The organism is Parahoeflea alexandrii (assembly GCF_024105735.1).
In the GTDB taxonomy this organism is placed as follows: Bacteria; Pseudomonadota; Alphaproteobacteria; order Rhizobiales; family Rhizobiaceae; genus Hoeflea; species Hoeflea alexandrii.
The window spans coordinates 857140-908982 of the sequence record NZ_JAAAML010000001.1 but is presented as its reverse complement, the minus strand read 5'-3'; the positions used below and the strand labels follow the sequence as shown (position 1 = coordinate 908982).

General features: G+C 60.7%; 70 protein-coding genes and 1 tRNA gene (2 of these 71 cut by a window edge). 10 read left to right on the top strand and 61 right to left on the bottom strand.

Going from position 1 to position 51843, the window contains the following annotated elements:
- The 8 genes in view from GTW23_RS04240 to GTW23_RS04205 are tightly spaced (at most 2 nt apart) and all read right to left on the bottom strand, a layout consistent with a single transcriptional unit that may run on beyond the window.
- Positions 1-351, bottom strand: the 5' portion of a protein-coding gene (locus GTW23_RS04240) for a baseplate wedge 1 family protein (protein WP_252914757.1). Its footprint begins 453 nt before the window's first position; 351 of the gene's 804 nt are visible here — the first part of the coding sequence; it begins with the start codon at positions 349-351; its stop codon lies beyond the left edge, outside the window.
- Positions 348-1244, bottom strand: coding sequence for a hypothetical protein (locus tag GTW23_RS04235; RefSeq protein WP_252914756.1), 897 nt, complete (start codon positions 1242-1244; stop codon positions 348-350). The genes GTW23_RS04240 and GTW23_RS04235 overlap by 4 nt, the downstream gene beginning before the upstream one ends.
- A complete protein-coding gene (locus GTW23_RS04230; protein WP_252914755.1) occupies positions 1241-1609 on the bottom strand; it encodes a contractile injection system sheath initiator in 369 nt (122 codons plus the stop codon). Before GTW23_RS04230 ends, GTW23_RS04235 begins: the two co-directional genes overlap by 4 nt.
- Positions 1606-2271, bottom strand: coding sequence for a Gp138 family membrane-puncturing spike protein (locus GTW23_RS04225; protein WP_252914754.1), 666 nt, complete (start codon positions 2269-2271; stop codon positions 1606-1608). The genes GTW23_RS04230 and GTW23_RS04225 overlap by 4 nt, the downstream gene beginning before the upstream one ends.
- A complete protein-coding gene (locus GTW23_RS04220) occupies positions 2268-3155 on the bottom strand; it encodes a phage protein (protein WP_252914753.1) in 888 nt (295 codons plus the stop codon). Before GTW23_RS04220 ends, GTW23_RS04225 begins: the two co-directional genes overlap by 4 nt.
- The gene (locus tag GTW23_RS04215; protein ID WP_252914752.1) at positions 3155-3475 is read right to left on the bottom strand and encodes a phage baseplate plug family protein; all 321 of its coding nucleotides are present in this window, start codon (positions 3473-3475) and stop codon (positions 3155-3157) included. Before GTW23_RS04215 ends, GTW23_RS04220 begins: the two co-directional genes overlap by 1 nt.
- A gap of 2 nt (positions 3476-3477) precedes the next feature.
- Positions 3478-4059, bottom strand: coding sequence for a phage baseplate protein (locus GTW23_RS04210; RefSeq protein ID WP_252914751.1), 582 nt, complete (start codon positions 4057-4059; stop codon positions 3478-3480).
- Positions 4059-5672, bottom strand: coding sequence for a tape measure protein (locus GTW23_RS04205; RefSeq protein WP_252914750.1), 1614 nt, complete (start codon positions 5670-5672; stop codon positions 4059-4061). The genes GTW23_RS04210 and GTW23_RS04205 overlap by 1 nt, the downstream gene beginning before the upstream one ends.
- A gap of 228 nt (positions 5673-5900) precedes the next feature.
- Between GTW23_RS04205 and GTW23_RS04200 the strand changes: the two genes are divergently transcribed.
- Complete coding sequence (locus GTW23_RS04200) at positions 5901-6380, top strand: thermonuclease family protein (RefSeq protein ID WP_252914749.1); 480 nt, start codon at positions 5901-5903, stop codon at positions 6378-6380.
- A gap of 181 nt (positions 6381-6561) precedes the next feature.
- Here the strand turns inward: GTW23_RS04200 and GTW23_RS04195 are convergent, their stop codons facing one another.
- The 7 genes from GTW23_RS04195 to GTW23_RS04165 all read right to left on the bottom strand — a co-directional run bounded on the left by GTW23_RS04195 (position 6562) and on the right by GTW23_RS04165 (position 10102).
- Positions 6562-6999 (bottom strand): phage tail assembly chaperone, encoded by a 438-nt coding sequence (locus tag GTW23_RS04195; RefSeq protein WP_252914748.1) that lies wholly within the window; start codon positions 6997-6999, stop codon positions 6562-6564.
- Positions 6992-7426, bottom strand: a complete 435-nt coding sequence (locus GTW23_RS04190; protein WP_252914747.1) for a phage structural protein — start codon at positions 7424-7426, stop codon at positions 6992-6994. Before GTW23_RS04190 ends, GTW23_RS04195 begins: the two co-directional genes overlap by 8 nt.
- Before the next feature lie 13 nt (positions 7427-7439).
- Positions 7440-8582 carry a DUF3383 family protein gene (locus GTW23_RS04185; RefSeq protein WP_252914746.1) on the bottom strand — a complete coding sequence of 381 codons (1143 nt, stop codon included), beginning with the start codon at positions 8580-8582 and terminating at the stop codon, positions 7440-7442.
- 34 nt (positions 8583-8616) lie between these two features.
- Complete coding sequence (locus tag GTW23_RS04180) at positions 8617-9120, bottom strand: phage neck terminator protein (RefSeq protein ID WP_252914745.1); 504 nt, start codon at positions 9118-9120, stop codon at positions 8617-8619.
- Positions 9117-9449 carry a hypothetical protein gene (locus tag GTW23_RS04175; RefSeq protein ID WP_252914744.1) on the bottom strand — a complete coding sequence of 111 codons (333 nt, stop codon included), beginning with the start codon at positions 9447-9449 and terminating at the stop codon, positions 9117-9119. The genes GTW23_RS04180 and GTW23_RS04175 overlap by 4 nt, the downstream gene beginning before the upstream one ends.
- A complete protein-coding gene (locus GTW23_RS04170) occupies positions 9446-9853 on the bottom strand; it encodes a hypothetical protein (RefSeq protein ID WP_252914743.1) in 408 nt (135 codons plus the stop codon). Before GTW23_RS04170 ends, GTW23_RS04175 begins: the two co-directional genes overlap by 4 nt.
- A gap of 63 nt (positions 9854-9916) precedes the next feature.
- Positions 9917-10102: a hypothetical protein gene (locus GTW23_RS04165; RefSeq protein ID WP_252914742.1), complete on the bottom strand. Its 186-nt coding sequence runs from the start codon at positions 10100-10102 to the stop codon at positions 9917-9919.
- 177 nt (positions 10103-10279) lie between these two features.
- On the opposite strand from GTW23_RS04165, the gene GTW23_RS04160 reads away from it, so the two are divergent.
- A complete protein-coding gene (locus tag GTW23_RS04160; RefSeq protein ID WP_252914741.1) occupies positions 10280-10477 on the top strand; it encodes a hypothetical protein in 198 nt (65 codons plus the stop codon).
- On the opposite strand, the gene GTW23_RS04155 is transcribed toward GTW23_RS04160, so the two are convergent.
- The 36 genes from GTW23_RS04155 to GTW23_RS03980 all read right to left on the bottom strand — a co-directional run bounded on the left by GTW23_RS04155 (position 10468) and on the right by GTW23_RS03980 (position 36388).
- Positions 10468-11100, bottom strand: coding sequence for a phage head morphogenesis protein (locus GTW23_RS04155; RefSeq protein ID WP_252914740.1), 633 nt, complete (start codon positions 11098-11100; stop codon positions 10468-10470). The genes GTW23_RS04160 and GTW23_RS04155 overlap by 10 nt on opposite strands.
- A 113-nt stretch (positions 11101-11213) precedes the next feature.
- Positions 11214-11693 (bottom strand): DnaT-like ssDNA-binding protein, encoded by a 480-nt coding sequence (locus GTW23_RS04150; RefSeq protein WP_252914739.1) that lies wholly within the window; start codon positions 11691-11693, stop codon positions 11214-11216.
- A gap of 6 nt (positions 11694-11699) precedes the next feature.
- Complete coding sequence (locus GTW23_RS04145) at positions 11700-12041, bottom strand: hypothetical protein (protein WP_252914738.1); 342 nt, start codon at positions 12039-12041, stop codon at positions 11700-11702.
- A 70-nt stretch (positions 12042-12111) separates the two neighbouring features.
- Positions 12112-13110: a major capsid protein gene (locus GTW23_RS04140; RefSeq protein WP_252914737.1), complete on the bottom strand. Its 999-nt coding sequence runs from the start codon at positions 13108-13110 to the stop codon at positions 12112-12114.
- Between the two features lie 12 nt (positions 13111-13122).
- Complete coding sequence (locus GTW23_RS04135; protein ID WP_252914736.1) at positions 13123-13563, bottom strand: hypothetical protein; 441 nt, start codon at positions 13561-13563, stop codon at positions 13123-13125.
- Positions 13563-14705 (bottom strand): hypothetical protein, encoded by a 1143-nt coding sequence (locus GTW23_RS04130; RefSeq protein ID WP_252914735.1) that lies wholly within the window; start codon positions 14703-14705, stop codon positions 13563-13565. The genes GTW23_RS04135 and GTW23_RS04130 overlap by 1 nt, the downstream gene beginning before the upstream one ends.
- A 38-nt stretch (positions 14706-14743) precedes the next feature.
- Positions 14744-16126 carry an anti-CBASS protein Acb1 family protein gene (locus tag GTW23_RS04125; protein ID WP_252914734.1) on the bottom strand — a complete coding sequence of 461 codons (1383 nt, stop codon included), beginning with the start codon at positions 16124-16126 and terminating at the stop codon, positions 14744-14746.
- Positions 16123-17571 (bottom strand): PBSX family phage terminase large subunit, encoded by a 1449-nt coding sequence (locus tag GTW23_RS04120; RefSeq protein ID WP_252914733.1) that lies wholly within the window; start codon positions 17569-17571, stop codon positions 16123-16125. The genes GTW23_RS04125 and GTW23_RS04120 overlap by 4 nt, the downstream gene beginning before the upstream one ends.
- The gene (locus GTW23_RS04115; RefSeq protein ID WP_252914732.1) at positions 17538-18074 is read right to left on the bottom strand and encodes a terminase small subunit; all 537 of its coding nucleotides are present in this window, start codon (positions 18072-18074) and stop codon (positions 17538-17540) included. Before GTW23_RS04115 ends, GTW23_RS04120 begins: the two co-directional genes overlap by 34 nt.
- A 300-nt stretch (positions 18075-18374) precedes the next feature.
- The gene (locus GTW23_RS04110) at positions 18375-18998 is read right to left on the bottom strand and encodes a transcription termination/antitermination NusG family protein (protein WP_252914731.1); all 624 of its coding nucleotides are present in this window, start codon (positions 18996-18998) and stop codon (positions 18375-18377) included.
- Between the two features lie 139 nt (positions 18999-19137).
- The gene (locus tag GTW23_RS04105) at positions 19138-19338 is read right to left on the bottom strand and encodes a sporulation protein Cse60 (protein ID WP_252914730.1); all 201 of its coding nucleotides are present in this window, start codon (positions 19336-19338) and stop codon (positions 19138-19140) included.
- A 283-nt stretch (positions 19339-19621) separates the two neighbouring features.
- Complete coding sequence (locus GTW23_RS04100) at positions 19622-19894, bottom strand: hypothetical protein (protein ID WP_252914729.1); 273 nt, start codon at positions 19892-19894, stop codon at positions 19622-19624.
- The gene (locus GTW23_RS04095; protein ID WP_252914728.1) at positions 19891-20052 is read right to left on the bottom strand and encodes a hypothetical protein; all 162 of its coding nucleotides are present in this window, start codon (positions 20050-20052) and stop codon (positions 19891-19893) included. The genes GTW23_RS04100 and GTW23_RS04095 overlap by 4 nt, the downstream gene beginning before the upstream one ends.
- Before the next feature lie 304 nt (positions 20053-20356).
- Entirely contained in the window at positions 20357-20638 is a 282-nt protein-coding gene (locus GTW23_RS04090) for a hypothetical protein (RefSeq protein ID WP_252914727.1), read from the bottom strand.
- A 9-nt stretch (positions 20639-20647) separates the two neighbouring features.
- On the bottom strand, positions 20648-22912 hold the full coding sequence (locus GTW23_RS04085) for a bifunctional DNA primase/polymerase (RefSeq protein WP_252914726.1): 2265 nt from the start codon (positions 22910-22912) through the stop codon (positions 20648-20650).
- Entirely contained in the window at positions 22912-23112 is a 201-nt protein-coding gene (locus GTW23_RS04080) for a hypothetical protein (protein WP_252914725.1), read from the bottom strand. Before GTW23_RS04080 ends, GTW23_RS04085 begins: the two co-directional genes overlap by 1 nt.
- Before the next feature lie 136 nt (positions 23113-23248).
- Positions 23249-23509, bottom strand: a complete 261-nt coding sequence (locus tag GTW23_RS04075) for an NrdR family transcriptional regulator (protein WP_252914724.1) — start codon at positions 23507-23509, stop codon at positions 23249-23251.
- Positions 23506-24003, bottom strand: coding sequence for a GcrA family cell cycle regulator (locus GTW23_RS04070; RefSeq protein WP_252914723.1), 498 nt, complete (start codon positions 24001-24003; stop codon positions 23506-23508). Before GTW23_RS04070 ends, GTW23_RS04075 begins: the two co-directional genes overlap by 4 nt.
- Positions 24000-24341 carry a helix-turn-helix domain-containing protein gene (locus GTW23_RS04065; protein ID WP_252914722.1) on the bottom strand — a complete coding sequence of 114 codons (342 nt, stop codon included), beginning with the start codon at positions 24339-24341 and terminating at the stop codon, positions 24000-24002. Before GTW23_RS04065 ends, GTW23_RS04070 begins: the two co-directional genes overlap by 4 nt.
- Positions 24338-25210 carry a ParB N-terminal domain-containing protein gene (locus GTW23_RS04060; protein ID WP_252914721.1) on the bottom strand — a complete coding sequence of 291 codons (873 nt, stop codon included), beginning with the start codon at positions 25208-25210 and terminating at the stop codon, positions 24338-24340. Before GTW23_RS04060 ends, GTW23_RS04065 begins: the two co-directional genes overlap by 4 nt.
- Positions 25207-26904, bottom strand: a complete 1698-nt coding sequence (locus tag GTW23_RS04055; RefSeq protein WP_252914720.1) for a DEAD/DEAH box helicase — start codon at positions 26902-26904, stop codon at positions 25207-25209. Before GTW23_RS04055 ends, GTW23_RS04060 begins: the two co-directional genes overlap by 4 nt.
- Positions 26894-27517: a hypothetical protein gene (locus tag GTW23_RS04050; RefSeq protein ID WP_252914719.1), complete on the bottom strand. Its 624-nt coding sequence runs from the start codon at positions 27515-27517 to the stop codon at positions 26894-26896. The genes GTW23_RS04055 and GTW23_RS04050 overlap by 11 nt, the downstream gene beginning before the upstream one ends.
- A 127-nt stretch (positions 27518-27644) precedes the next feature.
- On the bottom strand, positions 27645-27839 hold the full coding sequence (locus GTW23_RS04045) for a hypothetical protein (protein WP_252914718.1): 195 nt from the start codon (positions 27837-27839) through the stop codon (positions 27645-27647).
- The gene (locus tag GTW23_RS04040) at positions 27836-28747 is read right to left on the bottom strand and encodes a DNA-methyltransferase (protein WP_252914717.1); all 912 of its coding nucleotides are present in this window, start codon (positions 28745-28747) and stop codon (positions 27836-27838) included. The genes GTW23_RS04045 and GTW23_RS04040 overlap by 4 nt, the downstream gene beginning before the upstream one ends.
- Complete coding sequence (locus GTW23_RS04035; RefSeq protein ID WP_252914716.1) at positions 28744-30159, bottom strand: helicase-related protein; 1416 nt, start codon at positions 30157-30159, stop codon at positions 28744-28746. The genes GTW23_RS04040 and GTW23_RS04035 overlap by 4 nt, the downstream gene beginning before the upstream one ends.
- Positions 30156-31295 (bottom strand): DNA polymerase III subunit beta, encoded by a 1140-nt coding sequence (gene dnaN, locus GTW23_RS04030; RefSeq protein ID WP_252914715.1) that lies wholly within the window; start codon positions 31293-31295, stop codon positions 30156-30158. The genes GTW23_RS04035 and dnaN overlap by 4 nt, the downstream gene beginning before the upstream one ends.
- Entirely contained in the window at positions 31292-31576 is a 285-nt protein-coding gene (locus GTW23_RS04025; RefSeq protein WP_252914714.1) for a hypothetical protein, read from the bottom strand. Before GTW23_RS04025 ends, dnaN begins: the two co-directional genes overlap by 4 nt.
- Positions 31573-32559: a hypothetical protein gene (locus GTW23_RS04020; protein WP_252914713.1), complete on the bottom strand. Its 987-nt coding sequence runs from the start codon at positions 32557-32559 to the stop codon at positions 31573-31575. Before GTW23_RS04020 ends, GTW23_RS04025 begins: the two co-directional genes overlap by 4 nt.
- Positions 32556-32948, bottom strand: a complete 393-nt coding sequence (locus GTW23_RS04015; protein ID WP_252914712.1) for a hypothetical protein — start codon at positions 32946-32948, stop codon at positions 32556-32558. The genes GTW23_RS04020 and GTW23_RS04015 overlap by 4 nt, the downstream gene beginning before the upstream one ends.
- The gene (locus GTW23_RS04010; RefSeq protein WP_252914711.1) at positions 32948-33160 is read right to left on the bottom strand and encodes a hypothetical protein; all 213 of its coding nucleotides are present in this window, start codon (positions 33158-33160) and stop codon (positions 32948-32950) included. Before GTW23_RS04010 ends, GTW23_RS04015 begins: the two co-directional genes overlap by 1 nt.
- 95 nt (positions 33161-33255) lie before the next feature.
- Complete coding sequence (locus GTW23_RS04005) at positions 33256-33846, bottom strand: DUF669 domain-containing protein (RefSeq protein ID WP_252914710.1); 591 nt, start codon at positions 33844-33846, stop codon at positions 33256-33258.
- On the bottom strand, positions 33846-34109 hold the full coding sequence (locus GTW23_RS04000; RefSeq protein WP_252914709.1) for a DUF2312 domain-containing protein: 264 nt from the start codon (positions 34107-34109) through the stop codon (positions 33846-33848). The genes GTW23_RS04005 and GTW23_RS04000 overlap by 1 nt, the downstream gene beginning before the upstream one ends.
- Positions 34109-34978, bottom strand: a complete 870-nt coding sequence (locus GTW23_RS03995) for an ATP-binding protein (protein ID WP_252914708.1) — start codon at positions 34976-34978, stop codon at positions 34109-34111. Before GTW23_RS03995 ends, GTW23_RS04000 begins: the two co-directional genes overlap by 1 nt.
- Entirely contained in the window at positions 34959-35489 is a 531-nt protein-coding gene (locus GTW23_RS03990) for a RusA family crossover junction endodeoxyribonuclease (protein WP_252914707.1), read from the bottom strand. The genes GTW23_RS03995 and GTW23_RS03990 overlap by 20 nt, the downstream gene beginning before the upstream one ends.
- Positions 35489-35950, bottom strand: coding sequence for a hypothetical protein (locus GTW23_RS03985; protein ID WP_252914706.1), 462 nt, complete (start codon positions 35948-35950; stop codon positions 35489-35491). The genes GTW23_RS03990 and GTW23_RS03985 overlap by 1 nt, the downstream gene beginning before the upstream one ends.
- 213 nt (positions 35951-36163) lie before the next feature.
- Positions 36164-36388 (bottom strand): hypothetical protein, encoded by a 225-nt coding sequence (locus tag GTW23_RS03980; protein ID WP_252914705.1) that lies wholly within the window; start codon positions 36386-36388, stop codon positions 36164-36166.
- Positions 36389-36461: 73 nt separating this feature from the next.
- Between GTW23_RS03980 and GTW23_RS03975 the strand changes: the two genes are divergently transcribed.
- The 7 genes from GTW23_RS03975 (at position 36462) to GTW23_RS03945 (ending at position 40942) form a co-directional block, all read left to right on the top strand.
- Entirely contained in the window at positions 36462-37139 is a 678-nt protein-coding gene (locus GTW23_RS03975) for a LexA family protein (RefSeq protein WP_252914704.1), read from the top strand.
- Between the two features lie 84 nt (positions 37140-37223).
- Positions 37224-37973 (top strand): phosphoadenosine phosphosulfate reductase domain-containing protein, encoded by a 750-nt coding sequence (locus tag GTW23_RS03970; RefSeq protein WP_252914703.1) that lies wholly within the window; start codon positions 37224-37226, stop codon positions 37971-37973.
- A gap of 24 nt (positions 37974-37997) precedes the next feature.
- A complete protein-coding gene (locus GTW23_RS03965) occupies positions 37998-38672 on the top strand; it encodes a 3'-5' exonuclease family protein (RefSeq protein ID WP_252914702.1) in 675 nt (224 codons plus the stop codon).
- Positions 38672-38848 carry a hypothetical protein gene (locus tag GTW23_RS03960; RefSeq protein WP_252914701.1) on the top strand — a complete coding sequence of 59 codons (177 nt, stop codon included), beginning with the start codon at positions 38672-38674 and terminating at the stop codon, positions 38846-38848. The genes GTW23_RS03965 and GTW23_RS03960 overlap by 1 nt, the downstream gene beginning before the upstream one ends.
- On the top strand, positions 38845-39312 hold the full coding sequence (locus tag GTW23_RS03955) for a Lar family restriction alleviation protein (RefSeq protein ID WP_252914700.1): 468 nt from the start codon (positions 38845-38847) through the stop codon (positions 39310-39312). Before GTW23_RS03960 ends, GTW23_RS03955 begins: the two co-directional genes overlap by 4 nt.
- Positions 39309-39698 (top strand): hypothetical protein, encoded by a 390-nt coding sequence (locus GTW23_RS03950; RefSeq protein WP_252914699.1) that lies wholly within the window; start codon positions 39309-39311, stop codon positions 39696-39698. The genes GTW23_RS03955 and GTW23_RS03950 overlap by 4 nt, the downstream gene beginning before the upstream one ends.
- Before the next feature lie 233 nt (positions 39699-39931).
- Positions 39932-40942, top strand: a complete 1011-nt coding sequence (locus tag GTW23_RS03945) for a site-specific integrase (RefSeq protein WP_252914698.1) — start codon at positions 39932-39934, stop codon at positions 40940-40942.
- A 102-nt stretch (positions 40943-41044) separates the two neighbouring features.
- Here GTW23_RS03945 and GTW23_RS03940 read toward each other — a convergent pair.
- From GTW23_RS03940 to GTW23_RS03915, 6 genes are all read right to left on the bottom strand, one after another.
- A tRNA-Lys gene (locus GTW23_RS03940) sits at positions 41045-41120 on the bottom strand.
- A gap of 112 nt (positions 41121-41232) precedes the next feature.
- Positions 41233-42153, bottom strand: a complete 921-nt coding sequence (locus tag GTW23_RS03935; RefSeq protein ID WP_152007946.1) for a PhzF family phenazine biosynthesis protein — start codon at positions 42151-42153, stop codon at positions 41233-41235.
- Between the two features lie 69 nt (positions 42154-42222).
- Positions 42223-42969, bottom strand: coding sequence for an NUDIX hydrolase (locus GTW23_RS03930; RefSeq protein ID WP_252914697.1), 747 nt, complete (start codon positions 42967-42969; stop codon positions 42223-42225).
- A 5-nt stretch (positions 42970-42974) separates the two neighbouring features.
- Entirely contained in the window at positions 42975-44081 is a 1107-nt protein-coding gene (locus tag GTW23_RS03925; protein ID WP_252914696.1) for an endonuclease/exonuclease/phosphatase family protein, read from the bottom strand.
- 147 nt (positions 44082-44228) lie between these two features.
- A complete protein-coding gene (locus GTW23_RS03920; protein ID WP_252914695.1) occupies positions 44229-44837 on the bottom strand; it encodes a DUF922 domain-containing Zn-dependent protease in 609 nt (202 codons plus the stop codon).
- Positions 44838-44842: 5 nt separating this feature from the next.
- Positions 44843-45058, bottom strand: coding sequence for a hypothetical protein (locus tag GTW23_RS03915; RefSeq protein WP_252914694.1), 216 nt, complete (start codon positions 45056-45058; stop codon positions 44843-44845).
- A 269-nt stretch (positions 45059-45327) separates the two neighbouring features.
- Here GTW23_RS03915 and GTW23_RS03910 point away from each other — a divergent pair, with 269 nt between their 5' ends.
- Complete coding sequence (locus tag GTW23_RS03910) at positions 45328-45603, top strand: YARHG domain-containing protein (RefSeq protein WP_252914693.1); 276 nt, start codon at positions 45328-45330, stop codon at positions 45601-45603.
- A 1228-nt stretch (positions 45604-46831) separates the two neighbouring features.
- Here GTW23_RS03910 and GTW23_RS03905 read toward each other — a convergent pair.
- The 4 genes from GTW23_RS03905 to uvrB all read right to left on the bottom strand — a co-directional run.
- A complete protein-coding gene (locus GTW23_RS03905; RefSeq protein WP_252914692.1) occupies positions 46832-47377 on the bottom strand; it encodes a hypothetical protein in 546 nt (181 codons plus the stop codon).
- Positions 47378-48035: 658 nt separating this feature from the next.
- Positions 48036-48332 (bottom strand): hypothetical protein, encoded by a 297-nt coding sequence (locus GTW23_RS03900; RefSeq protein WP_252914691.1) that lies wholly within the window; start codon positions 48330-48332, stop codon positions 48036-48038.
- Positions 48333-48510: 178 nt separating this feature from the next.
- Positions 48511-48654 carry a hypothetical protein gene (locus tag GTW23_RS03895; RefSeq protein ID WP_252914690.1) on the bottom strand — a complete coding sequence of 48 codons (144 nt, stop codon included), beginning with the start codon at positions 48652-48654 and terminating at the stop codon, positions 48511-48513.
- A 364-nt stretch (positions 48655-49018) separates the two neighbouring features.
- Positions 49019-51843, bottom strand: partial view of an excinuclease ABC subunit UvrB gene (gene uvrB / locus GTW23_RS03890; protein ID WP_290128861.1) — the 3' portion only. The gene runs 154 nt beyond the window's last position; the window shows 2825 of its 2979 coding nt (coding positions 155-2979); its start codon lies off the right edge, out of view — the gene reads right to left on this strand; it ends in the stop codon at positions 49019-49021.

The following is a 51843-nucleotide window of genomic DNA, read 5'->3' as shown; positions in this document are numbered from 1 at the left end:
CTCGGAGACGCCATCCTCGCCGCATGCCAGCCATGTGCCGCCCTCGCAGAAGCCGACAATCGGACGCGAGCCGGGAACGTCCACCGCGCATTCGAAACCGAACACTGGCTGCACGTCGCAGACACAGTGACAGCGCGGAAAGCCCATCCACTTGCCGATGATGGTCAGCTGATCGCCGGTCGCGGTGTCGAGATTGAAGAACTGGGGCAGATCGCATATCGAGTTCTGAGCCTGCCACAACTGGATCAGGTATGTCCGGATCGTGTGCAAGAGCTTCGGGCTCTCGCGATACTGGGTCAGGACGCGGTTGATCCCTGCCTCGACGAACTCATCTTGGGTGACGCATGTCATGCGTTCACCGTGATCGTCACATCGGCAGACGCCAGAGACGCCCGCTCGATAAAGCCGATGATGACCGGCTGATTGTCGCCTTGTGCAATTTCGTCACGTTCGCCGTTGATAGTCAGCACTTCGACATTCGAGAATGCCGTTTCGATGACCGATCGGACCCGGTAAAAGCTGATGTCCTCACCATTGAGCAGATACAGCCCTTCAAGCAGCGATGTCTTGATCGCGCTTGCGGACGGTGGCGGGCAGCCGAGCCCATCCTTGAATGTCCGCACGATCACGGTGAGTTCCACAGGCACATCGATCGGTCGGAGAACGCGGAACGTCCGGCAATAGCCGTCCACCACGCTTTCAATGGCAGTGGATCCGAATTGAGACACGCCCGGCGCGATATATTGCCGGATGGAAGTCGCTATCTCGTCATCATCACCGCCCGTGACCGCGATACAGACAGATCCGACAGCCATGCCGCTGTCCGCCAGATCTTCGGCATTGTCGCGGACCCATACATAGGAATAGGTCACGCCGTCCAGCGCTGCGATTGCCCGGCTCACGTCCTGGATATCGATCCGGGACTGACCGGCATTGGTGATGGCGCGGCGGAAGCTTTCATCCGTCTCCCCGGCCGCGCGCACAATGCGACGGATCCGGCCAAGTATATCGAGCCGGATGCCTTCGGCCTGATCTGGATCGAGAGACTGATAGATGTTCTCGGACAATTCCCACGCCTTAGATGCCCCCTCGGCAAAGATGCCGTTGATCTGGCCCATCGGACTTTGGCTGGTCTGGATGATGCCAGGACCAAATTCAGTGATCAGCGAAGCCTCGATCTCGGCAAGGATCGTGTTTAGTGGCTTGCGCGAAAAGCCCGTGCTGATTGGTCCATAGTCGGTCATACGTTTGCAACCTCATCGAACATGGTCAGCACTTCCACATCGCGGATCAGAAGCCCGCGTGTAGCCTTGTCGAATGACACCGAGAAGCTTGTGATCTCGGTCACGCCATCGGTGTCGAGCAGTTCTGACTTGACCACGCTTTCGGCCAATGCGGGGTCATAGGCGCGCCCGAGGATCTGATCGAGCCACGGCACGCCGGCGGTATTGTCGAGAAACCATTCCCCGGAATAGGTCTGCAGGCGCTGGCGCCCATGCTGGCCGACTGCCTTGGCTTCTGTCGCCAGTGACAGATTGCCATCAGCGGCCAACTGCAGATCATTCGTCGTCTGGTCGATATCGAGGCCAACGCGGGTGTAAACGGTCATAGCGCCATCGCCCTCAGTTTGCCGGCGATCTCTGTCAACGCGGCCTTGTTTTCGAGCTCATGGATGCCGTTTCCAGCCGACGAGCCGGAGAGAATGTTGAGCCCATCCGAAGCAATCAATTCAATGGCCGTGGCTAAGAGGTCGTAGATGTTGCCCTCGGCACCATCGATCTTGATCTTGCCGTCCGGACTTCCCTTGATCCCGAATTCACCATCTGGCGAGAACCGCAGATGTGTGTTGTCAGCGTCCGCGTTCGGCAGCGGATCGGAGAGACTATCTCCACCCGAAAGCGAAGCCCGCATGTTCGAGACGTGAAAGGAGCGGGCGTCGTAGGGCGTGCCCTCGTTGCCTTCCTCGTATTCGTCGAGCGCCCGCATCTGTGGCGTGAGCATCACTTTCGTCCCGGCTGGGATCGGCATTGTCAGGCCAGCATTGCCGGTCCTGGGCTGATCAACAGGAACTTCGAATAGATCCGGCATGGTCAGCGTCTGGCCGACGACCTTCGGCTTGTAGAGTGGCCGCACAGTCGCCGTGCCCTTGGCGGCGTCATAGCTGACGATCTCGCCGGGGATCGGACCCCAGATGGTGTCACGCTCAGCTTGCGCCATGGACCCGACTGTGTCCTCGGGCAGATTGGTCTGTTTGCCGAGATATCCGGTCATGGTTTCACGCCCTCATCGACCTTGCCGCCCTTGACCGCTTCCCCGGTGATGTCGACCTTGAACTCGCCGGTCATGTTGTCGCCGGAATAGGTCACGTCAGACACCCGATACATCCCATCGGCAGCGTTCATTTCGAGCGTCTGGCTTTTCACCTGCACGCGCCGGTTCGGCCTGATCTCTGGATTGAGCATCGCCGCGACCTTGACGCCATTGTCAGTGATGGCCGGCGTTCCGATCATTCCGGTTTCCGGCGTGATCAGCGTCACGCTGCCGACAAAGCCGTCGCCCGGAATGATCTCGATCGTTTCGTTCTGGCTCGACCAATAGAAGTTGTTCCCCCGGCCGATCGTGTCCATTTCCCTGGCGCATGACCCGCAGACGACATATGGCCGCTTGAAGGTCTTGGATTTCAGTTCATCCGGATATTTGAACTCGCCCCGGGTGATCCCTTTGCCCTCGAGCTCGGCGGATATGTCCTCGATCACATCGGTCACTTTGGTCCCGGCCGGGTAGGACTTGCTGATCGTTGCCCGGCGCAAGGCCTTGTCGCCATCGCCGCATGTGATCGTAGTGATGATGTTCGGCCCGTCACGCTTGTGTTCAACGTCCCGCACAGCACCCTTGAAGATGATCCCGACATTCCCGCCCTCGCCCGGCGGCATGTAGCCGGCCTCCAGCGTGACCGCGTCGAACTCCTTGCCCATGCCGTTGCGCGTGCCTTCGGCCAGATTGTAGAGCTTGATTTCGGCGGTGTTCGCCGAACTCGACACGCTCTTGCTTATCGAGAACTCGATCTTGATCTCATGCGGTTGCACGGCGCCGGGGTTGATCGTCAGGCCGCCGCTGAACGTGGCCCGGACCTTGCGCAGATACTGAGTTGCCATCAGGCCACCGCCGCGGCGACTTCCGCATCCGTCGCATGGAACAGCTTCACCGTGCCGTCTGGCAGTGCATTGCGATCCGGAACAGCACCTGGCGTCACTGCAGCGGCGAAGATCACGCCAAGGCCAAACCGGAACGGCGCGAGCAGATCAACGCCTGTCACGATCTTGCGGCCATGCAGCACCGGCACATCATCGATCGAAAGATCAAATGCCCATCGATCCTTCGCCGGATTATAGCGTAGCCGAACGGTCACTCGCCGACCATCAATGACTGTGCCGAATTGCTGATCAGGATGGTCGAGGACTGAAAAGACATTCATGGTCAGCCCCCGAAGAAGCTTGAGAGATATGACTGGTCAGCTGCCGGGGCGCTGGAAACGCCCGCATCGCCCCGCTGAACGGTTCCAGACGCCCGGTTGGCCGTGGCAGCATCCTTGGACCGCTCCGCGCTTGGAGGGGCAGCCCTGGCGCTTTTACGGCCACCCGCCTGCCCACGGTTCGAAGCGCCTGCACCTGTCTCGCCGCCGGGATCCGCGGCATAGGCCGTGCTGACGATGATGACCTCCTGCAAATCGACCTTGGCGCGCAGCACTCGCGAGAATGTTGCGTCCCGCTCGGCATCGATCCGCTTGACCAGCATGTTTGAGTAGACCTTGAGGCCACTCACGATGGAGAACGGAACCCGGCTTTCCTGAAACCTGACCAGCGCGTTGAACGTTGCTGCGGCTGCGTCGTTGGCGATGTCGAGAGTGACTTTCTTTGGCATGACCACGGCATGGTCCGTCACCTTCGCGCCGGTCTCGATCGGGATCTCGGTGATGTCCAGTTCGGCGGTGTGCTTTTCGGAAATCACGCAGTTGATCGCGATCGGGCCGATAGCGCTTGAAAAGGCGATTGCCGTCATCAGAAACCGCCTCCACCGGAAATGCGCGCCGGCGGCAGGCCGGCCCTGGCAGCGCCTGCAGCGGCGTTTCCGACCGCTTGCCCGACAGCTGCCGGGGCCTGCGTTGCCTGCTGGACGTTCACGCCACCGACATTGACCGTGACGGACTTGTCGCTACTGTCGTTCACCGTGTTGGTGACTGCCGTGGCTGCGTTATCATTGCCGGTCTTGGCGATGTTGGCTTGAGCGTTGGAAAGCATCTGATTGATATCCGCAGAACTTTGCCCAGGTCGGAGGCTGATATTGCCATCGGCGTTCGGGCCTGCTGCGCGCGAAGATGTCGAAGACTGCCCGGGCCTGAGAGGGATATTCCCTTCGGCATCTGCCCCAGACGTATCTCCGCCGATGTCTGGAAGCCAGTTGAGCGGATTGATCGCGGACAGCTTGGCATTGGCCCATGCGACGAACTCGTCAAAGACGCCCTTGGCACGATCAAACGCCACTCGCCACGCATCAGCGAAAGCATCCCCGATATTGCCGGGAAGTGCTTCCAGCCACGCAAGAATTGCGTTTTTAAGCTCGCCCAGCCAGGCGATCGCATCACCGATGACGCTTTCACCGCCGCGCAGATAAGTCAGAAAATCGTCAATTGCCAACCCAAGCGCGACGAACAGAGCCGAGATCGGGAACAACCAGATGGCAACGCCGAGAAGAACGGCCTTGAGAACGTTCCACGCTTCGGAATTGGTGTTGATTAGTCCCGAGATCGTGTCGAAATGACGCGCCATCCGTGTTGCGAAATTCGAAATCACCTCAACGGACGATGTGAGGACGTCTGACAGGCTCTTCGCCCACCGGTCGAGCGTGTCGTCTGCATCAAGGCGGGCAACGGCGTCCATCAGCCCGGCAAGCTGGTTTTTGACAGCATCAAAGAACCCGGCTTCGCCGATTCGACGCTGAAAATCTACCCAGCCATCCGACAGGTTCGACATCATGCCGTTCCATGTCTTCGACTGGCGCATCATAGCGCCACCAAACCTGGCGCCGAACTGATCCTGGATGAACTTCGTGATCTCTGTTCCGGTCTTCTTGACCGTCTTGCTCAGTTCCTCGCCGTTCTGACTCCATGAGAAAGTGACATTGTCGCCTTCCTGTCTGGCCTTGATGCCGAATTCCTTGATGCGCTCGAACTCGCCTGTCGATGCATCGGCGATCATCTCGACGGCCTGCATCAGGCTCTTGCCCATGCCCGAGGACGCATCGCCAAGGCTTTCCATCAGCCCTTGCGTCGGGTCCATGCCATAGGCACGAAGCCGCACGAAAGCCTCGGTCAGTTCCGAAACTTCGAATGGCGTCTTCTTGGCGAACTCGCTGATCCAGTCGAGTGAGGCCTGAGCCTTCTCGCTCGAGCCTTCGATGGTTTCCAGCGTGGCCGCATAGCCCTCGAACTCGGCCGAGGTGTTGATGACCGAACGCCCGAGGACACCCATGGCCGTGGCGGCAGCGGTGCCGGCGACCGCGGCGAAGCGGACAAGGTTTGCAGCCGCCCGGTCGATCGACTGTGAGAACCGGCGCAGCTTTTCCTCGCCCTTGACCTCGTAACCGAGAATAGCAATCAGTTCGTCAACAACCATTTATTGAATCTCGATCTGCCCAACGGCATATTGAGGCCCGGAAGGAAGCCAAATGAAGAAAACTGAAATGCGCTACTGCCCCTCGTGCGATGCAACGATGCCATGCACCAAAAGCAGCCCGAACCACATCCTGCACATCATCCTGTCGATCGTGACAGCGGGCTTCTGGCTGATCATCTATGCCCTGGTAGCTCTTCAGACCTCATTTAGATCATGGAGGTGCCAGAAATGCGGAACACGTTGCTGACCATCTGCGTCCTTGTCGCCACTTCTCCAGCGGCTGCTTCCGACATTGCAGGTCGTGCGTCGGTCGTTGACGGCGATACGATAGAGATCCAAGGCAAGCGCATACGCTTCGACGGCATAGACGCACCAGAAGCACGGCAATCATGCCAAGATGCCACAGGGAAGAGCTACCGGTGCGGCCGAGTTTCCGCCGAAGCCCTCGACGCTTTCCTTGCAAAATCCAGACCTACGGCGTGCACCGTGACCGGAAAGAGTTGGGATCGGTTTGTTGCGGCATGCCGTCGCGCCGATGGTGCCGACGTGAACCGGTGGATGGTTGCCAACGGCCACGCCATAGACTGGCCAAAATACAGCCGTGGCCGATACGCATCCGTGCAACGCGAAGCGAAGGCACAGAAGCGCGGAATATGGGCCGGCAAGTTCGAATGGCCATGCGTGGTTCGCGGAGCAAAGTGCGATTAGGCCTGCTGCGCCTTTTCGTTCATCGCCGACCGGAGATCGAGCGCTTCATGAGCGTCCATGACATCCGCGAGGGTCACCCACTCGCGAAGGTCTGATTGCGTATAGATCGGTGGATCCGCGATGATCGGACGCCAAAGCCAAAGATTGAGGTTTGGCGCGATCTTCTCGACCTGGGCAGGGTTTAACCCTGCACCTTCATTGCGCGGGCTCCACTCGCCAGCGCGCCGGTAAAAAAATCGCCGAACACCGTTTTCAGTACAAAGACGGCAACCGGAATGATGGCTCCGAGGTTGTCGGAGAAGTCCCCGTCGATATCCGCCTGATCATAGTGCCCCGATGGCCGCTTGATCTTGGCCATGCCGATGATGTCGCCGACCAGTGATGCGTAGGCTTCTGGCGAGAGCCGTTCAAAGATCCCGGCCAGCGCAGTGAGCGCATCGGCATCCGCCTTGGCCCGCTGCTCATCGGTCGCGCCTTCCGCCCGGCTCGCAAGGATGCCTGGCAGCTTCTCGGCCAATCCGCCGGCGGCCGACATGAGCCGGGCCTGCATCTTGAGCGCTTCGGTTGCGAGCGGGCGATCAACCTTGATCTCGAACCCTGCGATTTTCTTCTCAGCCATTCGGGATCTCCGGGTTCCACTCGACGGCCCAGAGAACCCACTCGCGAACGGTGGCGTTCTTGCCCTTGCTGTCGGCAGGAGCGGTCATGATGTAGCACTTGTCCGCCGTACCGCCCTCGCCGGATACCGTGTCAATGAAATTGAACGGAAACGATGCAGCGGCGCCACCCAAGGCCTGCTGGCGCTTCATTTTCTGCGACAGAAGCCGGTGGGTCGGGCTCGTGTGCATCAGCTTGATGCTGATCGATGCCGACTTGTCAGCCGAAATCGAGAAGATGCCCGATCCATCTGCGCCGATCAGACCGGTGCCTTTGTCGGCGCCAGGGGTGACAATGAGCGCGTCATCGCCATCCCATGCGCCTTGCACCTGCTGACCATCGACTGTCGCGGAGACGTTGACCATGCTGTATGCGGAAGAAATAGCCATCTGTCAGGCCTCCTTAGAATGTCATCTGATAGGTGACGACCGAGTAATGCACAGCGCCGGAATAGCGGAACCGGACAGTGATCGCCGGGGCGATGCGAGCCTTGCGCTGGCTTTCCGGCACATCGAACACGCTCGGAACCGTGATCACAACGGCCGGGGCGTATTCGCTGGTTGTCGGATCAATGTCCTGAGCGACCAACCCGGCTCGGACGGCCTGCTGCATGACCGAACGGACCGCGCCGGCCAGCATCTGCATGCCCTGGTCGGTGAACGGGATTTTCGGATTGTTCAGCATCACACCGAGAACCTCTTCCTCGGTCCGAGCAATGATCCAGTCCGTCGCGTGCACCTCGTCGAGGAAGACGTTTGGCGTGAGAGTCGAACCCTCTACAACAAAATTGCGCGAGCCGATGTCGATGTAGGTGTTCGCGCAATGACCAGCGCTGGTTGACTGCCCGACGCCCGGCGTGAACCCGGTAACCGCGGTGATCGCGGCGCTGTCGATGTTGACCGCGGCGATGCCCTTCAGGTTCTTGAACTTGGCGGTGTAGGCGGAACCCGCATCATCGAAGTTGCGGGTCTGCATGTAGGCCAGAAGAGCGGCCGATGGATAGGCGGCTGCCGTGGTGTGATAGAACACGCCGGAGCGCTCATAGGTGCCCTTGTTCACAGCAGCGAGCACTGCGACATCTGCCGGGTCTTCGGTGTCGGCCGCGTTGCTGTCGATCAATGCCAGCTTGTTTTTGCTCTCCGTCCACACCAGGAAACCGACTGTGGCCGCGGTATCGCGAAGCTCGGACGTGCAGCTGATGAAATACCAGTCGCTGTCGTAAGCATAGAGCAGATCAAGCTGCGCCTGGAGTTCGGCGCTGGTCATCGTGTCGTCATCAACCACATGACCGATCTTGATCTGTGTTGGACGCGGGTTCTGCGAGAAGGCAGACGCGGCGGCCTTGTAAGGCTCGGTCGTGGTTGCCCAATCGGTAGCGACTTCCTCGATCGAGGCGTAAAGCTTCGTGCGCACCGTGGCGTCGACAACGTCGGTCACGCTTTCCGTGGTCACTATCAGCTGAGTCCCGAAACCACGGCGGCTCGGAAATGCATCATTGCGCGTGAGCGAGACGTTCACCACGCGAGTATAAGGCACAATAGCCATGCCGTTATCCTTTCAGGTTGTCGGGGTAGTCAGATCAGCTTTGAGCGATGTCGAAGCTGTATTCGTCGATGACATCGACATTCGATGCATCGCGGATGATGCCGCGGGCGAACAGGTCCATCTGTGCGCGCGGCTGCCATTCGTTGTTGATCCAGTCCGGAACGTTGCGGATCTGGGAAGCTTCATGGATCGTCAGACCCGGATAGGCCGGCTCCGTACCCTGCGATAGCTTCATGACCGAGACGATAGGTCGAAGCTGATCGGTCGGATTGTCGCCGTAGGCATGGACGGAAAACCGCCACTCCATTTCGGTGACCGGAGCCGCTTCGACGATCTTTTCATCTTCACTGTTGAGCTCGTCGGTCTCGGTGAACTCGATATCGATGGCGTTCTCGCGCACCTCGGCAAAGCCGGTCATGTTGACCATGATGTACGGGAGCGCCGGAGCCGCGCCGCCCTGATGCGCCTTGATCGTGGTCACACCGGTCTTTGCGGCCACCCATCGGACAATCGCGCTGTGGGCTTCGTCATTGGTCATGCCACCAGCCCCAGCGCCGCCCGATAAAAATCCCCGTCCCTTGTGCGCGGCCATGCGAACAGAACGCGATAGGTCTTGCCGTCGTCCGTGATCCGGTCATCAACGGCCATGTCCGACCGGCTCCATACGATCCAGCCGGCCTCGGTTCGGATGCCTTCCGGCATGTCCATCAACTGATTGCCTTTTACCGGCTGCACAACGGCCATGATCCCGACCGAAGTCGATGCGCCGGCAGTCCAGTCACCATTGGCGTCATAAGAGCCGCTTGCCGACCTGGTGCGCGTCACGCTGACGGCCTCACCGTCGATAGCAATGGCGACATCGATCATTCGTCAATCTTCCATGTCACCGCGGCGCGCATCTCGCCATTGTCGATAAGCGGATTGCTAGATCCCTTCATTTCGATCGTCACCGAGCTATTTGGCGGCGAGGAAAGAGAGGTGATCTCGGTCTGGATATCGCCTTGCGCCTTGATCCCGAGCTTGGACAGCACGGTATTCAGCGATGTCGCGCCAATCAGCAGCTTCTTGGCGCTGATCTTCATACCTTGGCGGTAGCTGGCACGGTTGTCGCGCATGGCGTTGGTCAGAAATGGCCGCTCTGGGATCGGGCCACCCCAGCCGCCTCCACTGGCCCCGCCTTTCGTGCCGAAATGGTTCCAGATGGCTTTCTTAATGTTGCCGGCGTCTGCCTTCCCGGACGGAAAACCCACCTTGACCTTTTTCGGTCCCATAAGGCTGGTCTGCACCTTGGACAGATCATGATGCCTGATCCGCCGGAATGTGATGTCGGGCATCTACTTGGCCTTCACAGCCTTTCGACCGCGCCTGACCTTGACCTCGAGCACATCGGACCGATCGACCAGCTTGGCGCCCGGACCGGACAACTCGACATCACGGGTCTTGCCGGGGTAGATCGTTACGACGCCGCCCGTAGTGTGGACGTGCTGCTTTGTGTCGCCGGTATTGGTGACCTTGACCATCACTTTACTCCCTTGACGCCGTTGCGGCGCAAGTTGACCGCTCTGGCCAAGTCTTCGGCGGATGTCCGGATGACGAACCGGGCAGCTGATCCGGCTTGGCGGATGCTCTTTGCCTTCGAAGCGGCCACTATTGCCGCCCTGCGCTCTTGACACCGGCAAGCCATATGCGAAACCTCAATGATGACCGAAGAGCAGTTTCAAGAGATCCGCCAATTGCTCCTTGACCTCGCCGCGAGAGTGGAAGCCATAGAGCTCCACCTGAAGCGTCAGGATGGCGATATCGCCGCGCGACTCGATCCGATCAAGAATTTGATGACCGCGATGATGCTGGTCGAAGACGAAGACGAATTACCCGGCGAACATCTTCAGAACTGAACAATCGCAATTGCAACGCACCGGCACCTGATCGGCTGACCAGGCTGCAATCCGCCTTCCGCCCCAGTTGGCTGTCCGTATTTGTAGACCTTGCCTTCCAATGCCCGATGGCGTTCGCGCACCCGCTCGTCTTTCGAAGTAGCCCACCGATATTCCGTAATCCCGGCCTGTTCGTGCCTAATGCGGTTCAGATCACTGTTGAGCTTTGCAAGCTGATCCTGGGCTATCAGCTGCGCCCGGCGATCAGAGATCCGAAGCTGTTCCGAGATCCTAGCCTGCAATTCCCGCGCAGGTGTTCCATTGATCAGGGCAGTCGAAACGGTCTCTTGAATCCTTTTTACGGCGTCCGTGCTCAAGCCCTTGATCAGGCCCGCATTTCGCATCCCGGCCAGTCGCAGATACTCGGCCAGATCCTCTTTCAGAACCACATCGGCCAGATCCACACCCAAGGCACGCTTTGCGGTCTGCATGAAAGCCGTGGTGTGCCGCTGCGCTTCAAGGTCCAGAATGCGATTTACCGTGCTTTCCGCTGTCAGGACCAGCATGGCAGCGGTCTGCGCCAGCCTCTCGAAATCGAAGCTTTCCCGCGCCTTCCGGCCCATCTGACCGAGCTCGCGCAGCATGGCTCGCAAAACCCTGAGATAGGCGACACGGTTGCGAACGCTTTCCTCGATCGGCGGAAGGTTGGCCTTCGATCCCTTCTTGCCCTTGGCCCTGTCGGAGATCCTGTAAGTCTTCATGCCCCAATGGTCCGGATCAGAACGCCGGTCCTGCTCCTGAGCAGTGGCGCGAGAAGGCCATCAAGGACGGAGACCGGCACATCGTCAGCGAACTGAAAAGTCGCCGCGGCTTCGGCGAATTCCACCTCCACATCACCGACCTTCCTGCGCTTGACGGCGGCCGGAGTGGAAAGCGAAAGGCTGTGATCGGAAGTCGCTGCGGCAAGGGCGGCATGATAGGATGCCTTGATAACCGCATCAGGAACAGCATCGCTTCCGATCTCGACGCCGTATGCGAAAGCGCCGATCCGCGGCCATGAGCGCTCTTGCGTAACCGGGTCTGTCGGATCACCAACAAATCGCCCGCCATATACGGCATCGACGTAGGATGATCCGCGCTGACGAATCACGGCCGATGCCGGCGAGCCAGACGGAACTGCATAGCCGTTTTCAGTCAGCCATGCAGTGAACCCTTCATCGGTGCCATAACCGGCCATATTCGATCAGCCTTTGTGCAGCTCGGCGAATGCACCCTTGTCCTCGTCGCTCATCGCGTCGAAGCCTTCGAGTTCATCCTTGCGCATGGCCTTGGTCACGGCAACGCCGTCCTTGTTGACGACGAGCCAGCCAGGCGACTTTTCGGCCACGGCGTAGCCTTCGACAACCGGAGTGACCGGATCCTGCGCCGGATTGGTCACAGCCTTCTTGCCGGAGCCGCCGACCGGACGGCACTTGTTGACCAGCCATGCCGGCACAGTGTCGCCCTTGACGTCGATGGTCGAGCCGATCTCGGCTTCCTTGCCGTTCTGGTCGAAGATGCCCTTCTGTGTGATTTCAAGCTTCATGATCCTGATCCTTTCAGGTTGCGGATGGTCTCACAAAGCGGGCCGACTGCGCGGCCCGCCATAGAGATCATCAAGCGATGGTCGAAACCGCAACGCCGCACTGGTCTTCGGCGTCGTATTTGATTTCGATAGCCGAGGCCGCCATCGTGACGAAGTTGTAATCGTCCTCAGGATTGGCGCGGAACTGCGCACGGGTCGCCATTGGCATCCCGTTAAGCACCTGGACCACGTCGCGGCGCTTGACCACGGCAATGATCTGGCTTGCAGCCACACCCGACGCCGGCACGATGTTCTCGATGCCGCCGATTTCACGCACCCGCTGCGCAATCGTCTTGTTGGGATACTGCGACGAATAGTCGGTGTTGCTGGCATAGAACCAGTCATCCCAGTTGACATAAAGCGTAGCAGGAACCCGGAAGTTCTTGGCATGCAGCAGCTTGAGCGTGGCCGTGACATCGGCAACCCACTGCGGACCGGTCGCGGTCAACAGTGCCTGTCCGGTGGCGCGGGTGGCGCGCTTCGGATGATTGCGCAGCCCGTAAAGGGTCGCGGTGCCGACCACGATCTTGGCGTCACCGTCGAGCGCAATGCTCTCCAGCTTTTCGGCCGTCTTGCGCATGGCGTTCATGCGCCCGGCGGCGTCGAGCTGGAAGCCCTCGGTCTGTGCCGCCGCGACCTGACGCCATCCGTAGGAGAACGGGCTGTCGATGATCGGGAGCGGAGTGCCGTGGTAGTCGATCACCGGCTGATCGGTACGTCCCTTGGACCTGCCGTCCAGCGAGATGTTCACTTCGCCACTGTCGGAAACAGTCTGGAAATGGTGAACAATCTTGCCGATCGGCATCGGGGTCGCAACGCTGGCCGAGAGATCATTGAAGACGGCAAGAACTGAACGCTGGATTTCGACAGCCTCCCGGTCCCACAGTCCCCAGACATCACGGGGCAGCGTGGCGGCGTTGCCAATCATGAGTTCACCACCCATTTCGGCAGCCATGGCCGCCTGGCGCGTGTTGAACGCACGGCGGTTGTTGAGCAGGAGTTCCTGCTGCGCAGGGGTAAAGGTCAGCATCTCAGGATCTCCTTATGCCGCTGCCGTCAGGAAGCTGTTGGCGATGCGAACATCGGCCAATGCGCCTGCGGTAATTGCGCCGGCCGTGCCCTGAAAATAGGCCACAACCTTCTCGGCAGTGCTGGTCGCCTCGAGGTAGCCCGAAGCGCCCACGGTCAGCGGGGCATTGTAGGCATAGGTAGCGCCTGCCAACCGCACCTGGTAGACTTCGCCGGGGCGCGGACGATAGGCTACGCCGGTATCGCCGGACGCATAGGCTGTGGCCACGTCCTGACCCACAAAGCGGCGATTGGACAGGATCAGCAGATCCTTTTCCATGTCGGCCGCGACGGCGACGGTCAACGCGGTTGCGCTTTCCGTGACCATGATGCCGGGCAGGTAGGCGCCCGCCACCGGCTTGTTGACCGTTTCCGGCTCGTCCTTGATCGGACCACGATAAATGACATTGGCCATTACGCGGCTCCCTTCTCGGTCTTGATGTTGGCGTTCAGGTCGTAGCCCGCCCACTCATCGTTGTCGGCGCCGGGTTTGAAAGCCGAGTTCACGCCAGCGGCGTTGCCGACCTTGACCTTCTCGGCAAGCTTGCGCGCAGCGTTGAGGGTCAGTTCCTTGGCTCCTTCCTCATCGAGGATGTTGGCCTTGACGATTTTCGCCTGCAGCTCAGCAAGCTCGGCCTCGTCCTTGGCCTTCTGGTTGGCGACCAGCGCCTCCTGCGCCTCGACCAGCGGCTTGACGGCGTTGGTCATGGCCTCGGCCACGGTCGTGGGGATCTTGTCGACGGCTTCCGAGAGGGAGTTGACCTTCGCGGAAAGCGCATCGAATGCTTTTTCATCAATCGGCATATCGATGTCCTTTTCGTTTGCCTGGGTTTCCCGCTCGGAGCGAAACGCTTCGATAAGTGCGGTTTTCAGTCGCTCCATGAGCGGCGCACGCTGGCGCTTCTCAAGAGCCCGGACGGCTGAATCCAGCGCCCAGTCGAGATCACGATCCGCCTCATCGATAGCGGAATTGATGACCTCAATTTCTTCGGCCTCGCCGGAGGCATTGACCAGCATTCCGACGCCCTGGTCGGGCGTGGCCGCGCCGTCCTCGTTCAGAAGAATGGCGTCATGGTCGAACATGATGTTCATGGCGGTATGCTTGTGATCATCGCCATTTGCCGCGCCGAGCTCGCAAAGCAGACCGGTCGAGGTGTGGACCGGCTCGCCCTTGTCGATCGCCTCAAGCACGGCCTTGCCGTTTTCGGACTGGTTGGCGATGGCGACATCGATGACCTTGTCGAGGAGTACTCGCCCGCCTTCTCGACGGACGTTTTCATTCCATGCGCCGACATAAGAGACGTTGATCCCCTCAGGGTCACGGGCCGAGACGAACTTGCCATTGACCTTGGGATGACCAAAGGGCGCCGGAGTCCGGTTGAGGGTCATGAAAGACTTGGCGATCTCATCGGCCGGGTACTTGATCCCGTTCATGACGATATCGTCGGGCAGCGTGGCCGAGGGCACGATCACGACGTCCCGACCGTTGCGCTTTTCCTTGCGGACGGCGGCGACATTGGCCAGCGACCGTATATTGACACGGATCTTCTTGGTCATGATGGTTTCCTAGAGCTTGTTAGTACCAATCGCCGCAGCTACTGCCGGGCCGCATTTTCAAGCGCGGCCGCGTCGTCTTCCGCGGTCTTTTCGTCGGTTTTCTCTCTATCAAAGACCGGATCACGGTACTTCTGCGCCTCGGGCAACGGATCGAAGCCAACAACCTCCCGAATCTCGTCTTCGGTAAACACGATCTCGGATCCGCCGGGCTGCGCATGCTTCTGATTAATGCCAGCCATCTTGTCGGCCCGGTCGATCTTCTCGCCCATGCTGCTTTCGGTCAGGTCAGGCCAGTAGAGCGACCATTTCAGGGGCTTGAGAATGCCGAAGTTCTTGAGCTTCTCGACCACGCCCATGATGTTCGGGATCACCGAGTTGTTTCGGCGCGCCATGTTGGTCTGCGCCCATTCGTCGGCGTCTTCCTTGCTGGCGCGCTCACCGGTCTGCATACCCACGAGGATCTTGATCGGAATGCCCCACGACGCCGCGAAGCTCTGCATAGGCCCGTCAATGAATTCCTTTGGCTGCGGAAGCGTGACGCCCAGCGTCTTGGCTTCCATGCCCTGCAGCATCAGCAGCGCGTCAAAGCCCTTCTGATAGTCCTCAACCTGGGCATTCATGGCATCGGCAAGATCCGCCTCGGCAACGCCCATGGTCTTGGCCATGTCGGAAATCTTGGCGTCCTTGTCGACCTGCAGGACAGGAGCGCTTTTGGCGTTTTTCCAGAACCCCTCGCCGCCGGCACCGGTCACCTTCTCGATGGTGACGAGATCATTGTAGCCCGGCAGCAGCGCAGACTCGCAATGGACCGTTCCGTCCTCCGACCAGATAAACACCCGATCCGGATGCACCTCGAACGAGCGGGTCTGACCCTGTTTGGTATCGACGGCCGTCTCATTGAAGCTGAACATGGTCGGCTGACCATAAGTCGGCGATCGCTCGTCCGTGTCCCATGTCGAGACGGTCAACTGACCAGCCCATGCCGGGATGATCTCGACCAGCGCATCAAGGCCCGGCAGGCTGCCGGTGACAGGCTGATTCATCATCTGATCGTCGGCAAACCGGAAAATGATGCCGGAATAAGCACCCACCAGCGAGCGACGGTCGGCTGTGGCGAGCTTCTGCCAGAACCGGAGCTCAGCGAACTTGTCCATGACCTCCTGCTCGGCCGGATTTATGTCGTCCGGCTTGTCGTCGGTCTGCAGGAACGGTTGATCCTGCCATGTCTTGAGGATCGTCTTGCTCACCGCAGCTCGAGCAATGCCGTTGCGGCTGTACATCTGCCAGAGCTGATTGAAGTCGACCTGTTCCGGAAAGCCGAAGTCGACGTAGTGGTTGCGCTTGGTTGTCGTCGCGAAGTAGCCCGGAAACATGCTCTCAAGCCTGCGCACCGCATTCGTGATCATCGGATGGATGGTCATTGGTGCCTCTTTCTCAGGAACATGGCGACGGCGCTGCCGGTTGCATTCACATTGTCGGCAGCGATCACCGCGTCAGCCAGGTTGTGCGACTTGACGCCGAGATCCTTCTTGAGCTTGAGCTTCGGCACGACGCGCTTCTTGCCCTCGCTCTCGACCCACCAGGGCACACACAACTCGGTAAACAGCGCGTCGAGCTTCTGGGCGCCGATGTCCGATGAGAAGGACAAGATGTCCTCGGTCTTGATTTCCTTGCCCCGCGTGACGGCGTTGAACGTCAGCATGGCGCGGCGCGAGGTATTCGCCCAAGCCTGCGCCTTGAGGTTCAGATACTCGTCCTTGTTGAGCGGGCTGTTGCTGTTCTGCGGATCACTGGGTTGATCCGCGTCCATCACGCCGCCGCCGGCATGAAAAGCATAGTGCTCGACGGCGGTCCCATTCGCGTCGTTCTGCTCATCGATGTAGCCGCCGACAAAGGCACCGACGCCGATCGTATCGTATGAGACTAGCGCGCCGCGGATCCTCGCCTTGCCCCAAACCTTCTTTGCGTTCTGGACGAGCTCGTCCTTGCCCGAAGACCAGTCGTCAACGTCGGCAAACACGCCGCTGATCTTTTCAGCCGTGGCGCACTTGTCCTCACCATCGTCGGCCGGGTCGAACCCGATGACGTTGCGGCCGGTCAACTCGATGCCCAGAACCTTGTGGGCGTCGACGCATGCGTCCAGCCAACGCCGCTTGAAAATCGAAAGCTCGCTATCCCCGAGCGGAACGCCGCCATAGATGTGTTCGAACATCTCCGGGTCGCGGTCCTGCATCAGCGCGATGTCGCGTAGGGCCTTCTGGGAGAGAAACGGGTTTTCGAGGTAGTTGATCTGTCGAACGAGACAGTGAGACGGCGTGTTGACGACGAAGTTCTTCCAGACGTAATCGGTGACCAGCTTCGGGTTGAACAGCAGGATCGCGAGGCTGTCTTCCTTGCGGATCGTCGGCGCAATCACAACCCACTGGTCTTCGGTCAGCTTCTCGGCTTCCTCGACCCAGAGAATGTCGATGTCCGACGTTCCCTTGATGTCCTCGAGATTGCGCTCGATTCCGTAGAAGATGAATTCCGAGCCGCTTGCCCGGTGGATGATCGTGGTCTTCTGGACCTCGTATCGATCGGAAAGCCCGAGATGGCCGATCGCCCATTTAAGCTCGGTGTAGACCGACTCCTGAATTCGGTTCTGGAAACGCCGGATGCACAACACGCGCATCTTGACCGGCAGATGGTCGATGAGGCGGATCAGCTGACAGGCTGTGTCCCGCGTCTTGGAGCTGGAACGGCCTCCATGCAGGACGGCAGTATCGACCTCGCCGAGGAATACCTGCTCCCAGAAGTCAAACAGCGCCGGGTTGGTGAGGTGAGTTGTCGCGCCTAGCTCTTCTCGCTGCGCAGCGCTTCTCGCCATGTCCTCGTTTCCGTCTGGATCGGCCCGCCGTTCGGGTCAGACAGCCCGACCTGATCGCGGAAGGCCTGAACACCGACATGCTTGCCGATCAACTCGATACGCTTGATCCGGTCGGACAGCTTGAGCTTCCTGACCTGACCGATCGTGCGGCCATCCTCGCGGATTTCCTCGACATCGATTCCGCCGACAAGGCCCTGCCGCCAGATCAACGGCCATTCATGGACCGGCTTCAGATTGCCCTCATCGTCATAGAGGTCGGCGACGTCTGCCTCGGCCTCGTCGGCCAAGCGACGCAAGACCCAATCGGCATTGACCTCAAGGCGTGCGGAGCGCTCGGCCTGGGCGGCGGCGATAGCTTCGGCAATGACAGGTTTTGTCAGGTTTTCGGCACCGACCTGGCGCGCTGTCTTCTCGCTGTACCCTGCCCTGATCGCTGCCTGAGTGGCGTTGAGATCGACGAGGTATTCCTTGACGAAAAGAGCTTGTTTCGGTGTTAGCGCCATGACTGACACCTCGCGAATTTGATCCGGCTTCCCACGATTGGCCCGGCATCATGAACTGCCAACGCAAACGGGCTGTGATCCATAATCGATGGGCTATCCCTCGCACCGGTTGGCGAAGGTCAGGAGTTTGCGCTGGTTGAAGAAAGCTGGCTCGAAAGCCGCGTCACATAGCCTAAGCCGTGCGAGGGATTGGAATTGCAGTAGCACCGGCACTCAGAGAGACCGGCGCTTGCAGGTGGTGAAGCCTGCCATGCTGGCGGGGGAAAAGCCCTCGTCGCCAAATCACCTATTGCGCGAAAGTTACGCCGCTTCGTTCACCTCGTCAATATCGGCCGGCAGGAAATCGATACGGCCAAGTTTGTCGGCGATGGCCTTGACCCGGTTCCGGTTCGTGATTGACAGGATGGTGACCGGTATCTGCCCATAGGTCTTGTGGCTGATCATGTAGCGCGCGCCCTCGACGAACCGATCGTGGACGGCCCGCTTTTCCCGATCTTCCGGCGGATCGAGATAATCGCAGAACGCCTGCCATTCGATCATGCGCAGATCGTGGATGTCGCGGCTTGGAATGCGGACGTTGTCCAACCCGCACTTGAGCACACCGACGACGCCCTCGGCATCTTCAAGGCGTTGCCAGTCCGGGACGTGCTGGACGAAGACGTAACCGGGCAGCAGAGGCGCGCGACGGGTAACCATGACGTTGCGCTTGCGGCGATGCGGCGCCTCGCTGATCGACATGGGCAAGAAGTACTCGATGCCCTGATGTTCGAGCTCGACCTCGATATTGGTTTTCTGATTGATGTCGGGCACGAGGTATTGATGCGACCCGCCCTTCGGCCCGGTGAAAATGATCCGGCGATGGGAAACGCGGGTAGCCTGTCCGGAAATGCGGACCGCGTACCATGAGTGGTCTGTGTGTTCCAAAGTTGCCGATCTCCGTTGATGAGACCGGACGGGCCGTGCCAGGCTGATTTGAAGATGCCGTTATTCGGTCGAGTTGGTCAAGGGGTGAAAACGGCCGCCAATCAGGCGACCGAATTTTTTAGGCATGATGATGGCTGGATCAGTCGGCCCGATAGACCACAGTGATCGAAAACGACTGGTAGATTTCGATCAAGTCTTCCTGATGCCCAACGCTTCCAAGAGACGGCGTAACGACGACGACCTTCTCCGGATCAATCGTGGAAAGGAAATTATTTGCCTGCTTTTCTACGCTGGCAAATCCACCAAAGGCGGTATCGGCAAAGACTTTCACTTGGATCATTTTAGGCTCCTTCGTCGGTTGATTTATCGAGTGGCGCGAGTGTCCCGCGTGAATAGGCACCCCCGGAAATATTACATTCTATAGGTTGTATAGGCCTCCTTATAGTTGTATTTCACGATTTAGTATTTATGTAGTGACACTTGAGACACTTGATATAAGATTAACAATTACAGTCACTTAATCTCTAACAAGTGTCACCCCAAGTGGCACCTTATGGTGACACTTGCTCGCCTCAAGTGGCCCAAGTGTCACCAAGTGTCACCTCAAGTGGCGCCATCGAATTTCAGGCCATGCGAGGCGGATTGAACCCGTGCGCAAAACCGATAATTTCGAGCCGGTGGACTACGGGCATGTCGAGCGCGCCCGTGTCAGCATTTTCGATGGTCTGGATACCCCCGCCGACCAGCACCTGAAAGTCTGGATACTTCTCGGCGAGGGCGGCGCGGATCGTCTCCAGCGCGCTTTCGATCCGCTCGTCTGGCGAGGCAAGAGCCCCGGTGCTGACCGCGAGACCAGCGAACGGCACGGCTTTCAAAACAGTGCGCCGCGTGATCATGCCGCCACCAGGACGCGCGCCGCGCCGTTCGGAAGCACGGGCTTGGGCGCGGCCGGAACGGCGTATTCCATGCCGTTGTCGCGCTCACCGCGAGCGAGGAAAGCCGCAACAATCGGGTCGCGAGCGATTTTCGAAAGTGGTATACGGGCGATAGCCATATCAATCTCCAGTCAGATTGGTTTCGGTTAGGGCCGATGTGGAATTCGCACTTCCCATCGGCCTGTTTATTTGGTACCAATGTTTCATGAGCAAGTCAACAACTTTGGTACCAAAGAAAAAACGAGGCCCTGCACCGACCGGTCAGGGGACGCAGATTTCCGTTCGGATGCATGATGATTTGCTCGCCGCTCTCGACGCATTCATTGCCAACGAGCCATCCACGCCTTCTCGCCCCGAGGCCATTCGTGGACTGGTAAGTGCGTCCTTGGTGCGGCTCAAAAAGCTGGACCCAAAAGACGCCCCCTAGGTTCCAGGCAGGTCAGGTGCTATCGCATCCCGGTATTCATCTATTTTCAAGAACGCCCGGTGCGCGGCCTCGACCGAAATGCCGTCCCGCACCACAACGGTATTGAACAAGATGAAGACCATGGCGGTGATTTCCGCCTCAGGTCGGTTCTTGAAATCGGAGTCACAAGCTCCCGCCGTAAAGCGAAACTCCCTTGACCACCGGGTTTTGTCGGGCCACGGGCCGCATTCAATGTCGCCGCCTGAGTTCCATGCAATCATCGTATTTGCGATCTTCATTGTCTTCTCCTAGGTGGCTGAAAACCAGACTACAGGATGACCTCCGCTCGGCTTTTGAATTTCCTCGCGACGTAGGATTTCCATTTCGCAAAGACCGGCCATCATATCCTTTATGTCCCGTGCCTTCATGTGCTTCATTGCCCTGGCGATATCACGATAGACCATCCGGCCGCCGCGCTCCCTGATTATTCTGACGACGCGCTGGGCATTCGCCTGATGGTCTGTCTCGGCCATGTAGTCGGCCGCGCCAGCGATCATCAGATCGGCGCTCTGCATGGCAAGATTAGCTCCAAACTGTATGTCATCTAGCCGGATGCTGTCATTGTGCCTGCCGGCAGCGACAATGGTGGCGATCCTCACGGCCATCTCTGCCGTTCGAACGATGAAATCTACGTTCTCCGGCTCCGCGAACATCTTGTTTTCGATGTCTCTGGAAAAGGTCGCGAAAAATTCTTCCGAGCCGTCGGCGCACCACTTCATTCTGAATGCAGCACCCGGTGTCCCGGCGATATCCGTGTCTGGGAAGATTCTGTTTGAGGCTGCCATTTCGCCGGACCGAAAATAGATAATCCTCATATCGTCGATGATTTGACGAGGAACGATGAATTGATCGGCCTTTGGCTTCACTGGCTTCGGTCGCTTGGCCCCCTCAATCAGGAGGAAGCGGTTTAGGGTTCCATCTGACACAGCTCCCGATTCGAGCGCCGTGTAAAATTGCTCATGGGTTGACGCCCCGAATATAGAAAGGTGCGGCGCCCAGATCGAAATGCTTTCCTTTTCAGCCCACTCTGCGGTCGATACCTCATCGAAGTTGCCGCCCCACATTGTTCTGAAAATTTTCGAGATCGCTCTCGCGTGAGAACTAGCCCGTTTGTCGTATATTCTCCGCATGAAGTCGCCAAACTCGTCCATGGGGCACAGGCAAAGAGGCCTGCGCTTGAGCACATTGACAACAGCGGAGAACGACATGAATTCGTCCGCTCCCAGGTGATGGGGAAGACTTGATGCGTTTAGAATCCTGCGAGCCTGCTTGAGTGGCAAATCCTTGCCTTGCCCCGTTGGAGCCAGCGCTAGAACATAGAGTGCGGTTCCTGCCTCTGTCGGCCCCATGAACTGGCGACCGGCAGCCGTTCCGACTATCGTCAATGCCGCCCCTATAGCGAGCGCCGGTTGTGGCTTTCGTGCGGTAGCGACGATCCACCGCGCAACATCTCCAACCAGTCCGGGCGGATAGTCGATATTCGTGACCCTCTCGGGTTGTACGTTTTGTTCAATCTGTACAACCTCCCCCGTCTCCGCATCTGCCAGCGTCCCGTCATGATGCTCGATCAGCCGGCGGGCCGCTTCCGCCGCCTCGACCGGATCATAGTCGTGCTCATGGCCGCGATGCTTGATGGCGATGGCGGACAGGTCCGCGCCGTTCTCGCGGGCCAGCGCGGCCAAGGTGGCAAGATTGACGCCCTGCCCTTTGAATGACCTCCACTTGGCCGCGAGTTCCTTCGTGCCCTTGTATTTCGAGCCCCGTGCGGACCAGTCATCGGCCACGGCCAACCCCGTCGAGGATCCGCCCGTAGCAGCATGGACGGCCATGAGGGCGGCAAGCCAGTCCTGATAGCCGGAGTCGGGGTTGATGTAGCCGAGCAGTTCCGCGATCTCATCAAGATCGGCTTGCTCGTGTGAGGGTGTCGGAGAAAGCGATACCCTTTCCCGCACCGGCTCAAGCGGCGTGGTGATCAGCCCATGCAGCCAGTCCGGAATGACTGGCGGATCTGTGATATCGCCCCATAGCTCATAGACGCGGCCATCTGCCATGACGGTTCCGGGCGCAATGACATAGCCGCCATGGCCGCGGACATTGATGCCCTTGCCGCGGATCGCACCTTCCGAGTTGCCGAGCGCCTCGCCTGGTCTCTGCCGGAAATAGTGATGGTTGCCCTGCGACGGCGTAGCGACCAGCGGCGCGCTGTCCGGGTCAAATCCGTGATCCGACATCAGCTGGCCGAACGCCTCGACACCATCGGCGCTCTCGTCATGCCGGTCCGCATCGATGACGATCAGGCCGGACTTGGCCAGGTCGAGCCCGATGGCCGCGTCCGGCCATTTCTGCCACCATTGCAGGATCTGGCGCTCGCTCGTCGTCGAGGCCTCGCGCCACTTTATAAACGGCATCGGCGACTTCGCCTTCTCGCCCCCGGAATGGCAGGGAAAGACGGAAAAGCCTGCAGCGGCAAGCGAGAGTGCTGTCTCGCGATTGGAGACGGTCGTGTCTGACATCACAGCACCACCTCGCCGGTCATGTCGGCAAGCAGGGCGGCGCGGTAGCCCGCAATGATGCGCCGGCGGAATTCGGACCATTCGTCGATGTTCATAGCCGTGAAATCGGTCTTGCCGATCGTCTCCAGGAACTCTATCCCGGCATCGCCCCCCTTGGCCGCGGCCAGGCTCTCGATCCGGGTGAACTCGTCTTGCTTCATTGAATGGACTGCCTTCGCGGCTTGAATGCATTTCGGATCGTCGCAGAGCCAAAGGATCTTGGATGCGCGTGGCGGGGAGTGGCCGATGCCAATCGCGGACCGGGCGCAGACGCCGCAGACGGCAGGATTGAACTGGTCAATCACGATCGCCCGCCATTGCTTCAATCGAGGTCTTGAGCCGTGAGACCAGGGCCAAGGCGTGGTTGACCTTGATCGCGTTGCCGTGCTTCTCGCTCATGACCACATCGGCCTTGATGATCTCGACGGTCGTGAAACGGAAATCACATGCCCTGCACTTTCTCCGCCGCATGACCCGCTCGTCTTCCGGCCTGGTGTCGATGACGAAGTGGCGCGCCGATTGGCATTTCGGACACTGGATGCCGATGTTATCGCTCACGGCTGCACCGATATCTGGTGATGAAACTCGCAATACGACTTTCCGGGTTCATGGGTGACGCATCCGCAAAACCGCGCATGCTCGCCAGCACCCTCGACTGGCCACTTGCATTCGTCGCGACCAAGGTCGATCAATGCGATCATGCGGAATTCAGGATTGATGACTGGTTCAGCTACAGGCTTCGGCGGCTTTGGTTCGGACGCTTTGCGGCGCGGCGCGAGTGCTGCCTTGATCGTCGATGTGCGAACGATGCGCGGAGCTCTCTGTTTTTCCGGTCGCTTCTTCCGTTGCCCGTTGCCGCCCTGTCGCGGCAGAAGTGGGCAGTTCACGAACTCGGAAGCCTTGCGATGATAGATGCTGATGATGCCGTTGCGCACCGCGCCGGGGATTAGCGACGCGATCTGCGAGGCGGAATACCCCGGCTCATAGACCCTCTTGATCGCCGCAATCTTCTCGGCAGGATCCATTATCCTCCAATCCTTGTGAATGGTCATAGCTTCACACCCTTGATTTGTGATGGATTGTTGACGCGCCTGGTCAGGTCATAGTTGGTCAGGCGCGGCTTGCCGGTGATCGCGGAATAGCGAGCCAAGCCGCTCAAGACCGATGTGTGATCACGATCGAACCACTCGGAAATCTTGATCGTTGATGCGACCTCGATCTCGGATTTTACCCGGTACATCGCCGACCATCTGGCCATGACGACCGGATTGCGACGGCTTGGGCTGAAAATGCTGTAGATTTTCACGCCGTACTGATGCGCCGCATCAACCACGATGCTGCGGACGCTCGGCGGCAGCTCGCGCATGATTTCTTGAACCCGGGCGTTCATTTCACCGCCTCTGGCGCCGGCAGCATCATTCGATCGACAAACTTCCGGTCGATGGCATCAATTAGCGCGCTTTCAAGCTGCTCTTTCTTGCCGATGTAAGGCAGCCCCTTGCGGATCCGCTCTTTGGTCTGGGACTGAATACGTTCCATCTCATCGAGAAGCGGCCACATTTCGAGAAAGTCGATAAACGCTTCGCCTCTCGTCACCGCTCGCGGTCGTTGCGAGCATGCCGAAAGAACCGGTAGGATGATGCTGCCGTCCCACATATCCGGCACATCCGAGAACCCCTCGGCCTGGGCGATTGCAGTCAGAGCAGCAACAACATTCTCACGCTTGTGCGCGGTCAGCAGTTTTCGAAACCCGGTAACTGCATAGATCTGCTTCGGCTTCTTGGTCCAGCTACTTGCATTCTGCACCATCAACTCGCAACCAGCCTCGCTGGCTACATTGGCGGCTTCGACCGCCCATTTTTCGCCAGCGGCCAGCGCTGCCTTGAACACCTGCCAGGCGGTGACCTTGGTCACATCGCCATTCACGGCGGCAAAAGCTGCAGCCTGTTCTTCTCGGGTCATGTGCACCACCTGGCACGGCACGCTCTCGATGCCGGCCATCATCGCCCCATGAACCCTGTGCTGGCCATCGATGATGGCGTACCGACCGCCCTCCACCGGAGCGACAAAAACGGGAGAGAAGCGCGACCAGCGGAAGCCCGTTGCAATACGATGGATAGCTTTCCAGTTGCCAGCCTTCAGCTCGCGCTGATAGCTGTCGTCGACAACCAGAAGGCTGATTTCGATCCACTGCAGCATTGGCGCCGGACCCGGCTCACCTTCCGTCTTGAGATATTTGGAAACCTCAATCTTTCTCATTCTGCTGCCTCCAGCTCGCGCCGCGCCGGAAACGATCGGCCGACGATGTCGAAATATTTCTTGTTCGGCTTCACGCTGATGGTGACCGGCATGGTCAGTTCTTCCATGCGGTGCAGCGCTTCATCGGTGGTCTTGGGGTAGGGCGACGAACCGCCGTGCATGGCCCACCACTGCATGGCCTTCTGGCTGGCGTATCCGCCATGCTCGAAGGCGAGCCATTCCCGGTATTCGGAAATGCCGGCGATGTAGGTCACGCGCACACTGTCCGGCGAATAGGCCTTTGTGTGCCGATCGAGCCGCCAGTCGACGACCGGGATCTGCTGCGGAGGCACCTTCTCACCTGACAGGATGCCGACCGACTTCTCGGCCTCGGCCTCGTGCTTGGGCTTTTCTTCGCGCGGGAATTCATGTCCGCAGATCTTGCATGTGATAGAGTTGATCGCGATCAGTTCCTGGCAGCCCGGGCATTCCTTGGCGCGCACGCTATCAACCGAGACTTTGCCGGTGTCGCTTTCTGGATTGAACGTCTTGCTCTCGGCGCCCACGGCATCGACCGGGCCATGACGGCGAATATTGCCGGCATAATCCAGAACGAGGCAGTTCGGTTTCGGCGACCGGGCGATGGCGTTGATGCGGTCCTCGGCATCGCCCTTGTTCTGATCGAAGCCATGCGGCCAAACAACGCGCGTTCCCCTGCCCGCGATTTGGACGTAGAGGGAAACGGACAGGGTTGCTCTGAGCATTGCGATCAAATCGACGCCCGGCGCGTCAAAGCCGGTTGTGATCATGTCGGCAGATGCCAGCGCCCTGATCTCGCCCTTTTCAAACCGTTCGAGATTGCTGTCGTTCAGTCCTTCCGCGTTCCCGCTATGGACGGTCCCGCAGATGATGCCGCGCGCCTTGAGCGCCGCGCAAACGGCCTCTGAGTGTTTGATGCCCGGGCAGAATATCAGCCACGATTTGCGGGTTTTTCCGATCTCGCAAATCTCGGCCACAGCCTTGTCGATGATGTCGAAAGAGACCTTTTCAAGCTCGGTTCCGACGAATTCGCCGCCGGCCCTGCGCACGTTGGATACATCGATTTCATCAATGCCGGCGCGCGAAACAAGCGGGGCCAGATAGCCGTCCGCAATGCCTTTACCGATGTCGTATTTGTAGATCGTCTCATCGAAAAGCCGCGACGATCCGGCGTCAAGCCTGCCGGTGTCCGTCCTGTAGGGAGTCGCGGTAAATCCACAGACGCGCGCATGCGGTGCGATGGCATGCATGTCGTCAAGCAACTGCCGATATTGGCCTTCGCCCTTTGCCGGGACAAGGTGGCACTCATCGATCAGTATGACATCGCGCGGCCCGAGCTGGCGCACCTTGTTGTAGACGGATTGGATGCCGGCGAAGGTAATCCGATGATGGGCGTCCCTCTTGCCCAGCCCGGCGGAATAGATGCCGACCGGGGCGTCCGGCCAAGCTTTCAACAGCGCGCCGAAGTTCTGCCGGATCAGCTTTTTGCGATGGACAACCATCAAGATGCGCATGGCCGGATAGTCTTCGAGAAGCTTTTTCGTGAGACCGGCAAGTACCATTGACTTGCCGACGCCTGTCGCCATTTCGATCAGCGGATTTCCGCCGCCGGCATCCCAATAATCGATGATCGATTTAATCGCCTCGTTCTGGTAATATCGAAGTTCAAATCCCATGGCTGGCCTCCAGTGCTTTCAGGGCATCGGAAAGCCGATTGACCTCGGTTTGACTTCTTGGTGATTTGCAGACCGCAGATGCCGCGGCGATCAGGGCGTAGATGTCCTGATACTTGACGCGCTTTCGCTTGTTTGCCGATTGTGTTGCTACATTCGCCCATCGGCAGTTGGATGGCTCATAGTTGCCGTTCACGTCGATCCTATCGATCGAAACGTTGTCTGGTTTTTCACCCATATCGGCGAGGAAGTTGGCGAAGTCGTTCCATCTATCGCAGACCGAAATTCCGCGCCCGCCGTAGTCGGGATAGGACATGTGGCGCTCGTTTTGACACCGCTCTTTCATGGCATGCCACGTCGAGTAGGTGCGCGACTGGAAGCCGATTGAAGTGTGGCCGTGACGCTGACAGCTCTTGATCCGCATGGTGTTCGTGAGGCATCCGCACGACTTGGATTTGCCACGCTTGAGGCTGTCGGCGGGAACTACCTTCCGGGCGCCGCAAACGCACTGGCAAAACCATTTCGCCTTGTGCTTCGGCGGTTCCGCACCTGCGAATTCCAGGACGATCCAATTACCAAATGACTGGCCGGTGAGGTCGTGGGGTTTACCGCTCATTCTTCACCTCCGCAGGAGGCGCAGAAGTACCGCCCCCCCCTGTTGATCCATCCGAACAAACGAACGAACAGCGAGCGATTGGAGCCGTGAAAGCAGAGCTGGCGCGGGCATCGGTAACAGGTGAGGATCATCCCAACACCTCCCGAACCGCACCCTGCAGCGCCTTGGCGACGGCAAGCTTGTTCTGGAGTTCCCAGCGCTTTTTCCAGTAGCCATCGCCGATCTGCTTGGCGGCCATGGCATTGGCGATGATTTGGTCCTCGCGGGCGATCTCGGCTTCGAGAAACGAAACCTTCTGATTGATCGGGTCGGTAATCCTCATGCCGCGTCTCCCGAGAAGGTGTCGAGAAGATCGCCGGCAGTCTGGTTTTCCTCGGCCGCCTGCAGATTGCGGACAGCGCGCTGGAAATAGGCGGGCTTCAATTCGGTGCCGAGGAACTTGCGGCCCTCACGGATCGCGACCACACCTTCGGAGCCGATGCCCATAAAGGGGGAATAGACGGTCTCGCCCGGGTTGGAATATTGCAGGACGATGCGCTGGGTCAGGTCCAGCGGCATCGGGCAAAGATGCCGTTCCTCGTCGTTCTTGGCGCCGACATTGAGCACGTTCGTTTCGTGGGTATCCATCCATACCGGCGAGGCCCATTCCTGCCAGACATCGAGTGGGAATTGCGCGGGCGGATGAACGACGGCCGGAGTGTTTTCCATGTCGTCGTTCCATTTGCGGAACACGGCGATGTATTCGGGCATGCCGCCGCCGGTGCGCGCCGCATCGGTCCGGAAGTTCTTGTAAAGTAGCCTGTCCGACTTGGTTTTCTGCATCTCCTTGACCGGGCAGCGCCAGATCGTGATCAGCCGATGGAACGTCCAGCCTTCCTCGACGTGAACGCGAATGCACTCGCCGGTGAAGTGATAGAGGCCGCGATCGCCCTTCTCGGAACTGTTGGAATAGAAAACCAGATCCTTGACGTGGATCGCTGTCAGTCGGCCCGGCTTTGTGATGCGCAGCTTTTCGCGGATCAGGTGCCGGTATGTGGCAAAGAACTCATCATGCGAGTCGACGTTGCCCATGTCCCGCTCGCTCTCGGAATAGATATAAAGTGACGAAAACGGAGGTGAGTAAACGGACAGGTCGATAGAGTTGGTCGGCATGCCTGCCGTGAATTCCACGGTGTCGGCATTGTAGGCATGCCAGGACGTGCCTGCGGACTGGTCGAGAACATTGGTCATGCGCTGATCCACGCCGGGAGCGTGGCCTCCTGTTTCGGTTCGTAGGATTGAAGAACTCGGGAATTGGCGGCCGCTTCGCGCATCGCGATCTGCATCTCGATCTTCATGGCGAGATGGTCGCCGGACTTGCGGTCGATAACGCGCTTGATCGCTGCCTCAGTATCAGCCATGGCGATATGCACCTCGACCTCGCGCTTTTGCCCGAAGCGCCAGCAGCGGCGGATGGCCTGATAATAGTTTTCGTAGCTGAAACTGAGGCCTGCGAAGGCCATGCGAGCGCAGCCTTGAAGATTCAAGCCGTAGCCTGCGATTGAGGGCTTCGTGATCAGGACGCGGAGATTGCCCTGGGCAAATGCGTCGAGCCGCGCCTCTTTCAGGGATAGCTGCATTGATCCGCGGACTTCCAATGCGTCCGGAATGCGCTCGGCAACGGCATCGGCGTCATAGTCGGTGTCGCACCAGATCAGCCATTGTTCTTCCGGATCGCTGTCGACGCACTCAGCAACAAGATCGGCGCGATCCTGACAGGTCAGTCGCTTCTCGGCGTGAATAGCCGTTGCGGAAGTGTCCGGCATGCGAAACAGGCGCTGTTGACCGGCGAGCTTGCCCTTGGTTTCCTCGCCTGCATTGATTGTCCGGTCGGCTTTAACGGTGTGCTCGATTGTCGAGATCCTGGGCAGGACATAGCCGTCATCGGGAAAGCCGAGATCGGACGGCAGCGAGACGCACCGCGACCATGACGCGACCCAGCGCCAGAACGCTTTGACGGCCGGCTTCTTGAGCCGGTACTTGCCCGCGTTCTGCTGATCAGCGATGAACCACCGGGACATCATTTCCGGCGCGTCCATAATGCCAAGAAAGGCAGAGTGCTGCCCCAGCTCGGTATGATCGTTCGGCGCCGGTGTGGCCGTGCAGCAAAGCCGATAGGGCGTTTGCGAGAACAACTGGATCAGCTTGCGCGTGGTGACGCCTGCGAAGCTCTTGAGGATGGAGCTCTCGTCGAGGATCACGCCGCCGAACTGGTTGATCAGGAAGTTGTCGATCCGCTCATAGTTGGTGATGTAGATCCGGGCCGGTCCCTCGATCTCGTCGGCCGAGCGGATGTATTTGGCATCGATGCCGAAGCGCCGGGCCTCGCGTTCGTGTTGCGGGCCGACTGCCAGCGGGGCCAGCATCAGGACGGGCTTGTTCGTCTTCTCGACAACGACCCTGCCCCATTCCAGAGCCGAGAACGACTTGCCGAGTCCGGTATCGAGAAACATGGCCGCGCAACCCGCATGCAGGGCGAACTCGGTCACGGCGCGCTGGTGCGGGAACAGATCGGGATGGAGATCTGGGATCTGGTCAAAGCCGCGCGGGGTGAAGGCCACGGCCTTGCGGGCGATCAGATCCTCATACGACGGGTGGATCATTCCGCTGCCTCCAGACGCCGTGCCGGAGCAAGCAAGGTCAGTGCTTCGCGGGCAGTCTGCTCGCTTCCGGTGCGCATCGGCATTAGTATCGAGTTGAAGCCCTCCCGTTCTGATGTAACGCTGATCGGCGAACCGGCATCGATGAAACGCAGCGTGAGTGTGCCGGATCCGCGATGCGCCTTGACCATGTGCTGCAGATATCGGCCATCAAGGGCGGCAATGAGCGGCGGCCCGGATACTGTTGCCGGGATGATCTCGCGTGACGTTCCGGCGTCGATCCGTTCTCGCACTAGCGCCAGGCGACCATCATCGGACAAGGCAAATGTGACCGCTTCGGTTCGCCGGAATGGATAGAGTGAAGACGCCCGCCTGATCGCAGCACTGAGAACCTTGCCATCGACCGTCATCTCGGGCGCATTGTCCGCAATATTGGGGATGACGCGCTGATAGTCCGGATAGGTGCCGTCGATCAGCTTTGACCGGAGAACCGTGCCTGGCAGATCGAAGATGACAACATTTTCGCCGAAACTGATCTGCGACGGCTCGCCAAGCTCGAGCAAGGCAGCGACAGCGCCGCGCGGAATGATTGGCCGATTCTTGGACTCGATCCCGCAATCGACGTAGCCAAGGCGATGGCCGTCCGTTGCGACCAGCCTGCCGTCATAGATGCAGACGCCGTTGAGGTAGTACCGCGTTTCCTCGGTACTCATGAAGTGCGACACGAAGCGCAGCTTGTCGAGAAAGCCCTCGGGAGCCTTGATCGTCTTTTTGATCGGCCTCTTGACCGGGTCCGGGTAGTCCTCGGCTGGCAGCGTGTTGAGCGTGTAGAGCCCGCCATCGAATGCCAACGATGCGCCCGATTGACCCTCAATTGTTCCGAGGGTCAATGCGGTGTCCTTGGGCAGGTTGCCCGAAATCGCGGACAGGACGCGATGATCGAGGCAGATGGAGCCCTTGGCAGACGACGACGGGATCTTGGTCTTGATCTCGATATCGAGATCGGTGGCCGTCATGGTGTCGTTCTTGATCAGGACGTGCGACAGTATAGGGAGTGTGTTGCGCCGCTCGATTGCATGGCCAACGGTCTTGAGGGCGGAATGAAGTGCGCCCGCTGTGGTGGTCAGGTTCATGGTCATGCTGCACCGCCTTTCGCGCGACGGCGGGCTGCGCTGTGCAGATGCTGCGGCGGAACGATGGGATGCCAATTGATGCGATCCCGCCGCTGGCGCTTGCGATCGCCACGCGTCTTTCCGCTCGCATCAATGCGCGGCTCTTTTGGCGGCGTACGAAACCCGTTTGGATTGAGGCGGGCCATCGCCTCGTTGCGGAGCAGGAATTCATACTCATTGCGTGCCGGAGATCCGAGACGCGATGCACTCTTCCATTCGGCGGCGGTGATCTTGTCGAAAATATTCATGCTTCGCTCCATTCCGCGCCTTCCAGCGCTTGCAAAAGTTCGGGTGATGACTGATTGCGATCCGCGCCATCCACCCATTCGCGGCCATCTGGCAGGCGATAGGTGACGGTCTCGGCGCGCTCGTCGGCGTCGATCTGATCGCCCGTCACAAGCGACGGGATGTAGAGATGGCTAGGGCAACCGGCCCGCTGATCGTCGGTGGTCAGTTCTCGGTCATGGCGGATGCAGAACCATTCGCCGTTCTGGACGCAGCCTGAATGCAAGCACGTCCGGCAATTGCGCGGCGGGAATGCCCCGCCATGGCAGACTGAGTGCGCCTCGCAGCCACGGCACTGGTAATGATCGGGATCGTCGGCAATGCGAACCGGTGCGCGCTGCACGAACTTGATGCGCTCGGCACGGGCAAGGATCGCCATGGCGTGGGCCGCGTCATAGTGGATCCGCTCGGCATGGACGCTGCCGTCATTGCGGTCGCAACAGACATAGATCGCCCGGGTCAGGTCGCGCAGATGCATTCCGAGTTGCGCCTTGGCCAGATGGGCGGGATTGGCGACAGCAACGCCGTCCTTGACGGTCCGGCGATAGGCTTGCGTGTTGAGTGCGGCGGTCACGACCAGGTGCGGCGTTTTCGGCGCTTCCTTGATGCCGGTCGCAATGCCGTCGATTGGCGAGTAGAAATGACCGTCCAGCGCCGTGACGCCGTGATAGGTGCCGGTCGAGATGTCCAGTACTTCGACGGACACACCGGTATCGGTCAGCCAGCGGGTCAGAAGCGGCTTGACGGCCATGGCGATGTCACCGGCCCGGTTCCAGCGAGATGGGCGCGGCGCGGCGTTTGTGGCCCAGCGGAAGCCGTACCAGATCGACCGCTCGCACGGCTTTCCGATGTCGGACAGCGACATGCGGACCGGGCGGGACTGTGGACGCGCCACGGCCTCGATTGCCTCGACGGTTGGATTGATGGGCGGGGGAAGCGCGGTCATGATGCAAGCGCCAATGGCCTGCGGGCGCGTTCAATCGCCTCGTGCCTGAAACGCTGCGGTTTTCCGGCCTCATACCAGAACGCTACACGAGGCGGCTCATGGTAGCAGGCAATCACCAGCGGGTCGGCATAGGCGTACTTGCGCTCGGCTTTGCGCAACGTCGCGCCACTCTCCATGGCCGTATCAATGATAAGCAGCCTGCCTAGATGCGTCGGAACTTTTGCGCCATATGGGATGAACGGAATGTGCAACAGATGACTAGCGTAAACAGCGGCCACCGCGCCCGATCTGCCCGGACCCGTGACGCTGCCGATTTCTATGTCGTCAGTGTCGGCGGAAAGGACATGCGCTATCCGTGCGTGAAACTCTTGCTCGGAAACGATCCGCATCACGCCACCTCCGCCCGCATCGCGCGGGCAGTCTTGGCAATCAGCGCGCGGGCACGGGCACGATTGAAAGCGTGGAAGCCCTCGACCTCATTGGCGCATGTCAGATCGGCCGGGGCGCAAATGCTCTCGGGCTGTGGCGGGGTGAAGTTCGGGCTCGATTGTGCCGGGCGCTGGTATTCAGGCCACTTGCAAGGCAAGGCTTCGCCGTTCATTGTCGCGGTCCTTTCGCGGTCAATGTGAAAATCGTTGATGGTGAAGGTGCCGGGCGGGTTGGTTTACTAGGCCTGTTACCCGCCCGGCTGCATGGTCAGAACGGGATGTCGTCGTCGACCAGCTGCTGCTGCGCACCCGATTTCAGGTGCCCGAACGGATTGGCCTTGCCGCCACCAGCCGCAGGGGCCTTGCTTGGGGCAGGACCACGGGACGTCGGTGCCGGGCCGCGGGATGCGGGCGGTGCAGTGCGAGCGGCGGGGCCAGCATTCGCGGCCTTGACGCTGGTGATCTCGTTCTGCGGCCCATACTGCCCGGTCGGGTCGGTCTTGACCTTGACCTTGATGATGCACGGGATCTGCAGAAGCTCGTCGGTATCGGCCACGTTCAGCTTGCCCGTGGCCTCGCGGACCATGGCGAACTGCGAATTGGCGATGCTGATCACCTTGTCGAGATTGTTCATGTTCTCGGCCCACATATTGAGCCGCTGCCAGATCAGGCGACCGGCGAAGTGCTCGCCCGTGATCTTCCATGTCAGCACCAGGCAGCGGCCCTTCTCGGCCTTGCTGGAGATCTCAGCAATCTCGGATTGTTCGATGAATGCGGGATATTCACCGGCCGGGATCGGGTCGAAATCGCCCGACGACGGTTCGGCATTCTGGTCATAGTGTCCTGCGATCTGTACCATCAGTTTTGCTCCGGTTCCGGCGCCATTCCAAGCGCGTGAAGGTAGGTGTCGAGGATCGATTCAAGTTCCATCCGCTCGTTCTGATCGAGCTTGCGAAGCTTGATCACTTCGCGCAGAACTTTCGTATCGAACCCCATGGCTTTGGCCTCGCCGTAGACATCCTTGATGTCATCGGCGATGGTCTTGGCTTCCTCGTTCAAGCGCTCGATGCGCTCGACGAATGACCGCAATTGATCGCGGGCAACTGCTCCAGCGTCCGACATCACGCGGCATCCTTCTGTTTGACCGCAGCCATGGGCGCGGGCGTTTCTTCAAATCCGGGGAGATATGGCGCGAGGGCTGCAAAGCCCTGCCCCTTGTCGTAGCGAACCGTCGCGGGAATGCCGTAGCGGTTCTTGGCGTTGAGGCTGGGCTTGCCGACCGTGTTCATGGTCACGACCTCGCCGCCGGCGGCGCGAACGCGAGCCGTGCTCTTGTCATTCTTGGCGGCCACGCCGGTCTTGTCGTCGGCCTTGATGACCACGTTGCGCTTGAGCAGGATCACGGCATCAAGCCACCGCTCGAACAACGCTCGGTGATCCGCCCTGCCCTGATCGCCCTTCTTGGGCGCATGCAGCGAGATCTGATGCTGGTCATAGGCCGGAAGCTCCGGGTCCTTGTGCTCCTGGATTGCCGAGTGGGCGATCAGGATGATCGCCATACCGCGATCATTGCGCAGCGCGTCCAGCATGGCGATGAATTCCTGCCAGACCGTGGTCGCGAACATGAACCCCTTCGAATATGGGAAGTCCTCCATGCGGGCATAGCTCACGCCATTTTCATCACCGCGCGTGCAGGTTTCCTCATAGACGAGCTTCTGCATTTCGGTGACGCTGTCGATGACCAGCGTCTTGTAGCCGTGGTCGCCTTCATAGAGCGCAGCCAAAGCCTCGACCACCTCGCCGTATGTTCCGAGCTTGCCAAAGCTGGTCAGCTCGGCATCGCCGGGCGTACCGTCCTCGACCTGCAGGAAAACAGCGTTCGGGAATTCGCTCGCCAGCGTGGTCTTGCCAATGCCGGGCGGGCCGTAGATGAGCATGCGCGGCGGCTTGTCCGCTCGCACCTGCTTGAGATCAGCGAGTGAAATCGGCATGATCTTCTCCATTTTCGAGTTGTGGCGCGTCAACCACCAATGCCCCGCTTGCGCCATCGTGCGAGGGGTGGAACGTCAGCGTCATGCGCTGGCATGGGTAGATGGCGACATGCGCCAGATGATTGGCCTTCGGCGACCAGAAGGCGAAAGCGGCGGTCACGAAGCGGTCATCATCAATGATGTCAGCCTTGACCAGCGCGTCTTGTGTGGCCTTGATCCTGTTGTCGATATCGGCCTGGCTTGAGTGCCGCTCGACTCCGATCAGAATGATGACCCGTCCCGCGACCTTCTGGACGTTCTGCATGCGGATCGCGGTCGCGGCCTGCATCTTCCAATCCAGATATTGCGCTGTCGGCACCCTGCCCTTGCCAGCCTTGTTGAGAAACAAGTTATTGGTCGAGGGCGGGGCCGGAATGGTAAAGGTGACCGGGGCAGGCTTGGGAGGTTTAACCGCCCCGGTCGGGACGCCTGGCACGGTCGTCCGGTTCTTGATGGTTGTCTGGGTCAGCATCAGATGCGATCTCCGGCGCAATCCATTGCGTCCATTGCGCGGCGTCCAACACCACCCGAACGGCGCTCGCCGCGATGGTTCGTTGCCGTGCCGCCAGCCGCGCCGCTCGCCAGATCGCGAAGCGCTGCAATGTACTCGCCATGGAAATCCGCATCCTGAGCGGAAAGACGGTCAAGAACAGCCGATGCGCGATTGATGAATTCTGCATGGCTGGCCTTTGCCTCGTTGATCCTGTCGCGTTTCGTCTTCTCTGCAGCCGCAACCTCGGCCAGACTGACAATCTCGTTGTGGGCGACGATTGCCGCCTCACCATGCCAGAACGACCGGATGCGCCGCGCGGTGAAGTCCTTGCCGTGCTTGAGACAGGCGGAGTGGACGCGAGCGAGCATGTCGCCTTTGCCGTTCCATGCGTCTCCGGCGATCTCGCGGATCAGGTTTCTGGCGATTGCTACGTCAGACATGTGCGCGCGCCTTTCCGGGATTGCGGATATCTTTTCCATGACTTTGGGCCTTCATCTGTGTGTTGATCGGAATGAAGGCAGTGAATGACGATTGGCGCGGCGATGCTTGGCGGCTGGCGCGTTCAATCGGGGAATTTGCGCCGGACAGGCGGCGAACCCGTCCGGCTAGACGCGCACTGTCTGGGGTTGCGGGGACTGTGCGCGTGTTGGAGATCATGCGGCAACTCCCGTCCCCTTGGCGGCAATGCGCGCCAAGTCATCGAGAGTGACGCCATCAATGCCGCGAACGGATGCAGATGAGACAAGCGCAGCCCAATATTTCGATGGAATGCCATCGCGGGTGTACATGTTCGTCGCATGTTGCGGGGTGACGCCAAGATCAGCGGCGAATTCGCCTCGGCTTGGCCACTTCTCAATGATGTTTCGAAAGTTGCTCATGGCGAATTTATACGTTTTGTGTAATTTTTGGTCAATACGTTTTGTGTATTTTTTTTTGATATGCCGCTAAATCATGGAAACAATCGGCAAGCGACTGGCGACAGCACGGGAGAACGCAGGGTATCGTAGCGCGCGAGAAGCCGCCGAAACCCTGCAGTGGACCTACAGCACGTATGCGTCACATGAGAATGGTGCCAGAATTCCAAAAATTCACACCGTCAGGAAATACGCCAGGGCGTTCGGGGTGAACGCATCATGGTTGATGACAGGTGAACCGAAGGACGCAAAAGAAGCAGTCCCGTTCGAGCCGCGCGATAGGATCGGTGCCGTTCCAGTCACCGGAGAAGTTCAGGCTGGTCACTGGGTTGAAGAGGAAAGCTTCTCATTTCACGACAACTCATATGTGCCGATGTCTCCTGATCCGCAGTATCCTCCGGACGCCCAAATGGCTTTCCTGGTGCGGGGCAACAGCATGAACAGAGTGGTGCAGGACGGCGATTATGTCATCGCAGTCCGGACCGGACACTCTCGAGACGCAGTTGAAAACGATATCGTGGTGGTGCGCCGCCGCATTGGGGAACTGGCCGAGACTTCCCTTAAACGCCTTCGCTTCGTGGACGGCGCTTGGCAACTATTCCCGGACAGCACCGACCCAAAATTCCAAAAGCCAGTCTACCTTGGCAGCATTGAAAACGGCGACTCCGTCGAGATAATTGCAAGGGTGATCGGATCGTATAGACCGCTCGAATAATAAATTACACGTTTTGTGTTGACAGTTACACGTATTGTGTAGATAGTCGCTCCATAGCCAATCACGGCAATGGAGCCTCACTTGATGTCGACCACTCCCGCAAAAATCCAAGATCTGATCTCGCGAGGGGCGCTGTTTGTCATCAACCACAGCGCCGGCAAAGACAGCCAGGCAATGGCAATTGTCCTGCGTCGACTGGTTCCCGCCAAACAACTGCTGGTGATTCATGCCGACCTCGGCGAAGTCGAGTGGGCTGGGAATGTGGATCACATTCACGCCACGGTCGGCGATCTGCCGATTGAGACTTGCCGCAATCCAAACAAGACGCTTCTGGAAATGGTTGAGCGGCGAGGCATGTGGCCGAGCCCAAGCCATCGGCAATGCACCAGCGATTTGAAGCGTGGGCCGATTGAGCGCACGATCCGCCAATATCTGAAAGCGCATCCGGAGTTCGGCGGCCTCGTCGTCAACTGCATGGGCATCCGTGCGGAAGAAAGCGCTGCACGATCGAAACAGACGCCTTTCCGCTTTCACGCCGGAAACAGCAAAGCCGGTCGCGAATGGTATGACTGGCTCCCGATTTTCGAGATGTCCAAGGCGGACGTATTCGCCCTGATCCGCGAAGCTGGACAGACGCCGCACCCGGCCTATGCGGCTGGCATGAGCCGACTGTCCTGCGTGTTCTGCATCATGGCGAACCGCAGCGACCTGAAGACCGCCGCCCGGCTCAACCCCTCACTTTACCGCAAATATGTCGAGCTCGAACGCCGCATCGGCCACACGCTGGCGATGGATGGACGTGGGCTTGAGGAAGTCACTGGAATTGCAGCTTAACCCTTAACCCTCGGAGACACGACCATGCACCTTTATCTCGATATCGAAACCATCCCGACCGCCGACCCGATCATCATCGAGCGCGTTGCGGCCAACGTTACGCCGCCTGCTTCGATGAAGAAGGCCGACACCATTGCCGCGTGGGAAGCCGAAAAAAAGCCGGAAGCCGTGGCCGAGGCAGTCAGCAAGACCGGTTTGAATGGTGCATACGGCCATGTCGCATTCATCGGCTTTGCACTTGATGACGATCCGGTCGAGTGCTGGTCATGGCCGCTGTATCACGAAGACGAGCGGGCACTTCTGGCCGGCTTCTCGGAAGCGCTGTCCGATATCCCATTTGGCCGCATTCCGACCATTGTCGGGCACAACATCGCGAATTTCGATCTGCGCTTTCTCTGGCAACGCGCCATTGTTCTCGGCGTGCGTATGCCGTCATGGTTCCCGCGCGATCCGAAGCCCTGGGGCGACGATGTGTTCGACACCATGACCAAGTGGGCTGGGGCGCGCGACTATATCAAGATGGATGAACTGTGCTTTGCGCTCGGGATCGACGGGAAAGGCGATATCGACGGCTCCATGGTCGGCGAGCTGTTCGCGGCTGGTGAATACCAGAAGATCGCGGACTACTGCATCGATGACGTCGAGAAGGTCCGGCAAGTCCATCGGCGGATGCAGCTCGCGTTCGGGGCGGCGGCGTAATGACCCGCATCATCCATCCGTCGATCGATGGCGAGGGGCTGATCAGAGAGCGCGAGGCGCTTGGCGGTCCCTGCCCGATCTATCCACCCACATTTGTGCAGATCGTCGCGACCATCAGCCTGATCGGCATGGCATGGTTCTTGGCCTGTGCGCTTGATTGGAGTTTGCCGGTATGAGTGACAAGGCAGAATTGAAGCCGTGCCCGTTTTGCGGGACTGACTTGCAAGACGCAGACTATCCCGGAAGCACTGTGGAGGGTGGCGGATTCACGCTCTCCTGCGGGAAGTGCGAAGCGACATGGCCCCCGATCAAAAGAAAGGATCACGTCGATACTCTCGATAGCGAAGCTATAGCGGCATTTTGGAATGCCCGCATCGACGCCACCAAGGACGCAGAAATCGCCCGTCTCGTGGTCACGAACGAGCGGATGAGGGAAGCGCTGGAGCCATTTGCCAAGGTCTACGAAAAGGACGTTGGCGACGGCGAACACCCGGATGACATCGTCAAGCCGATGATGAAATACAACCACGCCCCGTTGATCAAAATTGGTGATTTGAAGCGCGCATTCATTGCGGTCAATCCCATCGACCCAGCAGGCGGCATGCCCGTCGAGCAAAGCCAGAAAGGCGGTGAAGCATGACCTTCCTCACCTCAAATCAGACCATCCTCGTCCTGACCGCGCTGACCACGTTCTCGCGACCAGGAGCCGTCAACCGGTTCTTTGAGCAGTCGGAACGCTTCGGAACGGAATTCGGCAGTGCCGAAGAATGGGTTCAGGCCTACGACAGCGATCTCGACAACATCGAGGCGGTCTACCGGCTTGATCTGGACATGGCGTCGGCGCCGGTCAATGTGTCTGAATCCGTGGCCGTCGCATGGCTCGAACTGCATCCCTACGCCAAGCCGGCTGACTTCCCGCCCGTCGTCGAGAACTCCGCAGCGGCCCGGCCATCCCGGCTTGTGCTTGATCGCGACGGCGCGGCTGATCTGGCGAACGATCTCGATCGGGAAAGGCGGGTGGCTTGATGGTCGCAGCCGACCAGACCCTGAAAGCCGTACCATGAGCCGCCCCAGCCGTTCCCGCACTTTTCTCAAATGCGAGATAAGGGATGCAGCCCAGGCAGCGGCGGAACACGGCCTGCGCATCACCATGCATCCGACCGGCGAAATGGAGCTTGCGCCCGCTGGGTCGGCCCACAGCCTTGACAGAAGCGACGAAACCAGTGCGGAATCTGCTCTTGCGCAATGGAAGGCCAGCCGTGGAAAAGCTCCCGGGCGTTCACATCATTAAGACCAGGGACCGGTCGGGCAGACCGATCGAGTATCACTATTCCTGGCGTGGAGGCCCACGCATCACGGCGAGGCCCGGCACACCCGCCTACGTCCGCGAGTATGCGCGCCACATGGCCACCAGAACAACCGCTGCAGCCCCGGGAACGCTGTCCGCCATCATCGACGACTGGCGCAAGAGCGCCCGCTTCACCGCGCTCAAACCGAAGACCCGCGCCGACTATGAGCGGATCGAGGCGGTGATCCGCGCAGAGTTCGGCGACATGCCGGCAAAAGCCATAGAGGCCCGCGGCGCACGCACCCTGTTCATCGACTGGCGCGATACCATGCGCGCCACACCACGAAGCGCTGATTACCACCTGTCGGTGCTCTCAAGCATCCTCGCCTTCGCAGCCGATCGCGAAACCATCCTGCGCAACCCGCTGGAGCGCGTCGAGCGGCTGCACCATGCGACCAGGTCCGACATTCTCTGGCCAAGGGACGCGATTGCGAGAGTGATGACCGAGGCGCAGCCGCACCTGCGGGCCGTTTTCATCATGGCGCTGACCACGCTGCAGCGTCAGGGCGATTGCCTGACCATGCCGACACTCGCCTGGGACGGCGAACAGGCATGGATCCGCCAGGGCAAGACCGGCGCCCGCGTCCGCATCACCCCGGCCGCCATGCTGCGCCCGATGCTCGAGGACGCACGCAAGGCGGGACGCGCTACTGTTCTGGTCAACTCCCGCGGCGACCGCTGGACATCGACCGGCTTCAGGGCGAGCTGGCGCAAGGAAATGACCCGGCTGAAGATCACCGGCGTGACGTTCCATGATCTGCGCGGCACAGGCATCTCGTGGCTGCACCACAATGCCCGCCTGCCGATCGCCGATATTGCCGCGATATCGGGCCACTCGCCCGAGGAAGCAGATGCAATTATTCGCCGTCACTACCTTGCATCAGAGGCCGTAGCGCACGCATGGGATCAGCTCAAGACGTGAACACTTCCAGCACGGAAGTGTAAAAAATTCCAACGCCTGTAAAAAACCAACAAAAAAAGCCCCGAAGGGCTTTGATCATATCTTTGATATCAAAAGAAAAAATGGTGGGTGAGCACGGGCTCGAACCGTGGACCCGCTGATTAAGAGTCAGCTGCTCTACCAACTGAGCTACACACCCACACGTTCCGTGCGGAACCGGAACGAGGGGGCGTATAGACCGGATGAAGAGGCTTGTCCACACTGTTTTTTACGCTGTTGCAACAATCACGCCATAATCTGCGTACCTGCCGTCAAACCAGCAGTTTGCCCTCGGAAATCCGCACTGCCTCGCCACCGATCCGGACGTGGGAAACCTCTGCCCCCCTGCAGGCGATGTGCAGGTGAATCAGCGACGGCCGGCCCATTTCGACGCCCTGCTCGATCAGCAGCGCATGGTTGCCCTCCCGCAGGCCGTCAAAATGGTGGATCGCGCCGGACAAAGCCGCGGCGGCCGACCCGGTTGCCGGATCTTCGCCGATGCCTTCGCCGGGGGCGAACATGCGGGCATGGAAAGATGCCTGGTGATGGGTCCCGCCACGGCAATAGACATAGGCCGAGGCCAGTTGCCCATCACCCATCGGCGCCACACGGTCCCAGTCTGCACCATTGCACTCGGCCTTGGCGACCGCGGCCTGGTCATGCACGGGCACCAGCACGAACGGCACTCCGGCGCTCCACAGCGAGATCTTGTGATTTTCAAACCCGATCTCGTGCGGATCAAGCCCTAGCGCCAGCCCGATATCCGCAGGTTCGATGTCCGCGCCCAGATTGCGCGAAAGCTTCGGAAGATCGAACTCGGCAAACCCGGCCTGGCCAGCGCTGATCCGCACGGCGCAGCGCACCTGCCCGATCTCTTCTTCCAGCATCTTGACCAGGTCTATGCCGTTGGCGGGCACATCCGCGCCCAGCCGCCGGTCCGCCAGCGCCACCGCGGCGCCAACCGTCGGGTGGCCGGCAAAGGGAAGCTCCCGCGCAGGTGTGAAGATCCGCAGCCGGGCGGTATGCGCGGGATTTTCCGGCTTGAGCACGAACACTGTCTCCGACAGGTTGAACTCGCGTGCGATCGCCTGCATCCGGTCGCCGCTGTAGTGATCGGCGTCGAACACAACCGCAAGCGGATTGCCGGCCAGAGCAGTGCCGGTGAAGACGTCGTAGATTGCGTAATCTGTCATGCCCAGCGTCATCCTCTACCGTGGCAGCCGGTTATCCGGCTCCTGCCAAGTCTTCAGCGTGCCCGCATCCTATCCATTTCCTTGGGCCTGCCAACCGCCACCTTGCCCGGGTGCGGAGAAATGAAAGTCGACCATGGCCCGCATGTAGGGCGGTGCGGTCGGTCCGGCGTCCTCCACACTGCGCACAACAACCACATCATCGATTTCCTGTTCCGGATCGGTCCGGATATGCTCCCGTATCCGCTCCGCCAGAACCGCGGCCGGGTCGTCCATCCGGAACCGCCGGAACACCCCCACCAGACCACCCCGGCGCCAGCACCACAGCCGGTCTTCGGCATTGCCCCGCGACAGGTCAAGCCCGGTCTCTTCCCGTGCCTCGCGCAGGATACTGCCTTCGACGTCGATGCGGCCGCCCTTGATGTCGGTCTCGTCAAGCGACCCTGCAGGGGCATAGACCTTGCCGGGATTGGCCGTCTTCGCGGCCATGCGGATCAGTAGCATGGCGCCGTCCGAGGACAGGATCACCGCCGAGCCGAACAGGTGCCAGACATCGGCTCCGGGCCGTGTCTTCACCCAGTGCAGCAGCGCCGCATAGGGTGCCCGGTGGCTGATGCCCGAGATCACGCCCGCTTCAAGCGCCAGCCCGCGATTGAGCACCACCGTCCCGTTGAACAGCCATGGCCGCTCCACCTGCTCGCGCGCCCAGTGCGCCTCGACCGCGCCGCGTTCCGCGATCAGCCAGGGATGCTCCGCCGCATCGAGCGTCAGATGGACGCGGTCGAAACCGAACACGCGGTTTTCCGGGATCGCGGCCATCACGTTCAGACCAGGTCGAAGGTCATCGCCACCGGGCAATGATCCGACGCCTTGGGCCGGTCCCACCCGGTGCGCGGGTAGCGGTCGACGTCCTGGCCTTCGGGGAACAGCGTCCGCCAGGGCTGGCCGGCGCGGATGATGTCGGGCTGCCGGTCACGGTTCGAGCGCGTCAGCGCCGGCGAGGCCAGCAGGTAATCGAGCTGGCACAGATGCCGTTCCTCCGGCCCGCGGGTGTGGTAGAGCGTCCAGCGGTCCATTTCCGGACGCCGCGCCACCACGTTCTCGGCAAAGCCGCCGGCGGTCAGCACACGGACCGCGCCGTCCTCGGCCTCTTCCGGCGTGAAGCGGTAGCCGTTGCGGCGGTCGCCGGTGATCACCAGCTTCTCGGTGTAATCGTTGAAATCCCCGGCGACCACGTAGCGCTTGCCGCCGCCGTCGGCACCGAAGCGCTCGCAAATGAGCTTGCGCACGGCCCGCGCCTCCGCCACCCGCACCGCCATCGTGTGGGTGCGGCCGTCGACGCCGTTGCGCGGGGATCCCATCGACTTGAAATGCACCACATAGACCGTCAGCCGTTTCGACCCGATCTTCAGGTCGACCTCGAGGCAATCGCGCTTGAACACCTTGTCGTGCGGCTTGGCGACTTCGGCCAGATCCGGCGTGTAGACCCCGGCCGCCTCGTAGCTCAGATGCGCGTGGCTGGTGACCTCGAGGATCTCGATCTTCGCCCCGTCGAGCGTGTGCTCCCGCGTCATCAGCGCGAGATTGATGCCGCGGCTGTCATTGCCGTCGATCAGCACCTTGTGGCGATAGCCGTCGCCGATCATCTTGAACAGGTAGCCATACTCGAACCGGTGCAGCGTATCGAGATTTTCCACCTCCTGCATGCACAGGATGTCGGCGTCCGCATCGGCGATCGCCAGCGCGGTCAGCTGCCGCGTGTCGTCGGTGAGCGAAATGGCGCGGGCGATCTCGGCCTGGTGGTACTGCGCCTCCGAAGTGAAATCATAGAGCTGCGCCACCCGGTCCTGCCGAAGCTCGTTGCGGAATCCGGAGAAATCGAACCGGCTCAACAGGTTCTCGGTGTTGAAGGTGGCGATGCGTACGGTCATGCGGCGTCCTGATTCTGGCCCCGAAGCGGTCCCCGAGCCTAGCAGCCCAACTCGGCGCCGCAAGCCAAATCGGGCTTTCCCCAGAGGCCGCCACAATCCGGCAGGCAGCATCCCGGCGACCGGCCGCCCTGCCCCTGCAATCCCGGCTCAGCGGCCGGTCAGGAGCCCCAGAACCAGCTGATGCACCGCGCCGCCATCGCCCATTTCGACCCGGTCGAAGGCGCGGCCACGGGCGCGCTGCTCGTCCGACAGCCGCTTGAGATGGGTCTGCAGCTCGGCGCGCACCTTGTGGCAGCCCGGATCGTTCGGCGCGGAGAGCCCGACGCTGACTGCCTCGATCGCCTGCACCATCTCGATGATGTGCTGCCCGTGCACCCGCTCATGTTCGGCCAGCCCGTCATAGAACCGCTTCCAGCTCGAGGCCACGCCCTGTGGCAGCCCCTCGCGCGGCTTCGGCAGCGTGTAGGTGATGATCAGCTTCGGCACATTTCGTGCAATCACGCAGCTGCCATCGGCGCGCTCGCGGTAATCGCGGCCCCAGGTCAGCTTGAACGTGGTGTGGGCGATGGTGCGGCGATCCCCCGAGATCACCGGCCCGTTCTGGCCGATCGACTCGTAGAGCTCCGGGCCCGACTTTCCATAGACCGGATAGGTCTTCACCTGCTCGACCGCGGTCCAGGCCAGCGCCGGTTGCGCCGCAACGGCGGCACATGCCACCAAGAAGGCGGCGGAGAGTGTATGTCGGGTCACGCGCATGGGCCTCACTTGAACACCATCAGATAGAACCACCAGCCGGCGAAGGCCAGCGCGAAACCGGTCAAGCCGAAAACTATGGCGCCCCTGAGACGGCGCCCGGGGTTTTTGCCAAACCCGCGCCAGGCGCCGAATGCGGCGCCGATCACGAACCCCGGCGCGCAGGCGACGAGGATCATCACGATGATGTCCCAGGTGGAAAAGATCGAGCCGATATCGGACATGAAGCGCCTCTCATGGTTCGGCCCATGGTGGCACAACGCACAGCCCGCCGCCAAGCACCCCGCCGCCAAGCACCCCACCGACTTCAGCAGATCGGTCTGCCCGGCTGCGCCCACTCCTCCAGCCGGGACTGCGGTGCAGAGCCCCGAAAGGCCGGGCGACGGACACATTCGTTGATGTGCATCAATGCGCAGGGCTGACGGGCGGATAGCGATGGAGACAGGGCGGCCCGGCACACCGGGTTCGTGCCGCGCATGCAAAGGAGATGCAGATGAAATCCACCCCGATGATATTCGCCGCCGGCCTGCTCGTCGGCCTCACCGGCCTCGTCCCCGCGGCCTCTGCCGCCAGTTGCTGGGATCTCTGGTACGAGCGCAACGCGATCTATGACCGCAACGGCTACTGCTTCTCCACAAATCTCGGCCAGCGCACCTTCAACAATGCCGACTGCTGGACCAGGAACCCGACCCTGAGCCAATGGGAACAGCGCCGGGTGGCCCAGATCCAGGCCGAGGAGCGCCGCCGCGGCTGCAAGGTCAACAACTAGGGGGCTGGGCGCTTGAACACCCCCCACCGTCGTCATCCTCGCCCTTGAGGCGAGGATCCATGCCGTGACGCTTCAAAGACTGCAGTGGCCGAGAGACCACGGAATGGATCCACGGCTCGGGGGCCGAGGATGACGACGGTGGGAGGCCGAAGTTGCATCCCGCTCAGGCGTCACGACGCGCTTCAGACAGCCGAAACCGCGCCCGCGCGAAAATCTCCGCCGGGGTGTGGGAAATACTTTTTGCGGCGCCTGTACGTTATCGCTCAAGTGCAGGCACTTTCGCGCGACAGGCGGGCAGTCCGGAGGGCCGCACGCGGGCAGTGCCTCTGGGATGGGTGTTGGTGATGCGGCGACCGGCAAGGGTCCCGCATCATGGGTGGCGCTGAGCGCGCGCGGCCCGGAACTCGCCGGATGCTGTCCGGCATCCGACAGGCGGCGGCCTGCATGACGCGAAGGTTGGCTTATCCACCTGCCCCTCTTCAGGGCCCTCCGCCCGGATTGCTCCGGCCGCGATCCGGACAGACCGCGAGAGATGCTTTTGGCGCGGGTTCCGGCACGGACCCTGGCCGGCCGTTTCCGGCCCGCCATGTCCGCCACAGGCCCGGCCCGGTGACCCGCCCCTCGCCCGCCTTTTCAGGCGGACGCGGAACGATCCCGGCCCGGTGGCTGGCTTTCCACTGGCGTACTCGGGAACTTGCCCCGCGAAAACCGGTGCCGCCAGCGGAACCCCGATGGCCTCCGCCTCCCGAAACCTCGCGCGCCACGTCAGCACGCCCGGCCCCGGACATTCCCTCCCGCCTGCATCGAAACGTTCGCGATCCATCCGGCAGCGGGAGTGGAGCGAGTATGGCATGGGGGTGGAGGGTGGGGATGAAAAGTGAGGAATGAGGGAGCAATGAAATCAAACATGGCATCACCTCACCTAGACCGTAGGCTTCAAAGAGTCTCCCGCGCCTGCAGGCGCAGGCTCTACTGGATCCTGGCTCAAGGCCGGGATGACGACGGAGGGTCCGGTACCGCCAATCTCCCCCCTTGCGGGGGAGATGTCGGCATCGCCGACAGAGGGGGGTGAACGCGAGGCTGGCGCGAGGGGAGTGATTACCCCCCTCTGTCACCTACGGTGACATCTCCCCCGCAAGGGGGGAGATCAGGCGCGAGCCGCGGGTCTCGTCCAGGCTGCAAACCCCGCCGCAAGGAGCGAGATGGTCTGCTCCTGACATCCGCCGCGTCAGTTGACGAGGAAGATGCCGAGCAACGGGCGCTTGATGCCCAGCTTCTTTTCCATGGTGCGGATCGTGCGCTTGGAGTGCTTGATGTTGCGCTCGACCGATTTGATCTCGGCCAGGTGCTTGCGAACCTCGGAATTCGTCTTCCAGACCTTCGTCTTGCGCTCCCTTTCGAGCCTTTTGAGTTCCCTTTCGAGGTGCGCCACGCTCTTTTTGGCATCGTTCAGGCGTTTCTTGTCTTTGGCTGTCTGCTTCGCCTTCTTGGCCTCGGCCTTGGCTTTCGCCTTGGCCTCTTTCTTCGCAGCCTGCTCGGCCCGCCGTTCCGCGGCGCGCTGTTTGAACGTCTTCTTCGCCTTCTTGGTCACACCCAGCCGGCTTTCGCCCAGCGGTGGGCCGCCGCCTTCATTCGCCATTGCGGGGGCGGTAAACTGAATGCCGCCAACGGCGATGGCAAAAGCGAGAGCGATTTGTGCAATTCTCCTGGCGATCATGGCATTTCCCCTTCGTCGTCCCTGTGTGGGTCCTGTGGATTGTTGCGATCCTGTCATTGGGTCGTCCGGGCTGATCATCTCACCCGTGCCTCTTGTCGTTGTGTGACCTGATACTGGTCCACCGGCACTGACGCGTAATCATCAGATGTGATGAGCCGCCGACACCTGACCGACATGGTTCGAACGACCAAAAAGCCTTCAAACGGCCTGGTGAAGTTTCCGCATCAAGGTCTGGAGAATGCCGGGCTGACTTTTCGGGATGAGATTACGAGATGGAATACCGGAATTCGAACCCGGACAGCATTCGTTTTCCGACACTTGGCCGAAGCCAGGATCATCAAACGTCCCGGCGCCGCCCAATGCGGCGGCACGGTCCGGCGGCGCGGGCAATCGCGCTGCCCCTCTCCCCTTGTGGGAGAGGACACAAAATCGCGGTCTTGGACCGGCAGGGCCAAGTCGCAGATTTTGTTGGTGAGGGGGTCCGGGGCAAGAGCCGATGGCGCAGCAAGACCCCCTCTCTTGCGATTTCTAGCACTTGGCTGAAGCCAAGGCGCTGAAATCGCTTTCTCCCCCACCAGGGGGGAGAGGGGCCGCAGCCGGCGTCGCGCTCAGGCCTTCGTTCGCTGAAATCGAAACCTCCGTCTTCTGGTCTCTGGTCACCGCTCCGAAGTCTCCCACCGCAAGGGGGAGATCGTCCGCGTCCGGCAAGGTGCCCCTACCCCCGCCTGCCCTCGCCCAGCGCCGCGGCCAGCAGGGCCCAGAAGTCGGCACCGGTGTCGGGCAGGGTGATGGTTCCGGTGTAGGCGATGGTGGTGCTGCTCAGGTCGAGCAGTTCGCCGGCGAGATTGATCGTGGCGGGATCCGGCCAGACCGGACGCACGCGCGGGGCCGGGGCCTTGACCGGCTGCGGCGCGGCACTGGTCGCGGTCAGGTCCGGCGCCGCGGCCAAGCCGGCGGGAGAAGACGACCGGGAGGCAAGCGGCCCGAAGGGCGGGACGGACGATCGGAGCATCTCGGCGGACATTGCTGCGGACTCCCCTGCGGCTGGCGGCCTGCATCAGGCTTCGGCTGAACCATGGTTCGCGCACAAGCCTACCGCCCGCCGCCTTGGGCACGGGTAAACGCAAAGCTGCGGATTTGATGAAAATGCGCGGGAAATGGCGATCCCGGCGGCGCCCCGGTAGCTGCCCCTACTTCTCCTCGATCGACAGGCCGCTCTCGCCGATCTTGATCTCGACGCCGGAGGTCTGCTGGTCCTGGTAGACCATGTAGCCGAGGATGGCGGCGCCGACGACGACAATGGCAATGACGATGGCAAGCGTGTTGCGGGACATGGCTGTGATCCTGGAATGAGCGTGCGGCGGAGGTGCGCGCCTGTGTGTGGGACCGTGACAACGCCGGATGGGACGATTGGTTCCATGTCGGCGGAATGTAAACACCCCATCCGGTCTGTTCTGTTAGCAACCTAACCGGTCTGGATACCGCGTTCCCCTCTCCCTTGGTGGGAGAGGACACAAAATCGAGGGCTTAGCCGAAGGCTAAACCTCAGATTTTGTTGGTGAGGGGGTCGGGGTGTACGGCGGTTTTGCAGCAAATACCCCCTCTCTTGGAATTTCTAGCACTTGGCTGAAGCCAAGGCGCTGAAATTCCATTCTCCCCCACCAAGGGGGAGAAGGACAGCATCGCGCTTGCAGCTCCCTACCGTCCCGGCCGCCCCGTCTTGCCCGGACGCCGTTTCTGGCGTGACGCCTCGACGGGATCCTCGTAACTCCCGGCGCCGACCTTGCCGCGCTTGACGATCGGGTCAGAATTCCTGTCGCTCACGGCCGTACGCTCGCCCTGCTCGCTGGCCTGCGAGGGCGCGGCCTGACCGGCCGACGGGCGGTCGCCCTTGCCGTCCACGGGACGGGGTTTTTGCGGCAGCTTGCCCGGAGGCATCGGTTTTTCGGTGCGGCCGACGGTCATCTCGTCGAGGTCATTTTTCCTAAAGTAGCTGGACTCGCGGTTGCGCAAAATGTCCGGGTTGGGCTCCTTGGAGGGCCCGCGCATCGGCTTTCCGGTGGCCTCGGCCTTGCGCTTGGCGCGAGTGTTGTCGATGCCGGAATCGCGCGCCATCGGGTCGTCCATCAGGTCGAGCTCGACGGCCTTCAGCCGCTTGATCTCATCGCGCAGACGCGCGGCGGTTTCGAAGTCGAGGTCGGCGGCGGAATCGCGCATCTGCTTTTCCAGCGCTTCCAGATGCGCCTTGAGATTGGAGCCAACCAGCGCGCCCTCGTCCGTCTTGGCGCCCTTGCCGCCAGGTGCTGCGATGGAGGCGCGGACATGGTCGCGCTCGTAGACCGAATCGAGAATGTCGGAAATATGCGCCTTGACCGATTCCGGGGTAATGCCGTTGGCGGTATTGTATTCCTCCTGCTTGGCGCGGCGGCGCGAGGTTTCCTCCATCGCCCGCTCCATCGAGCCGGTGACCTTGTCGGCATAGAGGATGACCTTGCCGTCGACATTGCGCGCGGCGCGGCCGATGGTCTGGATCAGCGAGGTCTCGGAGCGCAGGAACCCTTCCTTGTCGGCGTCGAGGATCGCCACCAGCCCGCATTCGGGAATGTCGAGCCCCTCGCGCAACAGGTTGATGCCGACCAGCACGTCAAACGCGCCGAGCCGCAGGTCGCGGATGATCTCGATCCGCTCCAGCGTGTCGATGTCGGAATGCATGTAGCGCACGCGTACGCCCTGCTCGTGCAGGTATTCGGTCAGATCCTCGGCCATGCGCTTGGTCAGCACCGTGCAGAGGGTTCGGTAGCCGGCCTCGGCGGTGGCGCGGATCTCGCCCAGCACGTCGTCGACCTGGGCGCGGGCCGGACGCACCTCGACCGGCGGGTCGATCAGCCCGGTCGGACGGATCACCTGCTCGGCGAAGACGCCGCCGGCCTGCTCCATCTCCCAGTTGCCGGGCGTGGCGGAGACGGCGATGGTCGAGGGCCGCATCGCGTCCCATTCCTCGAAGCGCAAGGGCCTATTGTCGAGGCAGGAGGGCAGCCGGAAGCCGTATTCGGCCAGCGTCGCCTTGCGGCGGAAGTCGCCGCGGTACATGCCGCCGATCTGCGGGATCGACACATGGCTCTCGTCGATGAACAGCAGCGCGTTGTCGGGAATATATTCGAACAGCGTCGGCGGCGGCTCGCCCGGTGCGCGGCCGGTGAGATAACGCGAATAGTTCTCGATGCCCTGGCAGACGCCGGTGGCCTCGAGCATCTCGAGGTCGAAGCGGGTGCGCTGCTCCAGCCGCTGCGCTTCCAGGAGCCGCCCCGAGGCTTCGAGCTCGGCGAGCCGGTGCTTGAGCTCCTCGCGGATCGATTTCGTCGCCTGGTTCAGGGTCGGCCGCGGCGTCACATAGTGCGAGTTGGCGTAGATCTTGACGCTCTTCAGGTCGCCAGTCTTCTGCCCGGTGAGCGGGTCGAACTCGGCGATGGACTCGATCTCGTCACCGAACAGCGTGATCCGCCAGGCTGCGTCCTCAAGGTGAGCCGGGAACAGCTCGATCGTGTCGCCGCGCACCCGGAAGGAACCGCGCTGGAAATCCATGTCGCGGCGCTTGTACTGCTGCGCCACCAGGTCGGCCAGGAGCTGGCGCTGGTCGATGCGGTCGCCGACCGCCATCTGGAAGGTCATGGCGGTGTAGGTTTCCACCGAGCCGATACCGTAGATGCACGAGACCGAGGCGACGATGATGACGTCGTCACGCTCCATCAGCGCCCGGGTGGCCGAGTGGCGCATCCGGTCGATCTGCTCGTTGATGGTCGATTCCTTCTCGATGAAGGTGTCGGTGCGCGGCACATAGGCCTCGGGCTGGTAGTAGTCGTAGTAGGAGACGAAATACTCGACCGCGTTGTCGGGGAAGAAATTCCTGAACTCGGAATAGAGCTGCGCGGCAAGCGTCTTGTTCGGCGCCAGGATCACGGCGGGACGCTGGGTCTCCTCGATCACCTTGGCCATGGTGAAGGTCTTGCCCGAGCCGGTGACGCCCAGCAGCACCTGGTTGCGCTCGTTCTCGTTGGCGCCAGCGACAAGATCAGCGATCGCGGTCGGCTGGTCGCCGGCCGGCTTGTACTCGGTGGCCATACGGATCTGGACGCCGCCCTCGGATTTCTCCGGCCGCGCCGGGCGGTGCGGCGTCCAGGTCTTGCCGTTCTTGAACAGCGGGTTGCCCGATTCAATGAGATCGGAAAGCGCCTGCACGGTGGCGGTGTTGGCCGAGGTCGCGCCCGAGGCTTCCGCCTCCTCCACCGAGATGTCGAGCCCGGCCACCGCATTGAGCCCGGCGGCGGCGCGGGCGCGCGGATCGTTCGAGCTGCCGATCGAGGTGCCGCGGGCGGTCTTCCTGGATTTCTCGGCGGATGCAGCCTTTGCTTTCGCCGGGCCCTTCGCTGGCGCCTCGTCCTTCCCCTTGCCCGCCTTCAGCCGGTGCTTGCCAGCCTGAGAACGAAGTTCCCGGTTTTCCGCCTTGCGCCGCGCCTTCACCGCGT

Bases quoted from the DNA above. Each gene is read 5' to 3' on its own strand.
- GTW23_RS04115 (WP_252914732.1), bottom strand. From the start codon at position 18,074: ATGGCGCTAACACCGAAACAAGCTCTTTTCGTCAAGGAATACCTCGTC.
- GTW23_RS03955 (WP_252914700.1), top strand. From the start codon at position 38,845: ATGAGTGACAAGGCAGAATTGAAGCCGTGCCCGTTTTGCGGGACTGAC.
- GTW23_RS04155 (WP_252914740.1), bottom strand. From the start codon at position 11,100: ATGCTGCGCGAGCTCGGTCAGATGGGCCGGAAGGCGCGGGAAAGCTTC.
- GTW23_RS03985 (WP_252914706.1), bottom strand. From the start codon at position 35,950: ATGTCTGACGTAGCAATCGCCAGAAACCTGATCCGCGAGATCGCCGGA.
- GTW23_RS04055 (WP_252914720.1), bottom strand. From the start codon at position 26,904: ATGGGATTTGAACTTCGATATTACCAGAACGAGGCGATTAAATCGATC.
- GTW23_RS04080 (WP_252914725.1), bottom strand. From the start codon at position 23,112: ATGAAGCAAGACGAGTTCACCCGGATCGAGAGCCTGGCCGCGGCCAAG.
- GTW23_RS04200 (WP_252914749.1), top strand. From the start codon at position 5,901: ATGCGGAACACGTTGCTGACCATCTGCGTCCTTGTCGCCACTTCTCCA.
- GTW23_RS03895 (WP_252914690.1), bottom strand. From the start codon at position 48,654: ATGTCCCGCAACACGCTTGCCATCGTCATTGCCATTGTCGTCGTCGGC.
- GTW23_RS04190 (WP_252914747.1), bottom strand. From the start codon at position 7,426: ATGGCTATTTCTTCCGCATACAGCATGGTCAACGTCTCCGCGACAGTC.
- GTW23_RS04000 (WP_252914709.1), bottom strand. From the start codon at position 34,109: ATGTCGGACGCTGGAGCAGTTGCCCGCGATCAATTGCGGTCATTCGTC.
- GTW23_RS04015 (WP_252914712.1), bottom strand. From the start codon at position 32,948: ATGCGGATCGTTTCCGAGCAAGAGTTTCACGCACGGATAGCGCATGTC.
- GTW23_RS04130 (WP_252914735.1), bottom strand. From the start codon at position 14,705: ATGACCAAGAAGATCCGTGTCAATATACGGTCGCTGGCCAATGTCGCC.
- GTW23_RS03950 (WP_252914699.1), top strand. From the start codon at position 39,309: ATGACCTTCCTCACCTCAAATCAGACCATCCTCGTCCTGACCGCGCTG.
- GTW23_RS04175 (WP_252914744.1), bottom strand. From the start codon at position 9,449: ATGATCGATGTCGCCATTGCTATCGACGGTGAGGCCGTCAGCGTGACG.
- dnaN (WP_252914715.1), bottom strand. From the start codon at position 31,295: ATGACCATGAACCTGACCACCACAGCGGGCGCACTTCATTCCGCCCTC.
- GTW23_RS04140 (WP_252914737.1), bottom strand. From the start codon at position 13,110: ATGCTGACCTTTACCCCTGCGCAGCAGGAACTCCTGCTCAACAACCGC.
- GTW23_RS03935 (WP_152007946.1), bottom strand. From the start codon at position 42,153: ATGACAGATTACGCAATCTACGACGTCTTCACCGGCACTGCTCTGGCC.
- GTW23_RS04220 (WP_252914753.1), bottom strand. From the start codon at position 3,155: ATGGCAACTCAGTATCTGCGCAAGGTCCGGGCCACGTTCAGCGGCGGC.
- GTW23_RS04165 (WP_252914742.1), bottom strand. From the start codon at position 10,102: ATGGTCAAGGTCACCAATACCGGCGACACAAAGCAGCACGTCCACACT.
- GTW23_RS03925 (WP_252914696.1), bottom strand. From the start codon at position 44,081: ATGACCGTACGCATCGCCACCTTCAACACCGAGAACCTGTTGAGCCGG.
- GTW23_RS03965 (WP_252914702.1), top strand. From the start codon at position 37,998: ATGCACCTTTATCTCGATATCGAAACCATCCCGACCGCCGACCCGATC.
- GTW23_RS04100 (WP_252914729.1), bottom strand. From the start codon at position 19,894: ATGATCACGCGGCGCACTGTTTTGAAAGCCGTGCCGTTCGCTGGTCTC.
- GTW23_RS04065 (WP_252914722.1), bottom strand. From the start codon at position 24,341: ATGAACGCCCGGGTTCAAGAAATCATGCGCGAGCTGCCGCCGAGCGTC.
- GTW23_RS03995 (WP_252914708.1), bottom strand. From the start codon at position 34,978: ATGCCGATTTCACTCGCTGATCTCAAGCAGGTGCGAGCGGACAAGCCG.
- GTW23_RS04210 (WP_252914751.1), bottom strand. From the start codon at position 4,059: ATGACGGCAATCGCCTTTTCAAGCGCTATCGGCCCGATCGCGATCAAC.
- GTW23_RS04225 (WP_252914754.1), bottom strand. From the start codon at position 2,271: ATGACCGGATATCTCGGCAAACAGACCAATCTGCCCGAGGACACAGTC.
- GTW23_RS04090 (WP_252914727.1), bottom strand. From the start codon at position 20,638: ATGAAGATCGCAAATACGATGATTGCATGGAACTCAGGCGGCGACATT.
- GTW23_RS03930 (WP_252914697.1), bottom strand. From the start codon at position 42,969: ATGGCCGCGATCCCGGAAAACCGCGTGTTCGGTTTCGACCGCGTCCAT.
- GTW23_RS04135 (WP_252914736.1), bottom strand. From the start codon at position 13,563: ATGGCCAATGTCATTTATCGTGGTCCGATCAAGGACGAGCCGGAAACG.
- GTW23_RS04060 (WP_252914721.1), bottom strand. From the start codon at position 25,210: ATGAGAAAGATTGAGGTTTCCAAATATCTCAAGACGGAAGGTGAGCCG.
- GTW23_RS03990 (WP_252914707.1), bottom strand. From the start codon at position 35,489: ATGCTGACCCAGACAACCATCAAGAACCGGACGACCGTGCCAGGCGTC.
- GTW23_RS04050 (WP_252914719.1), bottom strand. From the start codon at position 27,517: ATGAGCGGTAAACCCCACGACCTCACCGGCCAGTCATTTGGTAATTGG.
- GTW23_RS03915 (WP_252914694.1), bottom strand. From the start codon at position 45,058: ATGTCCGATATCGGCTCGATCTTTTCCACCTGGGACATCATCGTGATG.
- GTW23_RS04145 (WP_252914738.1), bottom strand. From the start codon at position 12,041: ATGAAGCTTGAAATCACACAGAAGGGCATCTTCGACCAGAACGGCAAG.
- GTW23_RS04230 (WP_252914755.1), bottom strand. From the start codon at position 1,609: ATGACCGTTTACACCCGCGTTGGCCTCGATATCGACCAGACGACGAAT.
- GTW23_RS04095 (WP_252914728.1), bottom strand. From the start codon at position 20,052: ATGGCTATCGCCCGTATACCACTTTCGAAAATCGCTCGCGACCCGATT.
- GTW23_RS03900 (WP_252914691.1), bottom strand. From the start codon at position 48,332: ATGCTCCGATCGTCCGTCCCGCCCTTCGGGCCGCTTGCCTCCCGGTCG.
- GTW23_RS04185 (WP_252914746.1), bottom strand. From the start codon at position 8,582: ATGGCTATTGTGCCTTATACTCGCGTGGTGAACGTCTCGCTCACGCGC.
- GTW23_RS04180 (WP_252914745.1), bottom strand. From the start codon at position 9,120: ATGACCAATGACGAAGCCCACAGCGCGATTGTCCGATGGGTGGCCGCA.
- GTW23_RS03920 (WP_252914695.1), bottom strand. From the start codon at position 44,837: ATGCGCGTGACCCGACATACACTCTCCGCCGCCTTCTTGGTGGCATGT.
- GTW23_RS03975 (WP_252914704.1), top strand. From the start codon at position 36,462: ATGGAAACAATCGGCAAGCGACTGGCGACAGCACGGGAGAACGCAGGG.
- GTW23_RS04205 (WP_252914750.1), bottom strand. From the start codon at position 5,672: ATGGTTGTTGACGAACTGATTGCTATTCTCGGTTACGAGGTCAAGGGC.
- GTW23_RS03970 (WP_252914703.1), top strand. From the start codon at position 37,224: ATGTCGACCACTCCCGCAAAAATCCAAGATCTGATCTCGCGAGGGGCG.
- GTW23_RS04020 (WP_252914713.1), bottom strand. From the start codon at position 32,559: ATGACCGCGCTTCCCCCGCCCATCAATCCAACCGTCGAGGCAATCGAG.
- GTW23_RS04035 (WP_252914716.1), bottom strand. From the start codon at position 30,159: ATGATCCACCCGTCGTATGAGGATCTGATCGCCCGCAAGGCCGTGGCC.
- GTW23_RS04150 (WP_252914739.1), bottom strand. From the start codon at position 11,693: ATGGCCGGTTATGGCACCGATGAAGGGTTCACTGCATGGCTGACTGAA.
- GTW23_RS03960 (WP_252914701.1), top strand. From the start codon at position 38,672: ATGACCCGCATCATCCATCCGTCGATCGATGGCGAGGGGCTGATCAGA.
- GTW23_RS04120 (WP_252914733.1), bottom strand. From the start codon at position 17,571: ATGGCGAGAAGCGCTGCGCAGCGAGAAGAGCTAGGCGCGACAACTCAC.
- GTW23_RS03910 (WP_252914693.1), top strand. From the start codon at position 45,328: ATGAAATCCACCCCGATGATATTCGCCGCCGGCCTGCTCGTCGGCCTC.
- GTW23_RS04025 (WP_252914714.1), bottom strand. From the start codon at position 31,576: ATGAATATTTTCGACAAGATCACCGCCGCCGAATGGAAGAGTGCATCG.
- GTW23_RS04235 (WP_252914756.1), bottom strand. From the start codon at position 1,244: ATGACCGACTATGGACCAATCAGCACGGGCTTTTCGCGCAAGCCACTA.
- GTW23_RS04170 (WP_252914743.1), bottom strand. From the start codon at position 9,853: ATGGGACCGAAAAAGGTCAAGGTGGGTTTTCCGTCCGGGAAGGCAGAC.
- GTW23_RS04105 (WP_252914730.1), bottom strand. From the start codon at position 19,338: ATGATCCAAGTGAAAGTCTTTGCCGATACCGCCTTTGGTGGATTTGCC.
- GTW23_RS04085 (WP_252914726.1), bottom strand. From the start codon at position 22,912: ATGTCAGACACGACCGTCTCCAATCGCGAGACAGCACTCTCGCTTGCC.
- GTW23_RS04005 (WP_252914710.1), bottom strand. From the start codon at position 33,846: ATGGTACAGATCGCAGGACACTATGACCAGAATGCCGAACCGTCGTCG.
- GTW23_RS04125 (WP_252914734.1), bottom strand. From the start codon at position 16,126: ATGACCATCCATCCGATGATCACGAATGCGGTGCGCAGGCTTGAGAGC.
- GTW23_RS04160 (WP_252914741.1), top strand. From the start codon at position 10,280: ATGATGACCGAAGAGCAGTTTCAAGAGATCCGCCAATTGCTCCTTGAC.
- GTW23_RS04010 (WP_252914711.1), bottom strand. From the start codon at position 33,160: ATGAACGGCGAAGCCTTGCCTTGCAAGTGGCCTGAATACCAGCGCCCG.
- GTW23_RS03980 (WP_252914705.1), bottom strand. From the start codon at position 36,388: ATGAGCAACTTTCGAAACATCATTGAGAAGTGGCCAAGCCGAGGCGAA.
- GTW23_RS04040 (WP_252914717.1), bottom strand. From the start codon at position 28,747: ATGACCAATGTTCTCGACCAGTCCGCAGGCACGTCCTGGCATGCCTAC.
- GTW23_RS03905 (WP_252914692.1), bottom strand. From the start codon at position 47,377: ATGACAGGATCGCAACAATCCACAGGACCCACACAGGGACGACGAAGG.
- GTW23_RS04215 (WP_252914752.1), bottom strand. From the start codon at position 3,475: ATGAATGTCTTTTCAGTCCTCGACCATCCTGATCAGCAATTCGGCACA.
- GTW23_RS04070 (WP_252914723.1), bottom strand. From the start codon at position 24,003: ATGACCATTCACAAGGATTGGAGGATAATGGATCCTGCCGAGAAGATT.
- GTW23_RS04045 (WP_252914718.1), bottom strand. From the start codon at position 27,839: ATGAGGATTACCGACCCGATCAATCAGAAGGTTTCGTTTCTCGAAGCC.
- GTW23_RS04195 (WP_252914748.1), bottom strand. From the start codon at position 6,999: ATGGCTGAGAAGAAAATCGCAGGGTTCGAGATCAAGGTTGATCGCCCG.